This window comes from Sphaerotilus hippei (assembly GCF_003201595.1).
Classification (GTDB): Bacteria; Pseudomonadota; Gammaproteobacteria; order Burkholderiales; family Burkholderiaceae_C; genus Sphaerotilus; species Sphaerotilus hippei.
On the sequence record NZ_QJJS01000011.1, the window covers coordinates 114,443 to 169,268 of the forward strand.

44 protein-coding genes, 6 tRNA genes and 1 pseudogene (1 of these 51 only partly in view) are annotated in these 54,826 nt (G+C 70.0%); 21 read left to right on the plus strand and 30 right to left on the minus strand.

Annotation, left to right across the window (positions count from 1 at the left end; genetic code table 11):
• The 9 genes from C7444_RS12805 to C7444_RS12845 form a co-directional block, all read right to left on the minus strand.
• Nucleotides 1-1,378, minus strand: partial view of a sensor domain-containing protein gene (locus C7444_RS12805; RefSeq protein WP_110401242.1) — the beginning only. It extends 1,811 nt beyond the left edge of the window; only the first 1,378 of its 3,189 coding nucleotides appear in the window; it begins with the start codon at nucleotides 1,376-1,378; its stop codon lies off the left edge, out of view.
• A complete protein-coding gene (locus C7444_RS12810; RefSeq protein ID WP_110401243.1) occupies nucleotides 1,375-2,226 on the minus strand; it encodes a transporter substrate-binding domain-containing protein in 852 nt (283 codons plus the stop codon). Before C7444_RS12810 ends, C7444_RS12805 begins: the two co-directional genes overlap by 4 nt.
• A gap of 106 nt (nucleotides 2,227-2,332) precedes the next feature.
• Nucleotides 2,333-3,958 (minus strand): tetratricopeptide repeat protein, encoded by a 1,626-nt coding sequence (locus tag C7444_RS12815; RefSeq protein WP_110401244.1) that lies wholly within the window; start codon nucleotides 3,956-3,958, stop codon nucleotides 2,333-2,335.
• Nucleotides 3,959-4,108: 150 nt separating this feature from the next.
• Complete coding sequence (dnaJ, locus tag C7444_RS12820; RefSeq protein ID WP_110401245.1) at nucleotides 4,109-5,269, minus strand: molecular chaperone DnaJ; 1,161 nt, start codon at nucleotides 5,267-5,269, stop codon at nucleotides 4,109-4,111.
• Nucleotides 5,270-5,383: 114 nt separating this feature from the next.
• Entirely contained in the window at nucleotides 5,384-7,366 is a 1,983-nt protein-coding gene (gene dnaK, locus C7444_RS12825; protein WP_259372559.1) for a molecular chaperone DnaK, read from the minus strand.
• 81 nt (nucleotides 7,367-7,447) lie between these two features.
• Nucleotides 7,448-8,005 carry a nucleotide exchange factor GrpE gene (gene grpE / locus C7444_RS12830; protein ID WP_110401247.1) on the minus strand — a complete coding sequence of 186 codons (558 nt, stop codon included), beginning with the start codon at nucleotides 8,003-8,005 and terminating at the stop codon, nucleotides 7,448-7,450.
• A 183-nt stretch (nucleotides 8,006-8,188) separates the two neighbouring features.
• Nucleotides 8,189-8,734, minus strand: coding sequence for an RNA-binding S4 domain-containing protein (locus tag C7444_RS12835; protein ID WP_110401248.1), 546 nt, complete (start codon nucleotides 8,732-8,734; stop codon nucleotides 8,189-8,191).
• Between the two features lie 46 nt (nucleotides 8,735-8,780).
• Nucleotides 8,781-10,241, minus strand: coding sequence for a sensor histidine kinase (locus tag C7444_RS12840; protein ID WP_110401249.1), 1,461 nt, complete (start codon nucleotides 10,239-10,241; stop codon nucleotides 8,781-8,783).
• The gene (locus C7444_RS12845; RefSeq protein WP_110401250.1) at nucleotides 10,238-10,930 is read right to left on the minus strand and encodes a response regulator transcription factor; all 693 of its coding nucleotides are present in this window, start codon (nucleotides 10,928-10,930) and stop codon (nucleotides 10,238-10,240) included. Before C7444_RS12845 ends, C7444_RS12840 begins: the two co-directional genes overlap by 4 nt.
• 96 nt (nucleotides 10,931-11,026) lie before the next feature.
• Here C7444_RS12845 and C7444_RS12850 point away from each other — a divergent pair, with 96 nt between their 5' ends.
• From C7444_RS12850 to C7444_RS12865, 4 genes are all read left to right on the plus strand, one after another.
• Entirely contained in the window at nucleotides 11,027-11,989 is a 963-nt protein-coding gene (locus tag C7444_RS12850) for a Bug family tripartite tricarboxylate transporter substrate binding protein (protein WP_110401251.1), read from the plus strand.
• A 75-nt stretch (nucleotides 11,990-12,064) separates the two neighbouring features.
• Nucleotides 12,065-12,601 (plus strand): tripartite tricarboxylate transporter TctB family protein, encoded by a 537-nt coding sequence (locus C7444_RS12855; protein ID WP_110401252.1) that lies wholly within the window; start codon nucleotides 12,065-12,067, stop codon nucleotides 12,599-12,601.
• Nucleotides 12,601-14,082, plus strand: coding sequence for a tripartite tricarboxylate transporter permease (locus C7444_RS12860; protein WP_110401253.1), 1,482 nt, complete (start codon nucleotides 12,601-12,603; stop codon nucleotides 14,080-14,082). Before C7444_RS12855 ends, C7444_RS12860 begins: the two co-directional genes overlap by 1 nt.
• Nucleotides 14,083-14,270: 188 nt before the next feature.
• Nucleotides 14,271-15,527, plus strand: a complete 1,257-nt coding sequence (locus tag C7444_RS12865; RefSeq protein ID WP_245909545.1) for a porin — start codon at nucleotides 14,271-14,273, stop codon at nucleotides 15,525-15,527.
• A 21-nt stretch (nucleotides 15,528-15,548) separates the two neighbouring features.
• Here the strand turns inward: C7444_RS12865 and hemH are convergent, their stop codons facing one another.
• The gene (gene hemH, locus C7444_RS12870) at nucleotides 15,549-16,646 is read right to left on the minus strand and encodes a ferrochelatase (protein WP_110401254.1); all 1,098 of its coding nucleotides are present in this window, start codon (nucleotides 16,644-16,646) and stop codon (nucleotides 15,549-15,551) included.
• Nucleotides 16,647-16,777: 131 nt separating this feature from the next.
• On the opposite strand from hemH, the gene C7444_RS12875 reads away from it, so the two are divergent.
• Nucleotides 16,778-17,506 (plus strand): HAD family hydrolase, encoded by a 729-nt coding sequence (locus C7444_RS12875; protein ID WP_110401255.1) that lies wholly within the window; start codon nucleotides 16,778-16,780, stop codon nucleotides 17,504-17,506.
• A 22-nt stretch (nucleotides 17,507-17,528) separates the two neighbouring features.
• On the opposite strand, the gene C7444_RS12880 is transcribed toward C7444_RS12875, so the two are convergent.
• Nucleotides 17,529-17,933: a nuclear transport factor 2 family protein gene (locus tag C7444_RS12880; protein WP_110401256.1), complete on the minus strand. Its 405-nt coding sequence runs from the start codon at nucleotides 17,931-17,933 to the stop codon at nucleotides 17,529-17,531.
• A 103-nt stretch (nucleotides 17,934-18,036) separates the two neighbouring features.
• On the opposite strand from C7444_RS12880, the gene C7444_RS12885 reads away from it, so the two are divergent.
• Nucleotides 18,037-19,767 (plus strand): ABC transporter ATP-binding protein/permease, encoded by a 1,731-nt coding sequence (locus tag C7444_RS12885; RefSeq protein WP_110401257.1) that lies wholly within the window; start codon nucleotides 18,037-18,039, stop codon nucleotides 19,765-19,767.
• Nucleotides 19,768-19,790: 23 nt separating this feature from the next.
• On the opposite strand, the gene purT is transcribed toward C7444_RS12885, so the two are convergent.
• From purT to C7444_RS12940, 11 genes are all read right to left on the minus strand, one after another.
• Nucleotides 19,791-21,011 carry a formate-dependent phosphoribosylglycinamide formyltransferase gene (gene purT, locus C7444_RS12890; protein ID WP_110401258.1) on the minus strand — a complete coding sequence of 407 codons (1,221 nt, stop codon included), beginning with the start codon at nucleotides 21,009-21,011 and terminating at the stop codon, nucleotides 19,791-19,793.
• A gap of 55 nt (nucleotides 21,012-21,066) precedes the next feature.
• Nucleotides 21,067-21,999 (minus strand): adenylate/guanylate cyclase domain-containing protein, encoded by a 933-nt coding sequence (locus C7444_RS12895; RefSeq protein WP_110401297.1) that lies wholly within the window; start codon nucleotides 21,997-21,999, stop codon nucleotides 21,067-21,069.
• 132 nt (nucleotides 22,000-22,131) lie between these two features.
• Nucleotides 22,132-24,375 carry an RNA polymerase sigma factor RpoD gene (gene rpoD, locus C7444_RS12900; protein ID WP_110401259.1) on the minus strand — a complete coding sequence of 748 codons (2,244 nt, stop codon included), beginning with the start codon at nucleotides 24,373-24,375 and terminating at the stop codon, nucleotides 22,132-22,134.
• A 301-nt stretch (nucleotides 24,376-24,676) separates the two neighbouring features.
• Nucleotides 24,677-26,800, minus strand: a complete 2,124-nt coding sequence (gene dnaG, locus C7444_RS20650; protein WP_110401260.1) for a DNA primase — start codon at nucleotides 26,798-26,800, stop codon at nucleotides 24,677-24,679.
• A gap of 36 nt (nucleotides 26,801-26,836) precedes the next feature.
• Complete coding sequence (locus tag C7444_RS12910; RefSeq protein WP_110401261.1) at nucleotides 26,837-28,741, minus strand: gamma-glutamyltransferase family protein; 1,905 nt, start codon at nucleotides 28,739-28,741, stop codon at nucleotides 26,837-26,839.
• A gap of 82 nt (nucleotides 28,742-28,823) precedes the next feature.
• Nucleotides 28,824-29,477, minus strand: coding sequence for an adenylate kinase (gene adk / locus C7444_RS12915; RefSeq protein WP_110401262.1), 654 nt, complete (start codon nucleotides 29,475-29,477; stop codon nucleotides 28,824-28,826).
• A 178-nt stretch (nucleotides 29,478-29,655) separates the two neighbouring features.
• Nucleotides 29,656-30,456: a 3-deoxy-manno-octulosonate cytidylyltransferase gene (gene kdsB / locus C7444_RS12920; protein WP_110401263.1), complete on the minus strand. Its 801-nt coding sequence runs from the start codon at nucleotides 30,454-30,456 to the stop codon at nucleotides 29,656-29,658.
• Nucleotides 30,453-30,677: a Trm112 family protein gene (locus C7444_RS12925; RefSeq protein WP_110401264.1), complete on the minus strand. Its 225-nt coding sequence runs from the start codon at nucleotides 30,675-30,677 to the stop codon at nucleotides 30,453-30,455. The genes kdsB and C7444_RS12925 overlap by 4 nt, the downstream gene beginning before the upstream one ends.
• A gap of 9 nt (nucleotides 30,678-30,686) precedes the next feature.
• Complete coding sequence (lpxK, locus tag C7444_RS12930; protein ID WP_110401265.1) at nucleotides 30,687-31,787, minus strand: tetraacyldisaccharide 4'-kinase; 1,101 nt, start codon at nucleotides 31,785-31,787, stop codon at nucleotides 30,687-30,689.
• Nucleotides 31,784-32,212 (minus strand): ExbD/TolR family protein, encoded by a 429-nt coding sequence (locus C7444_RS12935; RefSeq protein ID WP_110401298.1) that lies wholly within the window; start codon nucleotides 32,210-32,212, stop codon nucleotides 31,784-31,786. The genes lpxK and C7444_RS12935 overlap by 4 nt, the downstream gene beginning before the upstream one ends.
• 19 nt (nucleotides 32,213-32,231) lie before the next feature.
• Entirely contained in the window at nucleotides 32,232-32,861 is a 630-nt protein-coding gene (locus C7444_RS12940; protein ID WP_110401266.1) for a MotA/TolQ/ExbB proton channel family protein, read from the minus strand.
• 387 nt (nucleotides 32,862-33,248) lie between these two features.
• Between C7444_RS12940 and xseA the strand changes: the two genes are divergently transcribed.
• A complete protein-coding gene (gene xseA / locus C7444_RS12945; protein ID WP_110401267.1) occupies nucleotides 33,249-34,547 on the plus strand; it encodes an exodeoxyribonuclease VII large subunit in 1,299 nt (432 codons plus the stop codon).
• A 133-nt stretch (nucleotides 34,548-34,680) separates the two neighbouring features.
• Nucleotides 34,681-35,262, plus strand: a complete 582-nt coding sequence (locus C7444_RS12950; protein WP_110401268.1) for a superoxide dismutase — start codon at nucleotides 34,681-34,683, stop codon at nucleotides 35,260-35,262.
• Nucleotides 35,263-35,344: 82 nt separating this feature from the next.
• Here C7444_RS12950 and hpnE read toward each other — a convergent pair whose 3' ends face one another.
• The 3 genes from hpnE to hpnC form a co-directional block, all read right to left on the minus strand.
• The gene (gene hpnE, locus C7444_RS12955) at nucleotides 35,345-36,670 is read right to left on the minus strand and encodes a hydroxysqualene dehydroxylase HpnE (protein ID WP_245909546.1); all 1,326 of its coding nucleotides are present in this window, start codon (nucleotides 36,668-36,670) and stop codon (nucleotides 35,345-35,347) included.
• Nucleotides 36,634-37,470: a presqualene diphosphate synthase HpnD gene (hpnD, locus tag C7444_RS12960; protein WP_110401270.1), complete on the minus strand. Its 837-nt coding sequence runs from the start codon at nucleotides 37,468-37,470 to the stop codon at nucleotides 36,634-36,636. Before hpnD ends, hpnE begins: the two co-directional genes overlap by 37 nt.
• Nucleotides 37,471-37,532: 62 nt before the next feature.
• Nucleotides 37,533-38,351 carry a squalene synthase HpnC gene (hpnC, locus tag C7444_RS12965; protein ID WP_110401271.1) on the minus strand — a complete coding sequence of 273 codons (819 nt, stop codon included), beginning with the start codon at nucleotides 38,349-38,351 and terminating at the stop codon, nucleotides 37,533-37,535.
• Nucleotides 38,352-38,452: 101 nt separating this feature from the next.
• Between hpnC and C7444_RS12970 the strand changes: the two genes are divergently transcribed.
• The 12 genes from C7444_RS12970 (at nucleotide 38,453) to C7444_RS13025 (ending at nucleotide 49,730) form a co-directional block, all read left to right on the plus strand.
• On the plus strand, nucleotides 38,453-39,574 hold the full coding sequence (locus tag C7444_RS12970; RefSeq protein ID WP_110401272.1) for an efflux RND transporter periplasmic adaptor subunit: 1,122 nt from the start codon (nucleotides 38,453-38,455) through the stop codon (nucleotides 39,572-39,574).
• Between the two features lie 18 nt (nucleotides 39,575-39,592).
• Nucleotides 39,593-42,730 carry an efflux RND transporter permease subunit gene (locus C7444_RS12975; protein ID WP_110401273.1) on the plus strand — a complete coding sequence of 1,046 codons (3,138 nt, stop codon included), beginning with the start codon at nucleotides 39,593-39,595 and terminating at the stop codon, nucleotides 42,728-42,730.
• A 135-nt stretch (nucleotides 42,731-42,865) separates the two neighbouring features.
• Nucleotides 42,866-42,952: transfer RNA gene (locus tag C7444_RS12980), tRNA-Leu, on the plus strand.
• 41 nt (nucleotides 42,953-42,993) lie between these two features.
• Nucleotides 42,994-44,301 (plus strand): trigger factor, encoded by a 1,308-nt coding sequence (gene tig / locus C7444_RS12985; protein WP_110401274.1) that lies wholly within the window; start codon nucleotides 42,994-42,996, stop codon nucleotides 44,299-44,301.
• A 158-nt stretch (nucleotides 44,302-44,459) separates the two neighbouring features.
• A complete protein-coding gene (gene clpP / locus C7444_RS12990; protein ID WP_110401275.1) occupies nucleotides 44,460-45,068 on the plus strand; it encodes an ATP-dependent Clp endopeptidase proteolytic subunit ClpP in 609 nt (202 codons plus the stop codon).
• A 133-nt stretch (nucleotides 45,069-45,201) separates the two neighbouring features.
• Entirely contained in the window at nucleotides 45,202-46,473 is a 1,272-nt protein-coding gene (clpX, locus tag C7444_RS12995) for an ATP-dependent Clp protease ATP-binding subunit ClpX (protein ID WP_110401276.1), read from the plus strand.
• Nucleotides 46,474-46,617: 144 nt separating this feature from the next.
• Nucleotides 46,618-49,032 (plus strand): endopeptidase La, encoded by a 2,415-nt coding sequence (lon, locus tag C7444_RS13000; protein WP_110401277.1) that lies wholly within the window; start codon nucleotides 46,618-46,620, stop codon nucleotides 49,030-49,032.
• A gap of 99 nt (nucleotides 49,033-49,131) precedes the next feature.
• Nucleotides 49,132-49,207 (plus strand) — tRNA-Gly (locus C7444_RS13005).
• A 47-nt stretch (nucleotides 49,208-49,254) separates the two neighbouring features.
• A tRNA-Cys gene (locus C7444_RS13010) sits at nucleotides 49,255-49,328 on the plus strand.
• Between the two features lie 43 nt (nucleotides 49,329-49,371).
• Nucleotides 49,372-49,447: transfer RNA gene (locus C7444_RS13015), tRNA-Gly, on the plus strand.
• A 65-nt stretch (nucleotides 49,448-49,512) separates the two neighbouring features.
• A tRNA-Leu gene (locus C7444_RS13020) sits at nucleotides 49,513-49,604 on the plus strand.
• Between the two features lie 50 nt (nucleotides 49,605-49,654).
• Nucleotides 49,655-49,730 (plus strand) — tRNA-Gly (locus C7444_RS13025).
• Nucleotides 49,731-49,780: 50 nt separating this feature from the next.
• Here the strand turns inward: C7444_RS13025 and C7444_RS13030 are convergent.
• From C7444_RS13030 to murI, 5 genes are all read right to left on the minus strand, one after another.
• Nucleotides 49,781-50,542 (minus strand): ABC transporter permease, encoded by a 762-nt coding sequence (locus C7444_RS13030; RefSeq protein WP_110401278.1) that lies wholly within the window; start codon nucleotides 50,540-50,542, stop codon nucleotides 49,781-49,783.
• Nucleotides 50,539-51,489 (minus strand): ABC transporter ATP-binding protein, encoded by a 951-nt coding sequence (locus tag C7444_RS13035; RefSeq protein ID WP_110401279.1) that lies wholly within the window; start codon nucleotides 51,487-51,489, stop codon nucleotides 50,539-50,541. The genes C7444_RS13030 and C7444_RS13035 overlap by 4 nt, the downstream gene beginning before the upstream one ends.
• On the minus strand, nucleotides 51,486-52,658 hold the full coding sequence (locus C7444_RS13040; RefSeq protein WP_245909547.1) for an ABC transporter permease: 1,173 nt from the start codon (nucleotides 52,656-52,658) through the stop codon (nucleotides 51,486-51,488). The genes C7444_RS13035 and C7444_RS13040 overlap by 4 nt, the downstream gene beginning before the upstream one ends.
• Nucleotides 52,659-52,661: 3 nt before the next feature.
• Nucleotides 52,662-53,537, minus strand: coding sequence for a glycine betaine ABC transporter substrate-binding protein OsmF (gene osmF / locus C7444_RS13045; protein WP_110401300.1), 876 nt, complete (start codon nucleotides 53,535-53,537; stop codon nucleotides 52,662-52,664).
• A 142-nt stretch (nucleotides 53,538-53,679) separates the two neighbouring features.
• On the minus strand, nucleotides 53,680-54,501 hold the full coding sequence (gene murI, locus C7444_RS13050; protein WP_110401280.1) for a glutamate racemase: 822 nt from the start codon (nucleotides 54,499-54,501) through the stop codon (nucleotides 53,680-53,682).
• Between the two features lie 231 nt (nucleotides 54,502-54,732).
• Between murI and C7444_RS13055 the strand changes: the two are divergent.
• Nucleotides 54,733-54,826, plus strand: a pseudogene (locus tag C7444_RS13055) (electron transfer flavoprotein subunit beta/FixA family protein); the annotation flags it as partial.

Genomic DNA, 54,826 nt, shown 5'->3' on the forward strand with positions numbered 1-54,826 from the left:
CCGCCCCGATGTCGGCGCCGTCCTCCACCGGCAGGGCCACGCGGTCGAGCGGCTGCAGGCCGTCGGCGCTGACGCCGCTGGCGAGCTCCCACTCCGGTTTCCAGGACGCCGCGCAGCGCCAGGCGATGGGCAGCGCATCGCGCAGGGTCCCGGGGTCGGGGCGGCTCGCCAGGTCACCGTTCACGTCCGCACCGGCCACGATCTCGAAGGGCCGGTCCGGGCCCGCACGGCGCAGCACCACGGCGCGGTGCAGCTGGCCGTGGCTGATCGCCACGTCGCAGACCCGCTGGAACAGCGTGGTCTCGTCCTTGCACCAGACGATGGACTGGTTGACCTGGCTCAGGAAGCTGTAGAGCCGGGTCAGCGCCAGCACCCGCTGCTCGGCCTGCTTGCGCTCGCTGATGTCCCAGCTGATCCAGACCACGGCATCCATCTCGTGCACGGCGCTGATGCGGCCCTCGAACCAGCGCAGGCCCATGGGCAGCAGCAGCTCGTAGTCGCAGGTCTGGGTGTCCCGGCGGGCCAGCGCCTGCCGGATGGCCGCCAGGAACTGGTGCGCCAGATCCGGGGGAAAGACCTCGTCCAGGCGCCGCCCGATCAGCTGTTCCCGGGGCTGGGCGAGCTTGCTCTCGTCACCGAAGACGTCGAGGTAGGTGCCTTGCCGGTCCAGCACGAAGGACAGGTCGGGGATGCTGGCGGCAAACGCGCGCAGGCGGGCCTCGCTCTCGATCAGCCGTGCCAGCGAGGCCTGCCGCAGGCGGCCCTGGTGGTGCATCAGCGCGATCAGGCACAGGCCCAGCACGGCCAGCATCGTCAGCATGGCCGAGGTCAGCAGCAGCTGCTGCAGCCGCTCGGTCTGCAGCCGCTGCTGCAGGGCCAGCTCGAGCTGGCGCGCCGCGGTGTCGACCTGGTTCTGCGCCTGCTGCATGTCGATCGCCGCCGCCCCTTCGTGGGCCCGGATGCGGTCCTGGGCCGCCTGGCGCAGCTGCTGCATCGCCTCGTTGAAGGCCCGGGCCGATGCGAGGGTCTGCGCGTTCACCCGCGAGTCCCACCACAGGGTGTGTTCGCCGAGCATGCGCTGCAGGTCCTGGCCGGTCAGCCGGGCGCTGTCGAGCTGGGCCATCATCAGCGGCAGGCTGGCGCTGGCGTCGTTCATGTGCAGGCGCTCGGCCGTCAGGGCGGCCTGCATCAGCACGATGCGGGCCCGCTGCAGCGCGCTGGCCGGCGCCGTGTGCTGCTCCAGGGTCGTGTTCCAGCGCAGGTGCGACCAGGCCATCAGCACGACGCAGGCGACCAGCAGCACGCTCAGCAGCGCACGCGCCTGCTGCCGGCCCCCCGGGCGAGCGGGGATGGCGGTGGGCTGCGGTGGCGGGCTCATGGGGTGAATCGGCGGGCGGCGTCGACTTCGGCGGCCGTGAAGCCGTGGCGAGCGATCAGCGCGAGGTGTTCGGGGCTGCCCTGGAAACGGGCCAGCGCCTCGTCGAGCGTCGCCCGCATCGCATCCCCGCGGCGCAGCGCGAACGCCGGGTAGCCGATGTTCGACAGGCCCGGCGGGGTGGTGTCGCGGAAAGGTTCGGCCATCGCCAGGCCCGGCTGCCCGGCCATGAGGCGCAGCGACGGGGCCGACAGCGCCAGTCCGGCGGCCTGGCCGTCACGCACGGCGGCCACCGCGGTCAGGGCGTCCGGGGTCGACAGCAGCTGCGGTCCCGACAGGCCCAGTGCCCGGGCCACGGTCTCCTCGACCGAGCCGGCCAGCACGGCCAGACGGGCCTGCGGATGCCGGCGCACGTCCTCGAGGGCGTGCAGGTCCAGCGGATTGCCATGGCGCACCAGCAGCCCCATGCGGGCCGACACGGTCGGGCGGGTGAAATCGACCCGCCGGGCGCGCTCGGGCGTGATGAACAGGCCTGCGGCGGCGATGTCGATGTGCCCCATCTCGAGTTCGTGGATCAGGTCGCCGAAGGGCACGTGCACCCACTGCGGTTCACCCCGCCCGGCCAGGCGCAGCAGCGCCCGCAGCGTCTCGGGGGACTCTCCCGTGACCCGGCCACCGTCGTCGAGCTCCGCGTAGGGCGCCTCGATCGCGTAGCCCACCCGCAGCACCGGTCCGTGCGAGGTTTCGCCGACGCGCGCATGGCGGCTGGCCTCGTCGTGCCACAGCAGGACCACCGCCAGCAGCGTCGTGCCGATGATGAGCAGCGCCCAGTGGGTCGTCTTGAACTGCATGGCCTTCCCCTGATCTCTTTTGTGGCGCATTGTCCGGCCCGCGCCAGCAGGGTAGGGTGTCAGTACGAGAAAGTACCGCTCCGAGGCCTCGGAACCCGGTCTGTCGTCACGCTCGCAGGGCCATGCCACCGGCGCTGCGGCCCCCCTCGTTCAGGTTCAGGCGGGTGCCCTGGGCGCAGTAGCGGTCACGCAGGGCGCTGGCCCCGGCCTGCATCGGCTCGAACAGGTCGATGCGATCCCGGTGGCGGTTGAGCACCATCAGCGACAGCTCGATCAGCTTGGCGTTGAGGGTCTTCTCGCCCTGCTTGATCAGCGTGGCGACCGCGACGCTGGGCGAGCCCTTGACGCTGTGGGTCAGCGCCTGCTCGGCCATGCCCAGGACCTTGGTGTGGGTCTCGCGGATGATGCGATCGGATCCCGCGGAACCGTGGGCGGCCGCGGCCAGCAGGTCGGTGGAGGCCTTGGAGATGCAGAAGCGCAGCGCCAGCTGCTCGACCCAGATCTCGGCGTCGGGCAGCTGGATCTCGGTGCGGGCGATGCGCGTCAGCAGCGCCATCAGGTTGCTGGCGGCCTCGAAGTCGAAGGAGGGCTCGACGTGTTCGGCCACCGCATCCTTGATCATCTGCACGACCTTGGCGACCTGGCGCTCCTGCATCGTGCGCAGGATGGTGACGATGCGCAGGAAACGCTGCAGCCGCTGGTTGTCGGGCTGCTTCTCGACGAAGTGCCCCAGGTTCTCGTGGCAGCGCACGACGCCGCGGCTGTCACCGCGGTCGAACTTCACCATCGACAGCAGCACCAGGGTCTGCGGGTCGAACATCTTGCTGCTGATGCCGATCGAGGTGGCGCGGTCGAAGCAGCGTTCGGCCTCCTCGAAGTTGCCGCCGTAGAACGCCAGCATGCCCTGCTTCTGCAGGCGCGAGACGCTGGAGGGCGTGATCTCGCAGGCGCGGCGGTAGGTTTCCAGCGCGCCGGTGATGTCGCCGTTCTCGACCTGGACCCGGCCCATCACGTCGTAGGCATCGGCGTAGGCCGGATTGTCGGCGATCAGTGACTCCAGCGTGCGGCGCGCCTGCAGCAGGGCGCCGGACTCGACCTCCGCGCGGGCGATGCCCAGCTTGGCCCAGGGCAGCGCGCGGGTGGCCCGCACGGCCTCGTAGAGCTGGCGGGCGGCATCGTGCTTGCCGATGCGCAGCATCAGCTCGGCGCCCATGCGGGCAGCGTAGAGCCAGTATTCACCCCGCCGGGCGAACCGCTCCAGGCACAGGCTGGCGGCGTCCTCGAAGCGGTTTTCCTCGATGGCGGTGAAGATGTCGCCCAGCACGACCTTGCGGTGCCGGGCCTGAACCAGGCGGGTCCCGAGCATCTGGGCGTTGTGCGGCTTGAGCAGGTAGCTGTCGAGGGCCGACTCGGCCGCCTCGGCCACCTTGGCATACGACGCCTCGCCGGTGACCATCACGAACACGGTGGCGAACGGCAGCAGCTGGGCGCGACGCAGATCGTCGAGCAGCTCCTGGCCCCCCTGCGCCTCGCCCTCGAAATGCTGCTCGCACAGCACGATGTCGAAGGTCCGGTTCTCGAGGATGCGCCGGGCATCGACCGGGCGGGAGGTCTGCACCACGGTGCCCACGCCGAAGTCGCGCACCATGCCGATCAGCGTGCTGCGGGAGGTGGCGTTGCCGTCGACGATCAGGGCTCGGCATTCATGGATCATCGGGTCGAGCGGCTGCATGGTGTCCTGTTCGTTGCGGGTCGGTCGGAAGGCTCTTTCCGTCTATCGGCAGTCACCACGCTCGACTTGAGCATTTCGGGGTCGACGCCCTGACGGTGCGTGCGCCCAAGAAAAAACCGCCTGCAGGGCAGGCGGTTTCGGGTGGGTCGCTTACTTGAACAGGTCCTTGACCCGGTCGGTCCAGCTCTTCGCGTTGGGCGAATGCTTGTCACCGCTCTTGCGGAACGAGTCGTCGAGCTCCTTGAGCAGCTTGCGCTGGTGCTCGGTGAGCTTGACCGGCGTCTCCACCGCGATGTGGCAGTACAGGTCGCCCGGGTAGGTCGAACGGATGCCCTTGATGCCCTTGCCGCGCAGCCGGAAGGTCTTGCCGTGCTGCGTGCCCTCGGGCAGTTCGATCTCGGCCTGGCCGCTCAGCGTGGGCACCTCGATCGCGCCGCCCAGGGCCACCGTGGTCAGCGGGACCGGCACGGTGCAGTGCAGGTCGTCGCCGTCACGCTCGAAGATCTCGTGCTGCTTGATGCGGATCTCGACATACAGGTCACCCGCCGGCCCGCCATGCGTGCCGGGCTCGCCGTGGCCGCGCAGGGCGATGCGCTGGCCCTCGTTGATGCCCGCGGGGATCTTGACCTCCAGCGTCTTCTGCTTCTTGATCTTGCCCGCGCCGCTGCAGGTGGTGCAGGGCTCGGGAATGATCTTGCCGGTGCCGTGGCAGTGCGGGCAGGTCTGCTGGATGCTGAAGAAGCCCTGGCGCAGATGCACCGTGCCCGACCCGTGGCAGGTGCTGCAGGTCTTGGGCGAGGTGCCCGGCTTGGCGCCGGTGCCGTGGCAGGTGTCGCATTCCTCCCAGGTCGGGATGCGGATCTGCGTCTCCTTGCCGTGCGCGGCCTCCTCGAGGGTGATCTCCATCGCGTACGACAGGTCGGCGCCGCGGTAGACCTGCTGGCCGCCGCCGCCCCGACGCTGACCGCCGGCCTGGCCGCCGAAGATGTCGCCGAAGATGTCGCCGAAGGCCTCGGCGAAGCCGCCGTAGCCTTCGGGGCCGCCACCACCCGGGCGGAAGCCCGCGCCGGCGCCGTTCGGATCCACGCCGGCATGACCGTACTGGTCATAGGCGGCCCGTTTCTGGGCGTCGGAGAGCATCTCGTAGGCCTCCTTGGCCTCCTTGAACTTTTCCTCCGCTTCCTTGCCTTTGTCCCCCTGATTGCGGTCAGGGTGGAACTTCATCGCAGCCTTGCGATAGGCCTTCTTGATCTCGTCCTCGTTGGCCGTCTTGGCGACGCCCAGGACTTCGTAGTAGTCACGCTTGGCCATGAATGGTGTCCGCGATGCAGGAACAGGAACGCCGCGCCGGCCTGGAGGCTTGCGGCCTCCGGACTCGAATCGCGGCGCATGCCGAAGGCTGGCCCCTCAGGGCCGGCCCGTCGATCACTTCTTGACTTCCTTGAACTCGGCGTCGACGACGTCGTCGTCCGCTGCGTTCTTCGGTTCGGCCTTGGTGGCCTCGGTCGCGTCAGCAGCGCCCGGTGCCCCCGCAGCCTGCTGGGCCTGCATGTCGGCGTACATCTTCTCGCCCAGCTTCTGGCTGGCCGTCATCAGCTCGTTGGTGCGGGCTTCGATGGCTTCCTTGTCGTCGCCCTTGAGCGCGTCCTCGACGGCCTTGATCGCGACCTCGATCTTCTCCTTCTCGCCCGCCTCGAGCTTGTCGCCGTAGTCGGTCAGCGACTTGCGCACCGAGTGCACCATCGCGTCGCCCTGGTTCTTGGCCTGGACGGTCTCGACCTTCTTCTTGTCCTCGGCGGCGTTGAGCTCGGCGTCCTTCACCATCTTCTGGATCTCGTCCTCGGACAGGCCCGAGCTCGCCTTGATGGTGATCTTGTTTTCCTTGCCCGTGCCCTTGTCCTTGGCGCCCACGTGCAGGATGCCGTTGGCGTCGATGTCGAAGCTCACCTCGATCTGCGGCGTGCCACGCTGGGCCGGCGGGATGCCCTCGAGGTTGAACTCGCCCAGCAGCTTGTTGCCGCTGGCCAGCTCACGCTCGCCCTGGAACACCTTGATCGTCACCGCCGGCTGGTTGTCGTCGGCCGTCGAGAAGGTCTGCGCGAACTTGGTCGGGATGGTCGTGTTCTTGGTGATCATCTTCGTCATCACGCCGCCCAGGGTCTCGATGCCCAGGCTCAGCGGGGTGACGTCGAGCAGCAGCACGTCGGTGCGCTCGCCGCCCAGCACCTGACCCTGGATGGCCGCGCCCACGGCGACGGCTTCATCCGGGTTCACGTCCTTGCGCGGCTCCTTGCCGAAGAACTCCTTGACCTTGTCCTGCACCTTGGGCATGCGGCTCATGCCGCCGACCAGGATGACGTCGTCGATCGAGCCGACGGACACGCCCGCGTCCTTCATCGCCGTGCGGCAGGGCGCGATCGTGCGCTCGATCAGCTCCTCGACCAGGCTTTCCAGCTTGGCGCGGGTCAGCTTGATGTTCAGGTGCTTCGGGCCCGAGGCGTCGGCCGTGATGTAGGGCAGGTTGACGTCGGTCTGCGACGAGTTCGACAGCTCGATCTTGGCCTTCTCGGCGGCTTCCTTCAGGCGCTGCAGGGCCAGCACGTCGCGGGTCAGGTCGACGCCCTGTTCCTTCTTGAACTCGGTGACGATGAAGTCGATGATGCGCTGGTCGAAGTCCTCGCCGCCCAGGAAGGTGTCGCCGTTGGTCGACAGCACCTCGAACTGCATCTCGCCGTCGACGTCCGCGATCTCGATGATCGAGATGTCGAAGGTGCCACCGCCCAGGTCATAGACGGCGATCTTGCGGTCGCCCTTGCCGTGCTTGTCCAGGCCGAAGGCCAGGGCCGCGGCGGTGGGCTCGTTGATGATGCGCTTGACGTCCAGGCCGGCGATGCGACCGGCGTCCTTGGTGGCCTGGCGCTGGGCATCGTTGAAGTAGGCCGGCACCGTGATGACGGCCTCGGTCACTTCTTCACCGAGGTAGTCCTCGGCGGTCTTCTTCATCTTGCGCAGCACTTCGGCCGAGACCTGCGGGGGCGCCATCTTCTTGCCACGCACTTCCACCCAGGCGTCGCCGTTGTCGGCCGCGGCGATGGAGTAGGGCATCAGGTCGATGTCCTTCTGCACTTCCTTCTCGGTGAACTTGCGGCCGATCAGGCGCTTGACGGCGTAGAGCGTGTTGCGCGGGTTCGTGACCGCCTGGCGCTTGGCCGAGGCACCGACGAGGATCTCGCCGTCTTCCTGGTAGGCGATGATGGACGGCGTCGTGCGCGCGCCTTCCGAGTTCTCGATCACCTTCGTCGTGTTGCCTTCCATGATGGCAACGCACGAGTTGGTGGTTCCGAGGTCAATGCCGATGATCTTGCCCATAGTGTGTGCTCCGCGGGAATTTGCTTGGTTGTCTTCGATGTGTGGTGAACCCGCGTGGTTTCAAGGGGTGTTCACCCAGAAATCGCGGGGAGGCGGCAGCCTGGGGCGCCGCCGTGGGGCTCACTTCGGGCCGGTCACGGTCACCAGGGCCGGGCGCAGCACACGCTCGGCGATCAGGTAACCCTTCTGCAGCACCGACACCACGGTGTTGGCTTCCTGGTCGGCCGGCACGACGCTGATGGCCTGGTGCTGGTGCGGGTCGAAGCGCGTGCCGGCGGGCGGGCTGATCTCCAGGACCTTGTTGCGCTCGAGCGCCTGGCCCAGCTGGCGCAGCGTGGCGTGCACGCCCTCGAGCATCTGCTCGACCGAGCCCTGGCCGGCCGCGTGCGTGGCGATCGCGGCCTCGAGGCTGTCCTTGACCGGCAGCAGGCTGTCGGCAAAACCCTCGATCGCGAAGCGGCGCGACTTGGCGATCTCCTCGTCGGCGCGGCGGCGGGTGTTGTCCGCATCGGCCTTGGCGCGCAGGAAGGCGTCGGCCAGCTCGGTCTGCTTGGCTTCCAGCTCGGCCACGCGGGCCAGCGCTTCGCTCAGTGCGTCCACCGGAGCGGCCTGGCCGTGGTCACTGGCGGTGTGTTGATCTTGGCTATCGATATTCGTCGATTGATTTGCGTCTGACATGGCGATGGGAAGCAAGACTGAAAGCGACGTCCGGGAGGCCGGACGGGGCGGAATGCGGTGCACCTCGTCGGATGCGCTGAGGCCGCGCCTGCAGGGCAGGGCGGCGCAAAAGCCGCAAGGTTGCGCGACAACTGGGGCCATGCCAACCGGTTTCAAGAGGCCGGCGCGGAACTTTTCGAGAAATCAGCGCTCGTCGTCGATCTGCGCGCTCCAGCGCTGCCATTCGACCAGTTGCCGGCGGTCGGACTTGGTCGGCCGGCCGTGCTCGATGGTCAGCGCCGGGTCGGCCTGGTAGGGCCGCTGGGCGCGCCAGGCGGCCTGGGCGGCCAGGCTGGCTTCGGTCTCCGCATACAGCAGCCGCGCGGCCGGGGCGGGCCCGCGCACGGTGCTGACCGCCAGCACCTTCAGCTCTCGGGGCTGCGGGCAGCCCCCGCCGCGCACCGCCAGCAGGTCGCCGGCCCGGACCTCGCGGGCCGGCTTGGCCACCGCCTGGCCGTTGATCGTGAGGCGCCCGCGGCTGACCTCCTCGGCGGCCAGGGCGCGGGTCTTGAAGAGCCGGGCCGCCCACAGCCACTTGTCCAGGCGCAGGCTGCCGGCCGGGTCGACCTTGTACTGCTGCCTCAGCGCGGCCGCCTCGGCCGCGCCGGGGGGCGGGGTGGTGTCCGGTCCGTCGTCCAGCGGGCTGTCGCCGTCGTCGTCGGGGGTGGGCAGTGGCGGGTGTGGTGGCATCGGCGGATGGGGAAAAAAGGGGTGGAACAGCCGGGGCCGGCGCCGGTCAGGGCGCCGCGCCGCTGGCCAGCGGCAGGCGCACCGTGGCGTCCAGCCCGGTGATGCGGCTGTGCTCGATGCGGTTGTCGAGCGTCAGCTCGCCGCCGAGGTTGTGCACGATCTCGCGGCAGATCGCCAGGCCCAGGCCCGAGCCGCTGCGCAGGTCGCCGTGCGGCCCGCCGGTGGCGAACGGGCGGAACAGATTGTCGCGCAGCGCGTCGGCGATGCCGGGGCCGCCGTCGGCGATGGTCAGCGCGGCATGCCGGCCGTCGTGCACCAGGCGCACCGCCAGCGCCGAGCCGGCCGGGCTGCACTTGATCGCGTTGTGCAGCAGGTTGCGCACCAGTTCGCGCAGGGCCCACTCGTGGGCCCGCACCGGCGCCTCGACGGTCTCGATCAGGAATTCCAGCTCGCGTCCGGCGATCAGCGCCGACAGGTCGAGCGCGATCTCGCGGGTCACGCCGGCCCAGTCCAGCCGCGGCTCGTTGCCCTGGTGGCGCAGCTGCTCGACCTTGGCCAGCGCCAGCATCTGGTTGGCCAGGTCGGTGGCGCGGTCGACGGTGTGCTCGATCTCGCGCAGCGCCTGGGCGGGCTCGACATCACCGCGCCGGGCCGACTGCACCTGGGTCTTGAGCACCGCCATCGGCGTGCGCAGCTGGTGCGAGGCGTCACGCACGAAGCGTTTCTGGTGCTCCAGCAGCTGGGCCAGCCGCGCCATCATCTCGTTGGTGGCATCCACCAGCGGCAGCAGCTCGGCCGGCGTGCCGGCGGCCTGCAGCGGGGTCAGGTCGCCTTCCGGGCGCTGCTCGATCTGCCGGCTCAGCCGCAGCACCGGCCGGGTGGCGCGCTGCACCACCCAGACCACCACGGCGGCGATCACCAGCACCAGCACGATCTGGTGCCACAGCGTCTCCAGCAGGATCTGGCGGGCCAGCGTGTGGCGCAGCTCCAGCGTCTCGGCGACCTGGATGGTGGCCATGCCCTGTCCGGTCGCGCTGGCCACCGGCTGCAGCAGCACGGCCATGCGCACCGGCTGGCCGCGGTAGACGTCGTCGTAGAAGTCGACCAGCGCGGCGTAGACGGTGCGCCCGGACAGCCGGCCGCGCCAGCGGGGCAGGTCCTGGAAGCCCGATACCGGCTCGCCCTGGAAGCCGGTCACCCGGTAGTAGAGCCGGCTGCGGTTGTCGGCCTCGAAGGCCTCGAGGGCCGAATACAGCACGGTCGCCTTGACGGCGGCCTGCTCGCCGCTGCCGGTGACCTCCAGCAGCTCGCCGATCGACTTGGCCGAGGCCAGCAGCGTGCGGTCGTAGGCGGTGTCGGCCGACTCCAGCGCCTCGCGGTAGAGGCTGACGGTGTTGAGCGCGACCAGCACGATCACCGGCAGCAGGATGCCCAGCAGCAGGCGGCTGCGCAGCGAGGCGCCGTCGCCCAGCAGCGGCCAGCGGGAGCGCAGGCGGGACGGCTTCATGCAGCCTTCAGCAGATAGCCCAGCCCGCGCAGCGTCACCAGCTGCGCGTCGGTCGACGCCAGCTTCTTGCGCAGCCGGTAGACGACCACCTCGATGGCCTCCTGGGCGACCTCCTTCTGGCCCGGGAAGACCAGCTCGGACAGGCGCTCCTTGGCCACGGCGTGTCCCGGCCGCGCCAGCAGCGCGCGCAGCAGCGCGCCCTCGCGGGCGGTCAGGTCCATCACCTCGCCGTTCAGGTGCACCGCGCCGCTGTCGGCGTCGACGTGCAGGCCGCAGTAGGCCTCGGCCGCCGGGCCGGCGCCGCTCGCGCCCTGGCCCGCGCCCGGCCCGCCGGCCCGGCGCACCAGCGCGCGCAGCCGGGCCTCCAGCTCGTCGAGGTCGAAGGGCTTGGCCAGGTAGTCGTCGGCCCCGGTGTTCAGGCCCAGGATGCGGTCACCCACGGTGCCGCGTGCCGTCAGGATCAGCACCGGCGTGCGCAGCCCGCCGGCGCGCGCCCGGGCCAGCACCTGCAGCCCGTCCAGGCCCGGCAGGCTCAGGTCGAGCACCACCACGTCGGGCTGGCTGGCCTCCCAGCGCGACAGCGCCCGGCTGCCGTCCTCGCAGCCGATGACGTGCATGCCCTGGCGCTCGAACGTGCGCCTCAGTGTGGCCTGCATGGCCGCGTTGTCCTCGATGATCAGCAGTTTCATGTCGCGGCATCCGCATTTGCCCTAGGCCGACCGACAGCCGAATGACAGCCCCGGTCCCGAACATCAGCCTGTCCGCCAACATTATCAGGAGACGACATGCGCCGTGACACCTTCCTCAAGTCCATGCTGGCCATGGCCGCTGCCGGCACGCTGCCGCTGTCCGCGCGTGCGGCTGCCGCCAACATCAAGCTGATGATCCCGGCCAACCCGGGCGGTGGCTGGGACACGACCGGGCGCGCTCTGGGCAAGGCGCTGCAGGATGCCGCTGCCGCCGCCACGGTGCAATACGAGAACAAGGGCGGCGCCGCCGGTGCGATCGGCCTGGCGCAGTTCGTCAACGCCGGCAAGGGCGATCCGAACACGCTGATGGTGATGGGTGCGGTGATGCTGGGCGGCATCATCACCGGCAAGCCGCCGGTCAGCCTGACGCAGGCCACGCCGATCGCGCGCCTGACCAGCGAGTACAACGTCTTCGTCGTGCCCGCCGACTCGCCCTTCAAGACGATGAAGGACGTGATCGACCAGATGAAGAAGGACACCGGCAGCGTCAAGTGGGGTGGCGGCTCGCGCGGCTCGACCGAGCACATCGCCGCGGCGATGATCGCGCGTGCGGTGGGTGCCGATCCGTCGCGCATCAACTACGTGCCCTTCCGTGGCGGCGGCGAGGCGATCGCGGCCATCCTGGGCGGCAACGTCTCGGTCGGCGGCAGCGGCTACAGCGAGTTCGCGCAGTACATCGAGAGCGGCAAGATGCGCCCGATCGGCGTGACCTCCGCGACCCGCCTGAAGGGCGTCAACGTGCCCACGCTGAAGGAGCAGGGCATCGACGTCGAGATCGGCAACTGGCGCGGCGTGTACGCCGCCCCGGGCATCACGCCCGAGCAGCGCAAGGCGCTGACCGACATGGTCCTGAAGGCCACCAAGAGCAAGGCTTGGCTGGAGTCGATGGAGAAGAACGGCTGGACCGACGCCTGGCTGGCCGGCCCGGCGTTCGACGCCTTCGTCGAGCGCGAGTTCGCCAGCCTGCGCGCCACGATGGTCAAGGCCGGGATGATCTGAGCGCGGGCCAGCGCTGCGACAGGGCGCGGAACGTTCGTTCCCGCGCCCTGCGTCTTTTGAAACGGAGAAGTTCTCATGTCCCAGACCTTGCCTGTCGCCGGATCCGGCGAGTCCAGGCTCAATCAGACCCAGGCCCTGCTCGGCCTGGGCGTGCTGGCGGTCGCCGGCGTGCTGGCGTGGGGGGCCACGTCGATCCCCTCGAACGCCGGTTACGCCGGCGTCGGCCCCAATTTCCTGCCCTGGGTGGTGTCGGGCCTGCTGGCGCTGTGCGGCGGCTTCCTGGTCTGGGAGGCAGCCAGCGGCGGTTTCCGCGCGATGGGTGAGCCCGATGGTGCCGAACGGGGCGACTGGAAGGCCTTCGGCTGGGTGTCGGCGGCCATCCTGCTCAACGCGGGGCTGATCACCTCGATCGGCTTCATCCTCAGCTGTGCCCTGTGCTTCGTGCTGGCCGTGCGGGGTTTCAAGCTGGCGGAAGGCCGCTTCGACCTGAGCCTGCGGGCCTGGGTCCAGGATGCGCTGATCGGCATGGCCATCAGCGCGCCGGTCTACTGGATGTTCACCAAGGCGCTGGCCATCAGCCTGCCGGGCCTGACGCAGACGGGGTGGTTGTGATGGACATCTGGAATCAGCTTCTTCAAGGCTTCATGACCGCCGGCACGCCGGTGAACCTGCTGTGGGCGCTGTTCGGCTGCACGCTGGGCACGGCCGTGGGCGTGCTGCCGGGCATCGGGCCGGCCACCGCGGTGGCCATGCTGCTGCCCATCACGCTGCAGGTCGAGCCGACCGCCTCGATGATCTTCTTCGCCGGCATCTACTACGGCGCGATGTATGGCGGCTCGACCACCTCCATCCTGCTGAACACGCCCGGCGAGGCCGGCTCGATGGTGACCGCGCTCGAGGGCAACAGGATGGCCAAGAGCGGGCGCGCCGGCGCGGCGCTGGCCACGGCGGCCATCGGCTCCTTCGTCGCGGGCACCATCGCCACCGTGCTGGTGACGCTGTTCGCCCCGGTGGTGGCGGTCTACGCCATCAAGCTCGGTCCGCCCGAGTACTTCATGCTGATGCTGCTGGCCTTCTGCACCGTCAGCTCGGTGCTGGGCCAGAGCACGGTGCGTGGCCTGACCTCGCTGGGCATCGGCCTGGCGGTCGGCCTGGTGGGCATCGACCAGATCTCCGGCCAGGCCCGCTACACCGGCGGGGTGCCCGAGTTCATGGACGGCCTCGAGGTGGTGCTGCTGGCCGTGGGCCTGTTCGCGGTGGCCGAGGTGCTGTATGCGGTGCTGTTCCAGGGCCGCGAGGTCGAGACGCAGAACAAGCTGTCGCGGGTGCACATGACCCGCCAGGAATGGCGCCGTTCGTGGCCGGCCTGGCTGCGCGCCACCTTCATCGGCTTTCCGTTCGGCACCATCCCGGCCGGCGGCAGCGAGATCCCGACCTTCCTGAGCTACGCGACCGAGAAGAAGCTCTCCAGGCACAAGGAGGAGTTCGGCACCTCCGGCGCCATCGAGGGCGTGGCCGGCCCGGAGGCGGCCAACAACGCGGCCATCACCGCCACGCTGATCCCGCTGCTGACGCTGGGCATCCCGACCAGCAACACCACGGCCATCCTGCTGGGCGCGTTCCAGAACTACGGCATCCAGCCCGGCCCGCAGCTGTTCGACACCAACGCCTCGCTGGTGTGGGCGCTGATCGCCTCGCTCTACATCGGCAACGTCATGCTGCTGGTGCTGAACCTGCCGCTGGTGGGCCTGTGGGTGAAGCTGCTGAAGATCCCGAAGGCGCCGCTCTATGCGGGCATCCTGATCTTCGCGACCGTGGGCGTGTACGGCATGCGCCAGAGCGCCTTCGACCTGTTCGTCATGTACGCGATCGGCGTGGTGGGTGTGCTGATGCGCCGCTTCAACTTCCCGACCGCACCGGTCATCGTCGGCATGATCCTGGGCCCGCTGGCCGAGGCGCAGATGCGCAACGCGCTGTCCATCGGCGAAGGCCGCTGGAGCGTGCTGATCGAGCGGCCGATGTCGGCCGCCCTGCTGGCCCTCGTGGTGGCGGTGCTGGTGCTGCCGCGACTGATGAAGCTGCGCCGCGGCTGATCCGCGGGCCGCGCCGCACGACCCGACGCCGCACTTGTGCGGCGTTTTTGCATCAGGTGCCGGTTTTTTGTCGTTCGGATCGCACGAAGCCGGGAAAACGCTGGGGCAAGTCGCCATGCACGGGCCTGCCGCATGTGCGTCAATTTCATCTGTCCACTTGGTATCAACTCAATACGGATGGAGACAAGATGATGAAGGCATGTTTCGCCTTGACCCTGATGGCTGCGGCCTGCGGCTCGGCGTGGGCCCAGGTCCCCGCGGAAGGGGTGCAGATGTACGGGGTGGTGGACGTGGGTGTGCACCGCATCACCGGCCTGAAGAACGGCACCAGCACCCAGCTGGCCAGCGGCATCATGGATGGCTCCCGGCTGGGCTTCCGCGGCGCCGAGGACCTGGGGGGACGCTACAAGGCCTTCTTCGTGCTGGAAAGCCGCCTCGAGGCCGACAACGGCACGCTGAGCAACCGGCCCGCCTCGGGCACGCAGCTGCCCGACCGCCTGAACACCGCCACGCTGATGGGCCTGCCCTCGGCCCTGCAGCCGGCGGTCACGGCCATCGCGACGCAGCTGGGCGGCACCGTCGGCGTCAACCTGAACTCGGGCTTCTTCGACCGCCAGGCCTTCGTCGGCCTGATCACGCCGGTCGGTGCGGTGCTGGCCGGGCGCCAGTACACGCCGGCCTACGAGATGGCGGCCACGCTCGACACCACCAACACCCAGTCCAGCCTGGCCGCCGGCCAGCTGGCCAGCCTGCCGGCGGGCTTCGACATCCGCGTCAGCAACGCGCTGGCCTACCGGATGGAGCTGGGCGGGCTGACGGCCTCGGCGATGTATGCCTTCGGCGAGACCGCCGGGGACAGCTCGGCCAACCGCCTGCTGGGTGCCAACGTGATGTACCGCACGCCGGACTACTCGGTCGGCGCGGCCTACAACACCCGCAACAACGAGAAGGGCGAGAAGTCGCTGACCTCGGCGGTGTTCGGCGGCACGCTGGCGCTCGGACCGGGCAAGGCCAGCCTGCTGCTGGCCTCGTTCAAGGACGATCACCCGACCGGCACCTCGACCATCGCCACGGCGCTGACCACGGTCAATCCGGCGCTCGCGGGTGTCGCCCCGCTGGTGCAGAACGCGTTCAACGAAGGCCTGAAGCAGGACTCCCGCCTGTACCACGTCGGCTATCGTTTCCTGTCGGGCGCCAGCACGATCTACGTGTCCTACAGCAAGGTCGATGACCGTCGCCCGGCCGATGCCGACGTCGCGTCCTACGGCGTGGCCTACACCTACGCGTTCTCCAAGCGCACGGACGTGAACTTCGTCGTCTCCCGCTACGACAACAGCAAGCTGTCGCAGGCGGCGCCGGGCGGGGCGGGTTACCTGGGCGGGGTCACCGCCTCGGCCGGCACCGACTCCAACAGCCTCGCGCTGGGCGTGCGCCACCGCTTCTGAGCGGCGGCGCGGGCCGGCGCCTCAGGCCTTGGCGCCGAGTTCGGCCGCACGCTGCCGCTGGGCTTCCAGCTCGGCGGCGCGTGGCTGGTCGTGGTGGTGCACCGGCCAGCCGGCGGTGTGCTGCTCGACCAGCGCCACCAGCGCCCGGATCCATGCCGGATGGTCGTTCAGGCACGGGATGTGGTCGTAGCGCTGGCCGCCGGCGGTCAGGAAGACCTGCCGGCCCTCGATCGCGATCTCCTCGAGCGTCTCCAGACAGTCCGACGAGAAGCCCGGGCAGAACACCTGCAGGTGCTTCACGCCCTTCTTCGCCAGCGCATGCAGCGTCGGCTCGGTGTAGGGCTCCAGCCACTTGGCCTTGCCGAAGCGGCTCTGGAAGCTCAGCGACAGCTGGTCCTTGCCCATGCCCAGGCGCTCGCCCAGCAGGCGGGCGGTCTTGTGGCACTGGCAGTGGTAGGGGTCGCCCAGCTGCAGCGTGCGCTCGGGCACGCCGTGGAAGCTCAGCAGCAGGTGCTCGCCGCGGCCCTCGCGGGACCAGTATTCCAGCACCCGCTGCGCCAGCGCCTCGATGTAGGCGGGCTCGTCATGGTGCTGCCGGACCCAGCGGATCTCCGGCAGGTGGCGCTGCACCAGCTGCCAGCGGTGCACGTCGTCCATCACGCTGGCGGTGGTCGTGCCCGAGTACTGCGGGTACATCGGCAGCACCAGGATGCGGTCGCAGCCGGCCTTCTTCAGCTCGTCGAGCTCGCTGGCGATCGACGGGCTGCCGTAGCGCATCGCATGGCGCACGGTCAGCACCAGGCCGCGCTCGCCCGCGTAGCCCTGCAGCAGGCTCGCCTGGCGGCGTGTCCAGACCGCCAGCGGCGAGCCTTCGGGCGTCCAGACGCTGGCGTACTTGGCGGCCGACTTGGCCGGCCGGGTGCGCAGGATGATGCCGTGCAGGATCGGCTTCCACACTGCCGGCGGGATCTCCACCACCCGCGGATCGGACAGGAACTGCGCCAGGTAGCGGCGCACCGCCGGGGCGGTGGGCGCGTCCGGCGTGCCCAGGTTGACGAGCAGCACGCCGACGCGGGTCGGGACGCCGTGGCGATGGGGAGGTTCGGTCTGGAAGCGCATGGGGTCTTTCTCGGCGGTCCTCATTCTCGCCGATGCGCCGGGCCCTGGTCGCACCAGACGGTTTTGTCCTGGACAGAACGAGTCCGGCCCGAGGTGCCGTGGGGCTGATGCGGGTCTGCGACACTTTGAGCATGCATGCGCCCCCGTCCCTCCACGCCCTCAGCTTCGACCTCGACGACACCCTCTGGCCGGTGGCTCCGGCCATCCTCCAGGCCGAACGGGTGCTGCAGCAGTGGCTCGAGCAGCATGCGCCCGTGACGGTGCAGCGCTTCCCGGTCGAGCGCATGCGGGCCCTGCGCGAGCAGGTGTCGCGCGACTGCCCCGACCTGGCCCACGATCTGACCGCGCTGCGCCTGGAGGCCAATCGCCGGGCGCTGCGGGCCAGCGGCGAGGACCCGGCACTCGCCGGTCCGGCCTTCGAGGTCTTCTTCGCCGAGCGCCAGCGGGTCACGTTCTACCCCGACGTCGAGCGGTCGCTCGACCGCCTGGCCGCCCGCTGGCCGCTGCTGGCGCTGAGCAACGGCAACGCCGAACTCGAGGCGACCGGGCTGTCGCGCTGGTTCGTCGGCTCCGTCAATGCCCGCAGCGTCGGCGTGCTCAAGCCCGACGCGCGCATCTTCGCGGCGGCCTGTGCCCACCTGCGGCTGTCTCCAGGGCAGGTGCTGCACGCGGGCGACGATCACCGCTGCGACGTGCGGGGCGCGCAGGCGGCGGGTCTGCACAGCGCCTGGATCGTGCGGCCCGACCAGGCGGCCCATGCCGCTGCCGCGCCGGACCCCGATCCGGTCGCCCCGCCGGTGACGGGCTGGCACGTGACCGTCGGCCACCTCGCCGAGCTCGCCGACCGGCTGGGCGCCTGAAGCCTGAAGCCGCCCGGCGGTCTCAGGCCGGTGTCGCCACCGGCAGCACCACGGTGCCCTGGTGGTAGACGGTCTGCCAGCCCGCCGTGCCCCGTCGCCACAGCGAGGCCCGGTGGCTCAGCCGCGTGCCCTGCCACAGCGAGTAGCTCAGCAGGAAGGTGTCCGTGGCGATCTGCTGGCAGCACACGTCGATGGGGACCCAGCGCTCGTCGTGCGGCCGCGACGCGCATTCCAGCAGGATCTCGACAAAACGCTCGCGCCCGTAGCGCAGGCCGGAGGCGGCCACCTCCCAGAACGCCGGGGCGATCAGCCCCTCCAGCGTCTGCCGCGGCGTGCCGTGTGCCGGCCGGTGCGCGGTCGGCTCCAGGGCGAGCAGTTCGTCCTCTATGGCCTGCAGGGCGGGATCGGTGCGGCGGGAGGCGGGCATGGTGGTGGTGTCGTGGCGTGGGAATCGCGCCGGATGTTGACACAAGGCGACCGGTTGCCGGCGCCGGCACGTTAAGGTCGGCCCGGTGCGCCCCGGAGACCCGATGCAACCAGACGAGACCCCCGGCTTCAACCTGCGGCTGTGGCAGCGTTTTGCCGTGACCGCGCTGCCGTACTGGCAGTCCGACGAGCGCTGGCGAGCGATGGGCCTGCTGGGACTGCTGGTCGTGCTGCTGCTGGGCCAGACCGCCTTCAACGTGCTGTTCAACCAGGAGACGGGCGAGTTCACCTCGGCCCTGGCGGCTCGGGATGCGCCCCGCTTCTGGGCCTCGATCTGGCGCTACACGGCCATCCTGGGCGCGGCCGTGCCGATCTACGCGCTCTACTACTACGTGCGCGACACGCTGGGCCTGCGCTGGCGGCGCTGGCTGACGACCCGGTTCCTGGCGCGCTACTTCAGCCAGCGGGCCTACTACCGGCTCAACACGCTGGCCGGCCTGGACAATCCGGACCAGCGCATCGCCGAGGACATCAACGCGTTCACCCAGCAGTCGCTGTACTTCTCGATGATCGTGCTGGGCTCGCTGATCGAGCTGATCGCGTTCTCCAGCGTGCTCTGGTCGATCTCGCAGGGGCTGGTCCACTTCCTGATCGCCTACGCGATCTTCAGCACCGTGGTGACCGCCGCGGCGTTCGGCCAGCGCCTGATCGGGCTGAACTTCTTCCAGCTGCAGCGGGAGGCGGATTTCCGCTTCGGTCTGGTGCGGGTGCGCGAGCATGCCGAGCCGATCGCCTTCCACAACGGCGAGGCGCGCGAGCTGTCGGCGCTGCAGCGCATCTTCGACGCGCTGTACGGCAACTACCGGCAGGTGCTGCGCTGGCAGTTCAGGCTCAACCTGTTCCAGTACGCCCACAGCTTCCTGACCATCGTGCTGCCCAGCGTGATCATCGCCAACGACGTGCTGTCGGGCGAGCTGGAGGTCGGCCGCTCGATCCAGGCCGCCGGCGCGTTTGCGGCGATCCTGCGCGCGCTGACGGTGATCGTCGACCACTTCGAGTCGCTGAGCCGTTTTGCCGCGGGGGTCGATCGCCTGCGGGCGTTCTCGCATGCGCTCGACGGCCCGGCGGCTCCACCGGTGGAGCCGGGGGACGCCAGCACGCAGCAGATCCGCACCGTGCCCGGCTTCGAGCTGGCGCTGGCGCAGCTGACGGTGTTCACGCCCGACCGGGAGCACCTGCTGGTGCGGGGGCTCTCGGTGGCGGTCCGCCCCGGCCGGGGCCTGGTGATCGTCGGTGCGAGCGGGGCGGGCAAGAGCTCGCTGCTGCGGGTCATGGCCGGGCTGTGGAACACCGGCTCGGGCGAGGTCACGCGGCCGGCCGGCCCGGAGATGCGTTTCCTGCCCCAGCATCCCTACCTGCCGCTGGGCGACCTGCGCTCGCTGCTGCTCTATCCGCAGGCGTCACGCGACATCGCCGACGAAGAAGTGCTGCAGTGGCTGGAGCGGGTCAACCTGGGCACGCTGGCCGAGCGTTTCGGCGGGCTGGGGGCGGTGCTGGACTGGGCCAAGGTGCTGTCGGTGGGCGAGCAGCAGCGGCTGGCGTTCGCCAGCGCGCTGCTGGCCCGCCCGCGCTACCTGCTGCTCGACGAGGCCACCAGCGCGCTGGACGCGGCCAACGAGGAGCGGCTCTACGGCCAGCTGGCCGGGCTGTCGATCACCCCGGTCAGCGTCAGCCACCATCCGGCCATCGTCAGGCACCACCACGAGGTGCTGGAGCTGTGCGGGGAAGGGCGCTGGGCGCTGCACCCGGCCAGCGGCTACGAGTGGAAGCACTGAAGGTCGGGGTGCGGGCGAGCGGGTCAGTCGGCGCTGCGGGGCCGCACCAGCGCGGCCGCCTGCCTGGCGTGGGCGCGGGCGGTCTCGAGCTCGGCATGGCGGGCCAGCGCCACGCCCATGCGGCGCTTGACGAAGCTCTCGGGCTTGCCGAACAGGCGCAGCTCGGTGCCCGGCACCTGCAGGGCCTGCTCGACGCCGTCGAAGACGACGCCCAGGGCCTCGACCCCGCCGTAGATCACCGCGCTGGCGCCGGGGGTGCGCAGGCTGGTGTCGACCGGCAGGCCGAGGATGGCCCGGGCGTGCAGCTCGAACTCGCTCTGCCACTGCGTGGTCATCGTCACCATGCCGGTGTCGTGCGGGCGCGGGCTGACCTCGCTGAACCAGACGTCCTCGCCCTTGACGAAGAGCTCGACGCCGAACAGCCCCAGACCCTCGAGGTCGTCGGTGATGGTGCGGGCGATCTGCTGGGCCAGCAGCAGGCCCTGCGGATGCATCGGGTGGGGCTGCCAGCTCTCGACGTAGTCGCCGTTGACCTGGATGTGGCCGATGGGTTCGCAGAAACGGGTCTCGACCTGGCCGTCGGCGCCGCGGGCCCGCACGGTCAGCAGCGTGATCTCGTAGTCGAAGTCGATGAAGCCTTCGACGATGACCCGGTTCTTGCTGACGCGGCTGCCTTCCATCGCGTATTCCCAGGCCGAGCCGATGTCGTCGGGACCGTCGATCCGGCTCTGGCCCTTGCCGGAGCTGCTCATCACCGGCTTGACGATGCAGGGGTAGCCGATGCCGGCGTTCGTGCCGTCGCCGGCAATGGCGGCGCGCAGCTCGGCCAGCGTGTCGCAGAAGCGGTAGGGGCTGGTCGGCAGGCCCAGCGTCTCGGCGGCCAGGCGGCGGATGCCTTCGCGGTCCATCGTCAGGCGCGCGGCCCGTGCGGTCGGGATGACCTGCACGACCCCTTCGGCCTCGAGCGCCTGCAGCACCGGGGTGGCGATGGCCTCGATCTCGGGCACGACCAGGTGCGGCTGCTCGGCGCGGATCAGCGCCTCGAGCGCGGCCGGGTCGGTCATCGCGATGGTGTGGGCGTGGTGGGCCACCTGCTGGCCGGGAGCGCCGTCGTAGCGGTCGACCGCGATGGTCTCGACGCCCAGGCGCTGCAGCGCGATCAGGACTTCCTTGCCCAGTTCACCGCTGCCCAGCAGCATGACCCGGGTGGCGTGGGGAGACAGGGGCGTGCCGATGGTCGTCATGAAGGGAAACGAAGGAGGAGGAGGAGAGGTCCGTGCCGCCGGTGGGGCGGCCGGTTCAGAAGGCCGGCTGAGGATCGGTGTCCTCGAACCGCATGATGTCGAAATGCACCGTGGGCGCGTTCTGCACGTTGGGATTGACCCCCAGGCAGATCACGCCCCGGCCGTGCAGCGTGCAGGCGCCGCGGCGCAGCGTCACCACCTCCGACTGGCGCGCGAAGCGCACGAAGGTGCCGTTGGAGCTCATGTCGACGAGCTGGAAGTTGCCGCTGTGCCACTCGACCCGGGCGTGCTGGCGCGACACCCGGCTGTCGTCGATGCAGTAGGTCGCCTCGTTGCTGCGGCCGAAGATCACCGGCAGGTTGCGGTGCGAGTGGATCTTCGTGCCCACCGAACACGACAGGCGGATGCCTTCGGGCACCAGGGCCGGCGCGGTCTCGCCGAACATCGTCGACATCGCGTCGGTGCGGCGTGGCTCGAAGCGCCACACCTCGACCGGCTCGACCCGCCCGCGCAGGTGCAGCCGCTCCAGGCGGCGGAAGCGGTCGTGGTGTTCGACGGGCAGGGCGGCCCGGGTCTGCGAAGTCACCAGCGTCTCGTTGTCGCCGGCATGGTCGAGCAGGCGGGCCGAGACGTTGACCGCATCGCCGAAGCAGTCGCCGGCCACCTCGATCATCTCGCCATGGGCCATCGCGATCTGCACCCGCAGCACCGGCTGGGGCGTGATGCCGCCCGCGTTGAGCACCCGCTCGAGCGATTCGTGGACTTCCTCGGCGGCGATCAGGGCCCCCATGGGCAGGTCGAACACCGCCATCAGGCCGTCGCCCAGCGTCTTGACGATGCGTCCGCCCTGGCTCTCGAAGATGCGCCCGACCACCGCGACGCTGTGGGTCACGACCGAAGCTGCCTCGGCGTTGCCGAGACTTTCATAAAGGGAAGTGCTGCCGCGCAGATCTGCAAAAACGACGGTTCTGGTGACGGCCTGAGACATCTTCACAGTTTAACTTGCGACAGCGTGAAGCAGTGCGCACGGACGGGGCCTCGCCAAACAAAAGGGCCCTGCATGCAGGGCCCTCGTTCGTGGGGTGGGCGGCGTGGCCGCCAGCGCGCGGGCGTGCCGCGCTCAGAGGTTGTCGAGGTAGGTGCGCAGCTTGTCCGAGCGGCTCGGGTGCTTGAGCTTGCGGATGGCCTTGGCCTCGATCTGGCGGATGCGCTCGCGCGTCACGTCGAACTGCTTGCCCACTTCTTCCAGCGTGTGGTCGGTGGACATCTCGATGCCGAAGCGCATGCGCAGCACCTTGGCCTCGCGCGGCGTCAGGCTGTCGAGGATGTCGCGCACCACGTCGCGCAGACCCGACTGCATCGCGGCCTCGATCGGCGCGGTGTTGTTGGTGTCCTCGATGAAGTCGCCCAGATGCGAGTCGTCGTCGTCCCCGATCGGCGTTTCCATGGAGATCGGCTCTTTCGCGATCTTCATGATCTTGCGGATCTTGTCCTCGGGCATCTCCATCTTCTCGGCCAGCGAAGGCGCGTCCGGCTCGAAGCCGAATTCCTGCAGGTGCTGGCGCGAGATGCGGTTCATCTTGTTGATCGTCTCGATCATGTGAACCGGGATGCGGATGGTGCGGGCCTGGTCGGCGATCGAGCGCGTGATCGCCTGACGGATCCACCACGTGGCGTAGGTCGAGAACTTGTAGCCGCGACGGTATTCGAACTTGTCGACCGCCTTCATCAGGCCGATGTTGCCTTCCTGGATCAGGTCGAGGAACTGCAGGCCACGGTTGGTGTACTTCTTGGCGATGGAGATCACGAGGCGCAGGTTGGCCTCGATCATCTCGCGCTTGGCTTCGCGCGAGCTGGCCTCGCCCTCGTTCATGCGCTTGTTGATGAGCTTGAGGTCCTCGATCGGCACGACCGCGCGGGTCTGCAGGTCGGTCAGCTTCTGCTGCAGTTCCTGGATGGCCGGCAGGTTGCGGCTCATCACGGCGCTGTAGTTCTTGCCCGCGGCGATCTCGGTCTCCGCCCAGGCCTGGTTGAGCATGTTGGGCGGGAAGGACTTGATGAAGTACTCCTGCGACATGCCGCAGCGGTCCACCACGATCTTGCGCAGTTCACGCTCGTAGCGGCGCACGTCGTCGACCTGCGAGCGCAGCATGTCGCACAGCTTCTCGATGGTCTTGACGGTGAAGCGGATGGTCATCAGCTGCGAGCTGATCGAGGCCTGCGCGGTCGCGTAACCCGCCGACTTGTAGCCGTCCTTCTCGTAGGCGGCCTTCATCTTCTCGAAGCTCTGGCGCAGCGTGTCGAACTTGCCCAGCGCGACGTTCTTGAGCTCCTCGAGCTTCTTGGTCAGTGCGCGCGAGCCGCCGCTGTCGTCTTCCTCGTCGTCGAATTCGTCGAAGTCTTCCTCGGCGACGTAGTCGTCGGCCTCGTTGTCGGAGACAAAACCGTCGACGATGGCGGAGATCTGGTCCTCGCCCGAGCGGATGCGCTCGGCCATCGTCAGGATCTCGGCGATGGTGGCGGGGGAGGCGGAGATCGCCAGCATCATGGCCTGCAGGCCACCTTCGATGCGCTTGGCGATCTCGATCTCGCCTTCACGCGTGAGCAGCTCGACCGTGCCCATCTCGCGCATGTACATGCGCACCGGGTCGGTCGTGCGGCCGAATTCGGAGTCCACCGTCGACAGCGCGGCTTCGGCGGCTTCTTCGGCTTCCTCTTCGGTCGAGGTGGTCGTGCCACCGCCGGCGATCAGCAGCGTGGCCGCGTCGGGCGCCTGCTCGTAGACCGCGATGCCCATGTCGTTGAGCATCGAGATGATGGCTTCCAGGATCTCGTTCTCGACCAGCTTCTCGGGCAGGTGGTCGTTGATCTCCTGGTGCGTGAGGAAGCCGCGCGTCTTGCCCATCTTGATGAGGGTCTTCAGCTCCGAGCGGCGCTTGTTGACTTCCTCTTCGGTCAGGGTGGTCTCGTCCAGGCCGAACTCGCGCATCAGCGCGCGCTCCTTGGCGCGGCTGACCTTCATGCGCAGCGGCTTGGCCTTGGGCTTGTCCTCGCCCACTTCCTCGACGGTGGTCTCGACTTCGGCCTCGACCTCGACTTCCAGCTCGGCCTCGATGTCCGAGAAGTCTTCATCGCCTTCCAGCGACGGCTTGCTGTCGGCCTTCTTCGTCTCGACCGCGGCAGCGGCGACCTTGGGCTTGCGACCCCGCTTGGCGCCACCTTCCTCGGTGGATTTGGCAGCAGTGGTCTTGCCGGCGGCACGGGTGCTCCTGACAACACGCACGGTCTTGGCCGGTGCAGCGTCGCTGGAGGCGACTTCGGGGGCGTCGCTGTCGTGCTCGGGGGCGGTCTTCTTCGCGGTCATGCGCTTCCTCGGCTGGATGCTCGTATACGGTGGGGCTCGGGACCAGAATCGCAAGAGTCGATGGACCAGTGCGTCCGCCTCCGGGGCGCTGCCCGGGTGATCGGGTCGGTGCCGCGGAGGTCTCTCGTCGTCTGGCGGGCAAGCTGCGTGAACGTCTGCTTGGACAGTGCTGGCGGGGAAGTTGGCCTGATTTTTGACCCGTGTCGCGGGTGGCCGGGGCCGGCATGCACTGCTGTCACTCTTGCCGTCGTCGAAAACGCAAGATTATCGCCTACTTTTTACACGCTGTACCGAACGGGGCTCAGGCGTCGGCATTCTCCGGGTCCTTCTTCAGCCGGGCACGCAGCTGCATCAGGTGGTTGCGCCGCTCCACCGCCTCGTCGGAGAGGTCGCCCGACTCCAGCAGCAGGCCGATCTCGTCTTCCACCGATTGCAGCCGCAGCCGGTGCAGCACCGCCTGCAGCTCGCCGCTGGCCAGCGTCGTGTCGATCAGCTCGTGCAGGCCCTGCAGGCGGCGCAGCAGCAGGCTCAGGCCCGAGGCCTCGTCGGCCTCGGCCAGCTGCTGCAGGTCGCGCGTCACGGTGTCGGCCGGCAGCGGGCCCTGGTCGTTGACCAGTCGGTCCAGCGCGGCGAAGAACGGCCCGTACGGCGCGGGCTGCTCGACCAGCAGGTCGTGCAGCGCGGCCGACAGCTGCAGCCACAGCCCGATGTCGTGCACCAGCAGCCAGGCCGCACGGTCGAGCAGCGTGGTGGTGCGCGGTGGTGGCAGGCGGGGCTCGAACGGGGCGTTGCGGTCCTTCCAGGGGCGCTTGCCCCCGTCGGGGCCGCCCTTGCGGTTCCAGGGGCGATCGCCGGAGCGGCCACCACCTCCCTGGTAGGGCTCGCGGTTCGGGCGTGAAGGGGCCGCCGCGGCGCCGGACGACCAGCCGCCGTGCCCGCCTTCGGCCTCGAGCGGGGGCAGGACATGGTCGGGGGGCGGACCGGAGGACAGGCCGTCGGGCTGGTCCCAGTCGGCCCAGGGCGCGTCGGGTCCGGCCGGACCGGTGGCTGCGGGGGCGGGGGCCGTGCGCCGTGGTGACGGCTCCGCACCGCGCGGGCCGGCCCGCGCGGCCTGGCGGGAGGCGCTCTCCTGCCAGTGGTGGGCCAGCACCTCGGGCGACAGGCCGCCGTCCCGGGCCAGCTCGACCAGCAGCTGTTCACGCAGCAGGCCCGACGGCAGCTGCTCGAGCAGCGGACGGGCCTGGGCCAGCATGCGCGCGCGACCTTCGGGGGTCGCCAGGTCGCAGCCTTCCCGCGCCGCGTGGATCAGCTGGGTCGACAGCGGCACCGCCTCGGCGATGCAGCGCTCGAAGGCCTCGGTGCCGTGCGCCCGGATGAAGGAGTCGGGGTCGTGCTCGGCGGGCAGGAACAGGAAGCGGAAGCTGCGCGTGTCGCTGGCATGGGGCAGCACCGCCTCCATCGCCCGCCCGGCCGCCCGCCGGCCGGCGGCGTCGCCGTCGAAGCTGAAGACGATGTGCTCGCTGAAGCGCAGCAGCTTGGCCACATGCTCGCCGCTGCAGGCCGTGCCCAGCGTGGCCACGGCGTTGGGCACGCCCAGCTGGGCCAGCGCGACCACGTCCATGTAGCCTTCGGTGACCAGCACATGGCCGCGTTCCCGGATCGAGGTGCGGGCCTCGAACAGGCCGTAGAGCTCGCGGCCCTTGACGAACAGCGGCGTCTCCGGCGAGTTCAGGTACTTGGGCTCGCCCGCGTCGATGATGCGTCCGCCGAAGCCGATCACCTCGCCCTTGGGGTTGCGGATCGGGAACATGATGCGGTCACGGAAGCGGTCGTAGCGCCGCTCCTCCTCGCCCGGCTCGTGCCTGTGGATCACCAGCCCGGCCTCGACCAGCTGCGGATCGTCGTATTTCGGGTAGCAGCTCGCCAGCGTGTGCCGGCCGGCCGGGGCGTAACCCAGGCCGAAGCGGGCGGCGATGTCGCCGGTCAGCCCGCGTGCCTTCAGGTAGTCGACGGCCCGCGGGCTGGCCTTGAGCTGGCCGCGGTAGTGGGCCGCGGCGCGCGCCATCACCTCGGTCAGGCTGACCTGGCGCTCGCGGGCCTGGGCGGCCCGGGCCCGCTCCTCGGGGCTGACGTCGTCCTCCGGGACCGTCACGCCCATCTCCTGGGCGAGCTCGCGCACGGCCTCGACGAAACCCAGGCCGGTGTGCTCCATCAGGAAACCCACGGCATTGCCGTGGGCGCCGCAGCCGAAGCAGTGGTAGGTCTGCCGCGACGGGCTGACCACGAAGCTCGGGCTCTTCTCGCCGTGGAAGGGGCACAGGCCCTTGTAGTTGATGCCCGCCTTCTTCAGCGGTACGGCGCGGCCCACCACGTCGACGATGTCGGCGCGGGCGAGCAGGTCCTGGATAAAGCCTTGAGGGATCACCGCCCGAGTCTAACGAAGCGGCCGGCCGCCGCGCCCTCAGTCGCCGACGACGACCCCTTCGCGGCGTGCGTCGGCCCCGCCGATCCAGCCGCCGTCGTGGTGGCGCGTCAGGCTGTGCAGGCCGCTGGGCAGGTCGACCTCACGCACCTCGTGGCCCCGCTCGCGCAGCGCCTGCACCGTGGCACGCGGCCACTGGCCCCGTTCGAGCAGCGTCGGGCCGTTGAGCGAGCCCGCGTGCGGCAGCTCGATGGCCTGCTGCGGCGACAGGCCCCAGGCGAGCTGGCCCAGCAGCGTGCGGGCGACGTAGTGGATGATCACCGCCCCGCCGGGTGAGCCGAGGCTGGCGACCAGCGGGCCGCGGCGGCCGTCGGGCCGGCGCTCGTAGACCAGCGTCGGGGCCATGCTCGAGCGGGGCCGCTTGCCGGGCTCGATCCGGTTGGCGACCGGGCGGCCGTCGACCTCGGGCACGAAGCTGAAGTCGGTCAGCTCGTTGTTGAGCAGGAAGCCGCCGGCCAGGCCCTGGCCCGAGTTCACCAGCCGGCGCGAGCCGAACTGGGCCTCGATGGTGGTGGTCATGGCCACGGCCATGCCGTGCCGGTCGACCACCGAGAGGTGCGAGGTGGCCGGCACCTCCGGGCTGCGGTCGTCGGCCAGCGCCAGGGGCGCCGGCGCGGGCTGGCCCGGCAGCGCCCGGCCCATGCTGCGCGGGCCGATCAGGCGGGCGCGCTGGCGCAGGTAGTCGGGGCGCCAGAGGGTGGTCCAGTCGCCGCCGGGCGCGCGGGCAAAGGCGGGGTCGGCGATGTAGCGGTCGCGGTCGGCGAACGCCAGGCGCGCGGCTTCGCCATAGGCGTGCAGCGACTCGACCCCGGGCAGGCCGTCCTCGAGGTCGGCCGGCGACGGGGGCCGGACCTGTTCCAGCAGCCCGAGGATCTGTCCGATGGTCAGCATGCCCGACGACGGCGGGGGCATGCCGCACAGGCGCCAGCGGCGCCAGTCCAGGCACAGCGCCTCGCGCCGGACGGGCCGGTAGCCGAGCAGGTCGGCGGCCTCGAGCCGCCCGGCCCGGTCCGCCGGCTGCTGCACCGCCGCGACGATGGCCCGGCCGATCCGGCCCTGGTGCAGGGCCTGCGCGCCGTCCCGGGCCACGGCTTCCAGCACGGCCGCGTAGTCGGGGTTGTGCAGCGGCTCACCGGCCTGCAGCGGCCGGCCGTCGGGGTGGAAGAACAGCGCGCGGGCCCCGGCATCGGCCCGCAGCCGGGCATCACCGGCGATCTGCGCGGCCAGCCGGGCACCGACCGGGAAACCGGCCCGGGCCTGCCGGATCGCCGGCTCGAACAGCCGTGCCCACGGCAGGCGACCGTGCTCGCGGTGGGCCGCCTCCAGCATGGCCAGCACCCCCGGCGTGCCGACGGCCCGGCCGCTGGCCACGGCCTGGTCGAAGCCGATCGGCTCGCCCTCCGGGCCGAGGAACTGGCGCGCATCGGCCGCGGCGGGGGCGGTTTCCCGTCCGTCCCAGGCGACCGGAGGGGCGTGCGGGTCACGGGGGTCGTGCACCAGCAGGAAGCCGCCGCCGCCGATGCCGCTGGACTGCGGCTCGACCAGCCCGAGCATCGCCTGCACCGCCACGGCGGCATCGACCGCCGAGCCGCCGTCCCGCAGCATCCGCAGGCCGGCCTCGGCCGCCAGCGGATGGGCGGCGGCCACCGCCTGGTTCCGGAAGCGCCGTTCGGCCGCCGGCTGCCGGCCGCTGCCCAGGCGCTGGTCCGTGGCAATCTCGGGCTGGCGCGGGTCGCTGCCCGGTGGGTCGGCTGACGTTGGTGCTGGTGCGTGCGTCCGTGCGGGCGTGGCGACCGGAGGGGATGCCGTGCAGGCCGCCAGGCCCAGCAGCAGGGCCAGCGCGAGCGGTCGGTACCGACCCGGGAACGGCGTGTCGTGGGGCATGGCGCAGGGGGGATCGGGCCGCGACGGCCACAAAAAAGCCGCCCGGATGGGGCGGCTGGTCACCTCGGCTGGGGTGGCGGGCTCAGGCCAGCGCGGTCAGGGCGCGGCCCGTGATCTCGTCGACCGTGCCCAGGCCCAGGATCTTGCGGTAGGCCGGTGCGCCGGCGTCGCCGGTGGCGGCCCACGACGAGTAGTAGTCGACCAGCGGCCGGGTCTGGCTCTGGTAGACCTCCAGGCGCTTGCGCACGGTCTCTTCCTTGTCGTCGTCGCGCTGGATCAGGTCCTCGCCCGTCAGGTCGTCCTTGCCGGCCACCTTGGGCGGGTTGAAGACGACGTGGTAGGTGCGGCCCGAGGCCACGTGCACGCGGCGCCCGCTCATGCGCTCGATGATCGAGCTGTCGGGCACGTCGATCTCCAGCACGTAGTCCAGCTTGACACCGGCGGCCTTCATCGCATCGGCCTGCGGGATGGTGCGCGGGAAACCGTCGAACAGGAAACCGTCGGCGCAGTCGGGCTGGGCGATGCGTTCCTTGACCAAGCCGATGATGATGTCGTCACCGACCAGACCGCCGGCGTCCATCACCTTCTTGGCCTCGATGCCCAGCGGCGTGCCTGCCTTGACCGCCGCACGCAGCATGTCGCCGGTCGAAATCTGCGGGATGCCGAACTTCTGGCAGATGAAGGCAGCCTGCGTGCCTTTCCCGGCGCCCGGGGCGCCCAACAGGATCAGTCTCATGGATCTCCTCGGTCTTAAAAAATGGTTCGCTGACAAGCGTGGGGCAGGCTGCGATTTCTCGGACGAGAATACCATGCGCCTCCTGTGCCGAAACTGACGTCCGGCCGAGGGACTCGTCACTGGAACGCAGCTTGCCAGTCCGGTGCCGTGCCCCCCAGCTGGGGTAGGCACGGGCTTGTCAGGTGGGGGTCCGGTAGTGCAGGCGCACGCGCTCGAGGTCCTCGGGCGTGTCCACGCCCGGGCCCGGCCGGCTGGCTGAGACGTGCACGGCGATGCGCTCGCCATGCCACAGCACCCGCAGCTGCTCGAGCGATTCGGTGCGCTCGAGCGCGCAGGCCTCGAGTGTCGGGAAGCGGCGCAGGAAACCGGCCGTGTAGCCGTAGATGCCGATGTGGCGCAGCGGCGCCGGCTCGGGCAGCGCGCCGGCCGCACCGGCGGGCGTGCCGAGGGCGGCCATGCCGTCGCGCCACCAGGCGATCGGCGCCCGCGAGAAGTACAGCGCCCGCCCGGCCGCATCGGTGACGACCTTGACCACGTTCGGATTCAGGAACTCGTCGAGCGTGTCGATCGCATGGGCGGCGGTGCTCATCACGCAGTCCGGGCGCTGGCCCAGCAGCCGCGCGCAGGCGTCGATCAGGCCCGGATCGATCAGCGGCTCGTCGCCCTGCACGTTGACCACCCGGTCCCGGCCGTCCAGGCCGAGCTGCAGGCAGGCCTCGGCGAGCCGGTCGCTGCCGGTGGGGTGGTCGCCGCGCGTGAGCACGCAGTCCACGCCGTGCGTGCCGCAGGCCTGCGCGATCTCGGTGCTGTCGGTGGCCACGACGATGCGCGCGGCCTCGCTGAGGCGGCAGCGCTCGGCCACCCGCACGACCATCGGCTTGCCCGCCAGGTCGGCCAGCGGCTTGCGCGGCAGGCGGGTGGACGCCAGCCGGGCCGGGATCAGCACGGTGTAGCGGTCGGGGTGGCCGGAAGTGCTCATGGCCGGGACCGGTCGCCGTCGTCCGACAGCAGGGCCGGCAGCGTCGGTTCGGGGTTCGGGTCGAAGGTGCGCGCCTCGTGCTCCAGCATGATGGGGATGCCGTCGCGGATCGGGAAGGCGAGGTGGTCGGCCGCGCAGCACAGTTCGTCGCGCAGCGTGTCGCGGGTCAGCGGGCCCTTGCAGACCGGGCAGACCAGGAGTTGCATCAATCGTGTGTCCATGGCGGAATCCTACCTCGCCCGCGAGCGTGCGCCGTCCTTGGACCCGAGGGCGTGCGCGACCTCGTCGAGCAGGGCCTCGGGCAGCTCGAAGCCCAGCGGCGCGACCCACACCCGCATCGCCGGGCGTTCGTGGGCGAGGCGCTGCGGGTCGAGCTTGATCGCGTCCTTCTCGGTCAGCACCAGGTCGGCGGTGTCGGCCGGCCAGGGCAGGGTGGCGAGGTCCTGGTGGTCGGCCAGCGGCCACTCGGTCAGGCGCTCCAGGCCCAGCGTGCGCAGCGCGTCGAAGAACCGGGCCGGCTGGCCGATGCCGGCGCTGGCCAGCATCGGCCGCGGCCGCAGGTCGGGCAGGGTGGCCGGGTCGGGCGGGCGGCCGTGCCACCAGTCGGCCAGCGCGACCAGGCCCGTCAGCCGGCGTCGGGCGAGGTGGCCGGGCAGCGCCAGGCTGGCCTGCGGCGCGTTGTAGACCTGCCACTGCCGGCGGGCGGTCGAGGGGGTGTGCACGGCCTCGCGCAGCGGGCCGGCCGGCAGCAGGTGGCCGTTGCCCGCACCACGCTCGTCGAACACGACGACCTCGAGGTCACGCCGCAGCCTCAGGTGCTGCAGGCCGTCGTCGCAGAGCAGCACGTCGACCTCCGGGTGGCGCGCCAGCAGCGCATGGCCCGCGGCGACCCGGTCACGACCGACCCACACCGGCACGCCGGTGCGGCGCTGCATCAGCAGCGGCTCGTCGCCGACGTCGGTGGCGCTGCTGACCGCGGTGACCTCGGTCGGCACCGCATGCCGGCCGCCGAAGCCGCGCGAGAGGATGCCGGGGCTGCGGCCGCGCTGCTGCAGGCCCTGGACCAGCGCGATCGTCGTGGGGGTCTTGCCGGCGCCGCCGGCGACCCGGTTGCCCACCACCAGCACCGGCACCGGCAGGGCGTGCGCCTTCAGCAGGCCGCGCCGGTAGAGCTGCCGGCGCAGGGCGGATGCGCCCCGGTACAGCAGCGACAGCGGCCACAGCAGCGTCCACCACAGCAGGCCGGGCTGTCGCCAGTGCGCCTCGATGCGCAGCGCCCAGGGCAGGCGCGCCGGTGTCGCCGGGCCGCCTCGAGGCGGGGTCGGGCTCAATGCCGGTTGCCGCCGCGCCCCTGCTGCGTGGCGAAGGTCAGCTGGTGCAGGCCGACGCGGCGTGCGGCGTCCATCGCGTTGATCACGCTCTGGTGCGCGGCCATCGCGTCGGCGGAGATGATCAGCGGGAGGGCGGTGTCGCCACCGGTCGCCTCGCGCAGCACGGTCACCAGCGGGTCGATGCCGCTGCCCTGGACCAGCGTGCCGTTGACGCTGTAGCGCCCGTCGGCGGCCACGGCCAGCACGATCTCCCGGGTCTGCGTCTTCGCGACCTCGGCATCGGCCACCGGCAGGTTCACCTTCAGCTCGGTGTAGCGTGAGTAGGTGGTCGACAGCATCAGGAAGATCAGCACCACCAGCAGCACGTCGATGAAGGGGATCAGGTTGATCTCCGGCTCGTCGACCGGGGCACGACGGAATTTCATGGCCATGGCCGTGCCTTCCTCAGCCGCGCCGCCCGCCGCTCAGCTGGGGCAGCAGCTGGTCGGTGGCCTGTTCGAGCGTCAGCACCAGCTCGTTGACCCGGCTCTTGAAGTGGCGATGGAACATCAGCGCCGGGATGGCGATGATCAGGCCGAAGGCGGTGTTGTAGAGCGCGATGGAGATGCCGTGCGCGAGCAGTTCGGGGTTGGAGCCGCCGCCGCCGGTCGGGGCCTGGGCGCCGAAGATCTCGATCATGCCGATCACCGTGCCCAGCAGGCCCAGCAGCGGCGCGGCGGTGGCGATGCTGCCCAGCGTGCTCAGGTAGCGCTCGAGCTGGTGCACGACGACACGGCCCGAGGCCTCGAAGGCGGTGCGCACCTGCGCCTCGGGCACCGCCTTGCCGGCGCTGGCCGCACGGATGCCCGCCGACAGCACCGCGCCCAGCGGTGAGCTGGCTTCGAGCTTCTGCACCACGTCGGCGCTGGGCAGGCCGCTGCGGGTCAGGGTCAGGACCTCGTCGAGCAGCTGCGGGGGTGCGACCCGGGACGCGCGCAGGCTCGTCAGGCGTTCGATGATGATGGCCAGTGCCACCACGGAGCACAGGATCAACGGGTAAATGGGCCAACCTGCCGCTTGTATGATCGAAAACAACGTGATTCCCCAGGAATTTGCCGATTGCCTGATGCCGCGGGGCAGCCCGTGCCCCGCCCGTCAGGCCGCCGGATTATGACGGCTGGCGGAGGCCCCGGAGGCGCCGGGGTCGACGGTCGGTATCCCTTTGTAAGGGGGGCGGACGGGGTGGCGAGGGCCGGCGTCGATGCACCGAATCTGTGGACAACTTTGTTGACAAGCGGTGGTCAGCGCTCCGAAATCCGCGCCAGTGCTGGATGTTTGTTGGATTGATGCTTTTTTGTGCAATGGAATTCTTTTGAAAATCAATGACTTGCACGGAGCTGCGTGCGGCGGCGGCGCGTGGTGCCCACCGGGTCCGGCCCGGTCCGCCTTGTGGATGACTGGTGCCGCCCCGGGAGCGTCGCGATGACGGCGACCGGTGCCGGACCGATGGTCTGGGGGGTGGCTGCGCTGGTGCAGGCCATCGGCGACACCCTGCAGAGCCGGTTTGCCGCCGTGGCCGTGCGCGGCGAGCTCAGCGGGGTCACCCGGGCGGCCAGCGGCCACCTCTACTTCACGCTCAAGGCGCCCGACGGCAGCGCGAGCATGCGCTGCGCGATGTTCCGCCGCGCGGCCGGCCTGCTCGACTTCCGCCCGCAGGACGGCCAGGAGGTCGAGCTGCGCGCGCGGGTGGCGCTCTACGAGCCCCGCGGCGAGCTGCAGCTGGTGGTCGAGGGCATGCGTCGCGCCGGGGCGGGCGCGCTGATGGAGCAGTTCCTGCGGCTGAAGGCGCAGCTGGAGGCCGAGGGCCTGTTCGAGGCGGCCCGCAAGCGGGCGCTGCCGGCGCACGCCCGGCGCATCGGCGTGATCACCTCGCTGGCCGCGGCGGCGCTGCGCGATGTCGCCAGCACGCTGGCCCGGCGTTCGCCCCAGGTGGAGGTGATCGTGCTGCCCTCGCCGGTGCAGGGCGCCGAGGCCCCGGCCGCGCTGGTGCGGGCGCTGGCGCAGGCCGCCCGGGCCGACCTCGACGTGCTGATCGTCTGCCGGGGCGGTGGCTCGCTGGAGGACCTCTGGGCCTTCAACGACGAGCGGGTGGTGCGCGCGATCGCCGCCTGCCCGGTGCCGGTGGTCTGCGGGGTGGGCCACGAGACCGACTTCACGCTGGCCGACTTCGCCGCCGACCTGCGGGCGCCCACGCCCACCGCCGCGGCCGAGCTGGCCGCCCCCGAGCGGCGGGCCTGCCTGCTGCGGCTGCAGCAGCTCGCCCAGGGCCTGCAGCGGGCGGTGCAGCGCCGCCAGGACCGCGAGGACCAGCGCCTCGACCAGCTCGCGCTGCGGCTGGCCCGCCCGGGCCAGGTGCTGCGTGGCCACGGCCAGCGGCTGGCGCTGCTCGAGCAGCGGCTGCAGGCGGCGCTGCCCCGGCGCCTGCAGCACGAGGCCGGGACGCTCGAGCGCCTGCAGCAGCGCCTGCAGGCCGGCGTGGCCGGGCAGCGGCGCCAGCAGGCCCAGGCGCTGGCGCTGCTGGGCCTGCGCCTGGCCGCCCTCGACCCGGCCCGGGTCCTGCAGCGCGGTTATGCCCACCTGACCGACGAGCAGGGCCGCAGCCTCGTCTCGGTCGGGCAGGCGCGGGTGCGCCAGACGCTGACGGTGGGCCTGGCCGACGGCACGCTCCAGGTCAAGGTGAGCGCGCGCCAGCCGCTGGCGCCGCCGCCCGCCGAGGCTTGACCCTGCGTCGCGCTGCGTGACGAGGGCGCTCACTGCACCGTCGTGCAGTCGTCTCTACAATCCGCTGCAGCTGAAATGGCTACTTCAACCGCTGCTCCGGCAGCTCTCCAGTCACACCGAAGGGACACCGACCATGGCATTTGAACTGCCCGCTCTGCCTTACGCCCAGGACGCCCTGGCTCCGCACATCTCCAAGGAGACGTTCGAGTACCACTACGGCAAGCACCACCAGGCCTACGTGACCAACCTGAACAACCTGGTCGGCGGCACCGAGTTCGACGGCGCCCCGCTGGAAGAAGTCGTCAAGAAGTCGTCGGGCCCGGTGTTCAACAACGCCGCCCAGGTGTGGAACCACACCTTCTTCTGGAACAGCATGAAGCCCGCGGGCGGCGGCGAGCCCACCGGCGCGCTGGCCGAGGCCATCACCGCCAAGTTCGGCAGCTTCGCCGCGTTCAAGGAAGCGTTCACCAAGAGCGCCGTCGGCAACTTCGGTTCCGGCTGGACCTGGCTGGTGAAGAAGGCCGACGGTTCGGTCGACATCGTCAACACCAGCAACGCCGCCACGCCGCTGACCGGCGCCGACAAGCCGCTGCTGACCATCGACGTGTGGGAACACGCCTACTACGTCGACTACCGCAACGCCCGCCCCAAGTTCGTCGAGACCTTCCTGGGCTCGCTGGCGAACTGGGACTTCGCGGCCGCGAACTACGCCTGAGTCCGCCCCGGGCCGGCCGTGACCGGCCCGGGGACACGATGAAGAGGGGCCGACGCCTGTGGTGTCGGCCCCTTTTTTTCGTTCATGGCGGCGCCAGCAGATCGGCGGCGGCCCGGCCCGAGCGCACCGCCCCCTCCAGCGTGGCGGGGTAGGGCCCGTCGATGCCGTCGCCTGCGGCCAGCAGGCCGGCCGCGATCCGGGCCGGCGGACGCGACAGGCCGGGGGTGCACAGGAAGGTGGCGCGCTTCTCGGCGATCACCTGCAGCAGCGTGGCCGCCGGCGAGCGGCCGCCGGCGTGCAGCGGCCGCAGCACCTCGCCGGCCTGGCGCAGCAGCGCCGCGGCGCTGTCGGCCGGGCCGCGCTGCACCCACGGGGTCGCGCCGCTGACGACCAGGGCGAACAGCCCCGGGGTCGCCCCGAGCGCGCCGTGGTCGAAAGCGAACTGGGCCGGTGCGTCCGGCCCTTCCCGCAGCGCGACCATCGGTGCGGCCAGCCGCGCGCCGGGCGCCTGCACATAGGCGGTCAGGATCGGCTCGTGGCGCAGGCCGGCGGCCCGGGCCGACCAGTCGGGCGCGATCCCGCGGGTCAGCCGGGCCGCCTCGGTGCTGCTGCAGGCCAGGATGACCTGATCGAAGGGCTCGTCGTCGAGCCGCCAGCCGGCAGCGGCCGGTCCGGGCTGCAGCGACTGCACCCGCTGGCCGGCGCGCAGGTCGGCGCCGTGGCGGGCCAGCCAGGCCAGGGCCGGCTCGGGCAGCAGCTCGGCGAGCGGGCGGCGCGGGATCAGCAGGTCGCTCGAGCCCGGCCCGGCGAACAGCGCGTCCTGCAGCACCCGCAGGAAGACGGCCGCGCTGGCCGTGGTGGCGGGCGTGTTCAGCGCGGCCACGCACAGCGGATCGATGATCTCGGCCCGCACCCGCGAGGGCAGCCGGGCGCTCAGCTGCGCGACGGTCAGGCTGGCTTCGCAGCGGAAGCGCGCCCGCATCCAGCCCAGCGCGGCGCGGCTCAGCGCCAGGCGCTCGCCGAGCGACCAGTGCGACATCGCCCACACGGCCCGGCTGAAGGCGAGCACGGGATGGCCGGCGGGCAGGCGCAGGCCGCGGCCATCCTGGTCGAGCAGCGCGAGCGGCTGGCGGCGCAGCACGGCCTCGGGGTCGACGCCGACCTGGCGCATCAGCGCGAGCGTGGCGGCGTAGGCGCCGATCAGCAGGTGCTGGCCGTTGTCCAGCCGAGGCTCGCCGGTGGCCAGGCTGCGGGCCCGGCCACCGGCCTGCGCCGCCATCTCGAACAGCGTGACCGCATGGCCCCGCGTGGTGGCGGCCACCGCGGCCGCGAGCCCGGCCCAGCCGGCGCCCACGACCGCCACGCGTGGCGTCACCGCCCGCGCCAGTTGGTCTGCATCGCGATCCACAGCTTGCGGATCGGCGTCAGCGAGATGCGCTGGTGCAGCACCTGGAAGCCGCCGGCCTCGATCTCGCGCAGCAGCGTGCGGTAGATGTTGGCCATCATCAGGCCCGGCTTCTGCGCCCGGCGGTCGGCCTCGGGCAGCAGGGCCAGCGCCTCGTCGTAGGTGCGGTGGGCCCGCTCGGCCTGGAAGCGCATCAGCGCGGTGAAACGTTCGCTGTAGACGCGGTTGAGGATCTCGTGGGCCTTGACGTCGAACTGCTGCAGCTCGCTGACCGGCAGGTAGATGCGGCCCCGCCGGGCGTCGTCACCGACGTCGCGGATGATGTTGGTCAGCTGGAAGGCCTGGCCCATCCGGTGGGCGTAGGCGATGGTCTGTTCCTGCGTGCGCCCGAAGATCGAGGCGGCCACCTCGCCCACCACGCCGGCCACCAGGTGGCAATAACGCGCCAGCCCGGGGTGGTCGAGGTAACGGGTCTGCGTCAGGTCCATCTCGCAGCCGTCGATGACCGCCTGCAGGTGGGCCTCGGCGATGCCGTAGTCGGCGACATGCGGCATCAGCGCCTGCATCGCCGGATGCTGGGGCCGGCCGGCGAAGGCGTTGTGCACCTCGGTGCGCCACCAGCCCAGCTTGGCGCCGGCCACCGACGGGTCCTGCACCTCGTCGACCACGTCGTCGACCTCGCGGCAGAAGGCGTAGAACGCCGTGATCGCCGCCCGCCGCGGCGGCGGCAGGAAGAGGAAGGCGTAGTAGAAGCTGGAGCCGCTCTTGGCGGCCTTGTCCTGAACGTATTGCTGGGGCGTCATGGTGCGGCGAGGTGAGGCGCGATTGTGGCAGTGCTTCGTGAGGCGGCGGTGTCGTCTTCGCCTCACATGCGCAGGGCGCGCCAGACCAGGCGCGGCAGGTCGGCCCGGCCGATCCGGGGGCGCTGGCGCAGCGTGGCCCCGTCGAGCGCGTCGATGCGGTCGAGGATGCGCAGCCCGCCCTGCACCACCAGCCGCAGCTCCCAGCCGGCCCGCCCGGGCAGGCGGCGGGGCAGGGCGGCGCCCTCGTTCATCTTCTGGCGCGCGTGGGCCGACAGCTCGCGCACCAGCGCCCGCGCGGCCGCGCCGTCGGCCTGCGTGAACAGGGCCGAGGCGTCCAGCCCGTGGCGGGCGGCGTGGTCCAGCGGCACGTAGAGGCGCCGTCGGGGCAGGTCCACGCTCAGGTCCTGCCAGAAGTTGATCAGCTGCAGCGCGGTGCAGATGGCGTCCGACTGGCGCAGCGACAGCGGGTCGTCGACGCCGTAGAGGTGCAGCAGCAGCCGCCCGACCGGATCGGCCGAGCGGCGGCAGTAGTCGAGCAGCGTGGCCATGTCCGGGTAGTGCGGCTCGCCCACGTCCTGCTCGAAGGCGCTGAGCAGGTCCTCCAGCGGCTGGCGGGGCAGGTGGTGGCGATCGATCGCCCGGGCCAGTGCCTCGAACACCCCGGCCCAGCGGGTGGTCGGGGCCTGTCCGGCGTAGAGCCGGTCGAGGTCGGCGCGGAAGGCCTGCAGGTCGGCCCGGCGCTGCGCCGCGGGGGCCTCGCCCTCGTCGGCGAGGTCGTCGGCGGTGCGGGCGTACCAGTAGATGGCCTGGATCGTCGGGCGCCAGGCGGGTGGGCAGAGGATCGAGGCGACCGGGAAGTTCTCGTAGTGTTCGACGCTCATGATGGCGGCGCATTATCCGGACTTGCCGGGTTTGACATGGATCCGGAGGCGCACGTATATTACTGACCAGTCAGTCAGTTGCTCTTTCCCCGAGAGGTCGCATGCACGTCCCCCTTCGCCTGGTTCCCGGTGTCCTGGTCCTGTCCCTGCTGGCCGCCTGTTCCGGGCGCGCCCCGGAGGTGGAGCCGATCCGCGCGGTGCGCACCGTCAAGGTGGGCGAGCAGGAGGTGCGCGCGGTGCGCGAGTACGGTGCGGAGGTGCGGGCGCGCACCGAATCCCGCCTGGGTTTCCGGGTCGGGGGCAAGCTGCTGCGCCGCTCGGTGGACCTGGGGGACAGCGTCCGGGCCGGCCAGACGCTGGCGCAGCTCGACGCCTCGGACCTGCGGCTGGGCGCGGACGCCGCGCAGGCGGCGGTGCGGGCCGCGCAGGCCGCCCACGCCCAGGCTGCAGCCGATTTCAGACGTTACCAGGAGTTGCGGGTCCAGGGCTTCATCGGCGAGGCCGAGCTCGAGCGCCGCGAGACCGCGCTGAAGGCCGCGCAGTCCGACCTGGAGCAGGCGAAGGCGCAGGCCGGCGTGCAGGGCAACCAGGCGGCCTATGCCAGCCTGGTGGCCGACGCGGCCGGGGTCATCACCGCGGTGGAGGTCGAGCCGGGGGCGGTGGTGGCGGCGGGCACCCCCATCGTGCGGCTGGCCCACGACGGGCCGCGGGACGTCGTGTTCTCGGTGCCCGAGGACCGCCAGGCGGCGATGCGTCGCCTGCTGGGTCGTGCCGGTGCGCTGGAGGTGGTGCCGTGGGGCGCCGACCAGGCGCCGATGGCCGCGACGGTGCGTGAGGTGGCCGGCGCGGCCGACGCGGCGACCCGCACCTTCCTGGTCAAGGCCGACATCGGCCGAGCCGACGTGCGCCTGGGCCAGACCGCGACGGTGCGGGTGCCTGGCGAGAGCCGTGCGGGCTCGATGCGCCTGCCGCTGACCGCGCTGTTCGAGGCCCGGGGCGGCAGCGCCGTGTGGGTGCTCGATGCCGCGGCCATGGTGGTGCGCCAGCAGCCGGTGCAGATCGCCGGGGCCGATGGCAACGAGGTGCTGATCGCCAGCGGCCTGTCCGCCGGCCAGGAGGTGGTGACCGCCGGCGTGCACGTGCTGACCGCCGGCCAGAAAGTGCTGCGCCACGTCGACCGCGGCGCCGCCGCGGCCGCCCCCGCGACACCGGCCTCGCGCTGAGCCCCGGGAGCCGACCGCATGAAGATCCACACCCACGACCGCGCGCACCGCAGCGGCTTCAACCTCTCGCGCTGGGCGCTGGAGCATCCGGCGCTGACCCGCTACCTGCTGGTGGTGATGCTGCTGCTGGGCTCGGTGGCCTATTTCCAGCTCGGCCAGGACGAGGACCCGCCGTTCACCTTCCGCGCCATGGTGGTGCAGGCTGCCTGGCCGGGGGCGACCGCGCAGCAGATGGCCGACCAGGTCACCGACCGGATCGAGCGCACGCTGCAGGAGGTGCCCTACGCCGACATCATCCGCAGCTACACCAAGCCGGGCGAGTCGGTCACCATCTTCCAGATCAAGGACAGCTCGCCGCCCAAGGAGGTGAGCAATGTCTGGTACCAGGTCCGCAAGAAGATCGGCGACCTGCGCGCCACGCTGCCGGCCGGGGTCGCCGGGCCTTATTTCAACGACGAGTTCGGCGACGTCTACGGCAGCATCTTCGCGCTGTCGGCCGACGGCTTCTCCCGCGAGGAGCTGCGGGTCGCTGCCGAGGACGTGCGCTCGCGCCTGCTGCGGGTGCCCGACGTGGCCAAGGTCGAGCTGTTCGGCGTGCAGGCCGAGAAGCTCTACATCGAGCTGTCCGGGCGCCGGCTGGCCCAGCTCGGGCTGGACCTGAACCAGCTGATCGCCCAGCTCGGCGCGCAGAACGCGGTCGAGAGCGCCGGCGTGCTCGACGCGGGCAGCGACCACCTGCAGCTGCGCGTGGGCGGCCAGTTCAGCCGCATCGACGAGCTGGCGCAGCTGCGCATCCGCGTGGTCAATCCGGCCACCGGGGTGGCCAGCTCGGTGCGGCTGGCCGACATCGCGACCATCCGCCGCGCCTACGCCGATCCGCAGACCGTCACCGTGCGCCACCAGGGCCGGCAGGTGATCGCCGTCGGCGTCTCGATGAGCAAGGGCGGCGACATCGTCGCGCTGGGCCAGGCGCTGCAGGCGCAGGTCGCCGCGCTGCGGGCGGAGCTGCCCGTCGGGCTGGAGCTGGCGCAGATCCAGGACCAGCCGCAGGCCGTGACCCGCTCGGTGGGCGAGTTCGTGCAGGTGCTGCTCGAGGCGATCGCCGTGGTGCTGGCCGTCAGCTTCGTCAGCCTGGGACTGCGGCGCACGACCGGGCGCCTGGGCTGGGGCATCGACATCTGGCCGGGGCTGGTGGTGGCCATCACCATCCCGCTGGTGCTGGCGATCACCTTCGTGACGATGTTCTACTGGGGCGTGGGCCTGCACAAGATCTCGCTGGGCTCGCTGATCATCGCGCTGGGCCTGATGGTCGACGACGCGATCATCGCCGTCGAGATGATGGTGCGCAAGCTGGAGGAGGGCCACGACAAGCTCTACGCCGCCACCTACGCCTACGACGCGACGGCCATGCCGATGCTCACCGGCACGCTGATCACCGCGGCCGGTTTCCTGCCCATCGGGCTGGCGAAGTCGACCGTGGGGGAATACACCTTCGCGATCTTCGCGGTCACCTCGGCGGCCCTGCTGATCTCGTGGGTGGTGTCGGTGTACTTCGTGCCGGCGCTGGGCGCGCGCCTGCTGCGCGCCCGTCCCCACGACGGCGAGGCCCACGAGCTGTTCGACAGCCCGTTCTACGTCCGCTTCCGCGCGCTGGTCGACTGGTGCGTGCTGCACCGCTGGATCACGATCGGGCTGACCGTCGGCGTGTTCGTGCTGGGCCTCGTCGGCATGGGCAAGGTGCAGCAGCAGTTCTTCCCCGATTCCAGCCGGCCGGAGATCCTGGTCGACCTCTGGCTGCCCGAAGGCTCGACCCTGAAGCAGAGCGAGCAGGTCGTCGAGCGCTTCGAGGCGCTGATGCGCCAGGAGCCGGGGCTGGAGTCGGTCACCAGCTGGGTGGGCAGCGGCGTGCCCCGTTTCTACCTGCCGCTCGACCAGGTCTTCCCGCAGAGCAACGTGAGCCAGATCATCCTGCTGCCCCGCTCGCTGAAGGAGCGCGAGGCGCTGCGGGTGCGGCTGCCCCGGCTGCTGGCCGAGCAGTTCCCCGAGGTGCGTGGCCGCGTCAAGCTGCTGCCCAGCGGCCCGCCGGTGCCGTACCCGGTGCAGTTCCGCATCGTCGGGCCGGACCCGGCGGTGCTGCGCACCTGGGCCGACCAGGGCAAGGCCCTGCTGGCCGCCCACCGGGACCTGATCGGCGTCAACGACAACTGGAACGAGTCGGTCAAGGCCCTGAAGCTCGAGGTCGACCAGGACAAGGCCCGCGCGCTCGGCGTGACCAGCCAGGGCATCGCCCAGGCCACCCGCATGCTGCTGACCGGCCTGACCGTGGGCCAGTACCGCGAGGGCGACAAGCTGGTCGACATCGTGATGCGCCAGCCCCGCAGCGAGCGCGACACCATCACCGACCTGGCATCGGCCTACGTGCCCACCAGCGGCGGCAAGCCGGTGCCGCTGACCCAGGTGGTGCGCATCAGCCATGGCTGGGAGCCGGGCGTGATGTGGCGCGAGGGCCGCAAGTACGCGATCACCGTGCAGGCGGACGTGGTCGACGGTGTCCAGGGCGCGACGGTGACGGCCCAGCTGTGGCCGGCGATGCAGAAGCTGCAGGCGGGGATGCCGGTGGGCTACACCATCGAGATCGCCGGCGCCGTGGCCGAGAGCAGCAAGGGCCAGGGCTCGATCGCCGCCGGCGCGCCGGTGATGCTGTTCCTGATCTTCACGCTGCTGATGCTGCAGCTGCAGAGCTTCTCGCGTGCGGTGCTGGTGTTCCTGACCGGGCCGCTGGGCATCGCCGGCGCGGCCGCGGCGCTGCTGCTGCTCGACCGCCCGTTCGGCTTCGTGGCCCTGCTCGGCGTGATCTCGCTGATGGGCATGATCATGCGCAACTCGGTCATCCTGATCGACCAGATCGAGCAGGACCGGGCCCGCGGGGTGCCGGCCTGGGAGGCGGTGGTCGAGTCGGCGGTGCGGCGTTTCCGCCCGATCGTGCTGACCGCCGCGGCCGCGGTGCTGGCGATGATTCCGCTGTCGCGCAGCGTCTTCTGGGGCCCGATGGCCGTGGCCATCATGGGCGGCCTGATCGTGGCCACCGCCCTGACGCTGCTGGCGCTGCCGGCCATGTATGCGGCGTGGTTCCGGGTCCGGCGCGAAACCGCCTGACGGGCGCAGTAGAATAGAAGGTTCCAGGATAGACGGTAGTCCCCTCTGCGGGGGGCTTCGCTGCCTCGGGAGCGCGCGGCATCCGGCCGGGGCCTCAGGGCCCGGGTCGGATCCGGACAGCACCCGGGGCGCGCTGCGCGGGTGGCGAAATTGGTAGACGCACCAGGTTTAGGTCCTGACGCCTTCACGGGCGTGCCGGTTCGAGTCCGGCCCCGCGCACCAGGCCATTCCAATAGATCAAGCAACTGAAAGAGCTTCAGAACATGGCTGTTACTGTGGAGACCCTCGACAAGCTCGAGCGCCGCATCACCCTCGCGCTGTCGGCCGACGAGATCAAGAAAGAGGTCGAGTCCCGCCTCAAGGACATGGCCCGCAAGGTCAAGATCGACGGCTTCCGTCCCGGCAAGGTGCCGATGAACGTCGTGGCCCAGCGTTACGGCTATTCGGTGCAGTACGAAGTCATGAACGACAAGGTCGGTCAGGCTTTTGCACAGGCCGCCGGCGAGGCCCGGGTGCGCGTGGCGGGCACGCCCAGCATCACCGAGAAGGAAGGCGCTCCCGAAGGCCAGGTCTTCTTCGACGCGACGTTCGAGGTCTATCCCGAAGTGACGCTGGGTGAGCTGTCGGCCCTGGAGGTCGAGCGCGTGACCTCCGAGGTCACCGAGGCCGCCATCGACCGCACGGTCGACATCCTGCGCAAGCAGCGCCGCACCTTCGTCGAGCGTGCCCAGGACGACGCCGCCGTCGATACCGATCGGGTCACGATCGACTTCGAAGGCAAGATCGACGGCGAGCCGTTCGAGGGCGGCAAGGCCACCGGCTTCCAGTTCATCCTGGGTGAAGGCCGCATGCTCGAAGCCTTCGAGAAGGCCGTGCGCGACATGAAGACGGGCGAGTCCAAGACCTTCCCGCTGAAGTTCCCCGACGACTACCACGGTGCCGACGTGGCGGGCAAGGAAGCCGACTTCCTCGTCACGCTGACCAAGACCGAGGCGCAGCAGCTGCCCGAGGTCGACGTCGCCTTCGCCGAATCGCTGGGCATCCCCGACGCGACGGTCGAAGGCCTGCGCGCGGACATCAAGAAGAACCTCGAGCGTGAGGTCAAGTTCCGCATCGCCGCGCGCAACAAGCAGTCGGTGATGGCCGCGATCGAGAAGGCCGCGTCCTTCGACCTGCCCAAGGCCCTGGTCTCCAACGAGATGGACCGCCTGGTCGAGAACGCCCGTGCCGACCTGAAGCAGCGTGGCATCAAGGACGCCGACAAGGCTCCGATCCCCACCGAGATGTTCCTGCCGCAGGCCGAGCGCCGCGTGCGCCTGGGTCTGGCGGTCGCCGAGCTGGTGCGTGCCAACAACCTGGCGGCCACCGCCGACCAGGTCAAGGCCCACATCGACGAGATGGCCCAGAGCTACGAGCGTCCCCAGGACGTGATGCAGTGGTACATGGGTGACCAGCAGCGTCTGGCCGAAGTCGAGGCGGTCGTCATCGAGGCCAACGTGACCGAGTTCGTGCTCGGCCAGGCCCAGGTGAGCGACAAGTCGCTGGCCTTCGACGAGCTGATGGGCGCCTGATTCCCGTCGGGCAATGCACGGAAGGGGCGCCTCGGGCGCCCCTTGTCACATCCGGACGTGACCCAGCACCGTGCTGGGGCTCTCCGAGCCCGCATAATCAGAGCCATTCTTCGACCATTTGTTCATCAGGACGACATACCGTCGCCACAAGGGACTTCATGAGCGCACTTGATCTGCACAACCTGGGCATGGTGCCCATGGTCATCGAACAATCCGGCCGCGGTGAACGGGCCTACGACATCTATTCGCGCTTGCTGCGCGAACGGGTGATCTTCCTGGTCGGCCCGGTCAACGACCAGACGGCCAACGTGGTCGTGGCCCAACTGCTGTTCCTCGAGAGCGAGAATCCGGACAAGGACATCTCCCTCTACATCAACTCGCCCGGAGGCAGCGTGAGCGCAGGCATGTCGATCTTCGACACCATGCAGTTCATCAAGCCGCAGGTCTCGACCCTGTGTTTGGGACTGGCCGCCAGCATGGGCGCCTTCCTGCTGACCGCGGGCGAGAAGGGCAAGCGTTTTTCGCTGCCCAACTCCAAGATCATGATCCACCAGCCGCTCGGCGGCGCGCAGGGCCAGGCCACCGACATCGAGATCCATGCCCGCGAGATCCTCAAGACTCGCGAGCAGCTCAACCGGATCCTGGCCGACCGCAGTGGTCAGTCGCTCGAAAAGATCCAGAACGACACCGAACGCGATTACTTCATGTCGGCCGATGAGGCGCAGACTTATGGTCTGATCGATCAGGTGCTGACCAAGCGTCCCTGATACCGGGACTCCGAGGCGGGCCGCCGGTCGGGCGCCGGCGGTCCGTGCCATGACCGGGGGGCTTTCGCCCGTGCAGCACTTCGGGGCTGCATTTGACTTATCATCGTTTTCGATTCGACAAGGCCGCATTCCCATGCCAGAAAAAAAAGGCTCCACCGGCGACAAGATCCTTTACTGCTCGTTCTGCGGCAAGAGCCAGCACGAGGTGAAGAAGCTGATCGCCGGCCCGTCGGTTTTCATCTGTGATGAATGCATAGACCTGTGCAACGACATCATCCGCGATGAAGTTCCGGCTGCAGATCCTGCCAAGTCCGGCAAGAGCGACCTGCCGGTGCCTGGCGAGATCAAGTCCATCCTGGATCAGTACGTCATCGGCCAGGACCCCGCCAAGCGCACGCTGGCCGTCGCGGTCTACAACCACTACAAGCGACTCAAGCACATGGGCGACAAGCCCAAGGGTGACGAGGTCGAGCTGTCCAAGAGCAACATCCTGCTGATCGGGCCGACCGGCTCGGGCAAGACGCTGCTGGCCCAGACGCTGGCCCGCCTGCTCAACGTGCCGTTCGTGATCGCCGACGCGACCACGCTGACCGAAGCCGGCTACGTGGGCGAGGATGTCGAGAACATCATCCAAAAGCTGCTGCAGAACTGCAATTACGAGGTCGACCGCGCCCAGCGTGGCATCGTCTACATCGACGAGATCGACAAGATCTCGCGCAAGGCCGATAACCCCTCGATCACCCGCGACGTGTCCGGGGAGGGCGTGCAGCAGGCCCTGCTGAAGCTGGTCGAAGGCACGATGGCCAGCGTGCCGCCCCAGGGTGGCCGCAAGCATCCGAACCAGGATTTCCTGCAGATCGACACGACCAACATCCTGTTCATCTGCGGCGGTGCCTTCGACGGCCTGGAAAAAGTGATCCAGAACCGGTCGGAGAAGTCCGGCATCGGCTTCGGCGCCAGCGTCAAGAGCAAGCAGGAGCGCAGCGTCGGTGAGGTGTTCCGCCAGATCGAGCCTGAGGACCTGATCAAGTTCGGCATCATCCCCGAGCTGGTCGGCCGCCTGCCCGTCATCGCGACGCTGGGCGAGCTGACCGAGGATGCCCTGGTGCAGATCCTGACCGAGCCGAAGAACGCGCTGGTCAAGCAGTACCAGCGCCTGTTCGGCATGGATGGTGTCGAGCTCGAGATCCGGCCTTCGGCACTGACGGCGATCGCCCGCAAGGCCCTGCGTCGCAAGACCGGCGCCCGCGGACTGCGCTCGATCGTCGAGCAGTCGCTGATGGACACGATGTTCGATCTGCCCACGATGGACGGTGTCGCGAAGGTCGTCATCGACGAACACACGATCGACGAGAACACCAAGCCTCTGCTCGTGTACCGCGAGCAGGCCAAGGCCAGCGCCTGATCAACAAGGCGAACGGATGTCCGGCGCCGGTGGCTGGTGGGTGTTCCCTGCGGGACACCCGTGATCCATTGGCGCACGGATCCGATTCATACTCTTGCAATCCGGCCCTGTGCTCCCAGCTAGAGCGCAGAAAGTGAGGTTTTGATGTCCGGTCACCCCATACTCCCCCCCGAGCCGATCACGCTGCCGCTGCTTCCGCTGCGCGACGTCGTCGTGTTCCCTCACATGGTGATCCCCTTGTTCGTCGGGCGCCCCAAGTCCATCAAGGCCCTCGAGGTCGCGATGGAAGCGGGCCGGCAGATCATGCTGGTCGCGCAGAAGGCGGCAGGCAAGGACGATCCGAAACCCGAGGACATGTTCGAGGTCGGCTGCGTGTCGAGCATCCTGCAGATGCTCAAGCTGCCCGACGGCACCGTGAAGGTGCTGGTCGAAGGCCTGCAGCGTGCCAACACCCAGAAGATCGATGACCTCGGCGAGCATTTCACCGCCGAAGTCGTGCCCGTGCCGCCGCCGGATCAGGGCTCTCCCGAGATCGAGGCGCTGCGCCGCGCGGTCACCCAGCAGTTCGACCAGTACGTCAAGCTCAACAAGAAGATCCCGCCCGAGATCCTCACGTCGATCTCCGGCATCGACGATGCCGGCCGCCTGTCGGACACCATCGCGGCCCACCTGCCGCTGAAGCTCGAGAACAAGCAGACCATCCTGGACATCTTCCCGGTGGCCGGTCGGCTCGAGAAGCTGCTCGAGCTGCTCGAGCACGAGGTCGACATCCTGCAGGTGGAGAAGCGCATCCGTGGTCGCGTCAAGCGCCAGATGGAGAAGAGCCAGCGCGAGTACTACCTCAACGAGCAGGTCAAGGCCATCCAGAAGGAACTCGGCGAAGGTGAGGAAGGCGCTGATCTCGACGAGCTCGAGAAGAAGATCGCCACCTCGAAGATGTCGAAGGAGGCCCGCAAGAAGGCCGACAACGAGCTTCGCAAGCTGAAGATGATGTCGCCGATGTCGGCCGAAGCCACGGTCGTGCGCAACTACATCGACACGCTGGTCAACCTGCCCTGGGCCAGGAAGAGCAAGGTCAAGCACGACCTGCCGCTGGCCGAGGAGGTGCTCAACCAGGACCACTTCGGGCTCGACAAGGTCAAGGAACGCATCCTCGAGTATCTTGCGGTGCAGCAGCGCGTCGACAAGGTCAAGGCGCCCATCCTGTGCCTGGTGGGACCTCCGGGCGTGGGCAAGACCTCGCTGGGCCAGTCGGTCGCCCGTGCCACCGGACGCAAGTTCGTGCGCATGGCGCTCGGCGGCGTGCGCGACGAGGCCGAGATCCGGGGTCACCGCCGCACCTACATCGGCTCCATGCCGGGCAAGGTGCTGCAGAGCCTGACCAAGATCGGCGTGCGCAATCCGCTGTTCCTGCTCGACGAGATCGACAAGCTGGGCATGGATTTCCGCGGCGATCCGTCGTCGGCCCTGCTGGAGGTGCTCGACCCCGAGCAGAACCACACCTTCGGTGACCACTACGTCGAGGTCGACTTCGACCTGTCGGACGTGATGTTCATCGCCACCTCGAACTCGCTCAACATCCCGCCGGCGCTGCTGGACCGGATGGAGGTGATCCGCCTGTCGGGCTACACCGAGGACGAGAAGGTGTCGATCGCCCAGACCTACCTGCTGCCCAAGCAGCGTGGCAACAACGGCGTGAAGGACGAGGAGATGGAGGTTGCCGAGGACGCGATCCGCGCCATCATCCGTTACTACACCCGCGAGGCCGGCGTGCGTTCGCTCGAGCGCGAGATCTCCAAGATCTGCCGCAAGGTGGTCAAGGGGCTGTCGCTGAAGAAGTACAGCGGCAAGGTGGTCATCGACGGCGGCAACATCAACGAGTTCCTGGGCGTGCGCAAGTACAGCTTCGGCGAGGCCGAGAAGCAGGACCAGGTCGGCCAGGTCAACGGGCTGGCATGGACCGAGGTGGGTGGCGATCTGCTGACCATCGAGGCCGCCGTGATGCCGGGCAAGGGCAACATCATCCGCACCGGATCGCTGGGCGACGTGATGAAGGAGTCGGTCGAGGCGGCTCGCACGGTGGTTCGCAGCCGGGCGGCGATGCTGGGCATCACCGCTGAACTGTTCGAGAAGCGTGACATCCACATCCACGTGCCCGACGGTGCGACGCCCAAGGACGGACCGAGTGCCGGTGCGGCCATGACCACCGCCCTGGTGTCGGCGCTGACGGGCATTCCGGTGCGTGCCGACGTGGCCATGACCGGCGAGATCACCCTGCGGGGTGAGGTCACCGAGATCGGCGGGCTCAAGGAGAAGCTGCTGGCGGCTCACCGGGGGGGCATCCGCACGGTGCTGATCCCCGAGGAGAATGCCAAGGATCTGCAGGACATCCCCGAGAACGTGAAGAGCCAGCTCGAGATCGTGCCGGTCAAGTGGATCGACAAGGTGCTGGAAATCGCCCTGGCCCGCCCGCCTCAGCCTCTGCCCGAGGAAGAGGTCAAGGCCGAGGCGCCCAAGGCTGCCGAGCCGGTTGCACCGGTCGAAGCGATCAAGCATTGATTTTTTCGAGAAAGGGCTTGCGCCCTTTCCGAAAAGCAGCATAGAATCACGTTCTCGACGCGTTACGGACTAAACGGTACGAAACGCAGAGAGATCCAAGCGGGAATAGCTCAGTTGGTAGAGCGCAACCTTGCCAAGGTTGAGGTCGCGAGTTCGAGTCTCGTTTCCCGCTCCAGAATTTCCGGAGCCCGGTCTGATGAATTTCAGGTCGTGGATTTCCATGGCGCGGTAGCAAAGCGGTTATGCAGCGGATTGCAAATCCGTCCAGGGCGGTTCGACTCCGCCCCGCGCCTCCAGCCGCTGCGCTTCGGTGTGGCAGCAGGCATTTTCAGTTTCCAAGCGGGAATAGCTCAGTTGGTAGAGCGCAACCTTGCCAAGGTTGAGGTCGCGAGTTCGAGTCTCGTTTCCCGCTCCATGAAAGACAATCTGGAACAGCAGACCAAATCGTCTGGCCCGCACGCCGTGCAGGCCACGAGGCTGGCCCGGATGGTGAAACTGGTAGACACAGCGGACTTAAAATCCGCCGCTTCTCGAGAGAGAGCGTACGGGTTCGATTCCCGTTCCGGGCACCAGGCAGTGCTGCAGTGAACGTTGCTGTGTCGACGCAAGTCATGAATCCCAAGCGGGAATAGCTCAGTTGGTAGAGCGCAACCTTGCCAAGGTTGAGGTCGCGAGTTCGAGTCTCGTTTCCCGCTCCAATCTGAAGGCCAGTCATCCTCCCGATGACTGGCCTTTCTGTCTTGTGGCGTCACCGTGGAGCCTGATGGCTGGCCGGCCTGGGCATCAGCTTCTCGAACAGCAGGTCCCCGACCACCGCCAGCAACCCCACCAGCAGTGCGCCCTGCAGCACGTAGGCCGTGTTGAAGCCGCTCAGGCCGATGATGATCGGCGAGCCCAGCGTGCGGGCTCCGACGGTGGAGGCGATGGTGGCCGTGCCGATGTTGATGATCACCGAGGTGCGGATGCCGGCGAGCACGACCGGCCATGCCAGCGGCCATTCCACCTGCCGGAACCGCTGCCAGCGGCTCATGCCCAGGCCGGTGGCCGCCTCGAGCGAGGCGGCCGGCACCGACTGCAGCCCGGCGATCGTCTGCTCGACCACGGGCAGCAGGCCGTAGAGTGCCAGCGCGATCAGGGCCGGAGCTTCGCCGAAGCCCACCAGTGGCGCGGCAATCGCCAGCACCGCCACGGGCGGCACCGTCTGTCCCATCGCCACCAGGGTCTCGATCATCGGCCGGTAGGCCCTGCCCGAGGCCCGGGTGGCGTACACGCCGGCGAGCACGCCGAGCGAGACCGACACCAGGCTCGAGGCCACGACGAGGAGCACATGGGCACCGAGCAGCGCGATGAAGCTGTCCTGCTCGTACATCGGCCGATCGAGTGCCGGATACAGGGTGGCGAACAGCGGCTTCAGCCCCGGCATGCCCCAGCTCAGCCCCAGCAGCATCAGGATCGCCCAGGTCAGCGGGTCGCTCAGCACCCGGCCGGCTCCGCGGCGGCTGGCCGTCATTTCAGCCACGCGCCTGCCCGCACCAGATCGGTCAGCCGGATGTGGCCCCGCACCGGTCCGGCCGCCTCGCCCACGGCCATCTCGTCGACGCCGTGCAGCACCATCGTCGACAGCGCCTCACGCAGCGTGCAGTCCGCTGGCAGCGCTTCGAGCGTGCGGTCGCCCGCCGGTGCGCCGGGGCGGACGTGATCGGCCAGCGTCTGCCGCTCCAGCAGGCGCAGGCCGAGATCGCTGCGGCCGATGAAGTTCCTCACCCGCTCGCTGGCCGGCCGCGTCAGCAGTTCCAGCGGTGTGCCGGCCTGGGCGATGCGACCGCCGTCCAGCAGCACGAGGCGACTGGCGAGTCTCATGGCCTCGTCGATGTCGTGCGTCACCAGCACGATGGTCTTGCCCGACATCCGGTGGATGCGCAGCAGTTCGTCCTGCAGCGCCAGCCGGGTGACCGGATCGAGCGCGCCGAAGGGCTCATCCATCAGCAGCACCTCCGGATCGGCGGCCAGCGCCCGGGCCACGCCGACCCGTTGCTGCTGTCCGCCCGACAGCTCGTGAGGGTAGCGGTCCCGGTACTCGGCCGGTTCAAGCTGCAGCAGCGTCAGCAACTCGTCGACCCGGTCCCGGATGCGTGCGGCCGGCCACGCCAGCAGCCGTGGCACGCAGGCGATGTTGCGCTCCACCGTCCAGTGCGGAAACAGCCCGATCGACTGGATCGCATAACCCATGCGGCGGCGCAGGTCCTCGGGCCTCAGGCGCCGGATCGGCTCGCCGGCGAAGAGGATCTTCCCGCTGTCGTGCTCGACCAGCCGGTTGATCATCTTCAGCGTCGTCGACTTGCCCGAGCCCGAGGGGCCGATCAGCACGAGCAGCTCGCCCGCGCGGATGTGCAGCGACAGCCGATCCACGGCCACCTGACCGTGGTGGTGCTTGCTGACCTGCTGGAATTCGATCATGGCGTCCTGTGCGCCGACAGCAGGCCGGCGATGAGCTTGAACAGGCTGTCGGCGAGCACGGACAGTCCCACCACCGGCAGGACCCCCAGCAGCACGAGGTCGAGGGCGCTGCTGAGCAGGCCCTGGAACATCACCGCCCCGAAGCCCCCGGCCCCGATCAGGGCCGCGACCACCGCCAGACCGATCGCCTGCACCGTGGTCACGCGCAGTCCGGCGAGCCACACTGGCAGCGCCAGCGGCAGCTCCACCTGCCGGAAGATCTGCAACTCGCTCATGCCCATGCCCCGGGCCGATTCGATCACCGTCGGCGCCACCTGGCCCAGGCCGGCGCTGATGCTGCGCACCATCGGCAGCAGCGAGTACAGCGTCAGCGCGATGATCGCCGGTGCCGGGCCGATGCCGCTGATGCCCCACTGCGCCAGCAGCGGCCAGCGGGCCGACAGCGCAGCGAGCGGGCCCATCAGCAGGGCGAAGAGCGCGATCGACGGCACGGTCTGCACGAGGTTGAGCAGCGCCAGCAGCGGTGCGGCCAGCGTGGCGCGGCGCGAGATCAGCACCCCGGTCGGCACGGCGATCAGCAGGGTGGCGAGCAGGGTGGCGGCCACCAGCAGCAGGTGCCGCTGCAGGGCGGCATCGAACACGTCCTGGCGGTTGTCGTACTCCTTCATCAGCGACAGCTGATCGAGTCCGCCCTGCAGCAGCAGCGTGGCGAGCGGCCCCAGCAGCAGCAGGCCGACGGCCGGTGGCCACAGGCGCGGCACGTCCGGCCCGCGTGCGGCCTCGCTGGCGGCCAGGCCGCACAGCACGATCAGCACCCAGTAGCCCCCGCCCAGCGAGGTGCGGCCCAGCGGCAGGTCGTCCGACACCAGCGCGGCGGCATGGCTGCCCGCCAGCCAGGTGAGGCCGGCGATGGTGCCGGCGGCCCCCAGCGCGATCAGCAGGCGGGTCGACCGTGCGCTCGCGGGCCGCGCCAGGGCGAGCAGCCACAGCAGCAGCGGGGCCAGCACCAGAGCGCGCCGGCCCTGTGCGACCTCGGCCAGCAACAGCCCGGTGCCGGTCACCAGCCGGTTCGGTGCCTGGGTCAGGAATGGCAGGCCGAGGGCGGCCAGCAGCAAGCCGCCCAGCAGCAACGGCAGCACCCGCTGGTGGGCCTGCGTCGACACCGGCACGGCCTACTTCACCAGGCCCCTGGCCTTCAGGTGGGCGGCGGCGACCTTGCGGGCGTCTTCCCCGCCCAGCGCGATGCGGGCGTTCAGTGCCTGCAGCGTCGGGCCGTCCAGCGACCTGAAGACCGGGGCGAGCAGTTCGGCGATCTTCGGATGGCGCGCCAGCACCTCGGCCCGCACGATGGGCGCGGGCGCGTAGATCGGCTGCACCCCCTTGGGATCGTCCAGCACCACCAGGCCCAGCGCGGCCACCGGCCCGTCGGTGCCGTAGGCCATCGCGGCATTGACGCCGGAGGTCTTTTCGCTGGCGGCCTTGATCGTCACGGTCGTGTCGCCACCGGCCAGCGTCAGCAGCTGGTCCTGGCGCAGCTTGAAGCCGTAGGCGGCCTGGAAGGCGGGCAGGGCGTCGGGGCGTTCGACGAACTCGGCCGAAGCCGCGAGCTTGAAGCTGCCGCCACCACCGATCCAGCGGCCCAGGTCGGCCAGCGTGCGCAGCTGGTGGGCCTGGGCGACGTCCTTGCGGATCGCGATGGCCCAGGTGTTGTTGGCCGGGGCGGGGGGCAGCCAGACGATCCGGTGGGCCTTGAAATCGAGCGCCTTGACCTTCTGGTAGCCCGCCTCGGCCTCCTTCCAGGCCGGATCCTTGTCGAGCGAGAAGAAGAAGGCGCCGTTGCCGGTGTATTCGGGGTAGAGGTCGATCTCGCCGGCGGTGATCGCCCCGCGCACGATCTTGGTGTTGCCCAGCTGCAGCCGGTTCTCGGTGCGGATGCCACCGGCCTCGAGCGTCTGCAGGATCAGCTGGCCCAGCAGCGAGCCTTCGGTGTCGATCTTGGAGCCGACCCTCACGGCCTGGGCTTGCGCCTGCACGGCCGTGCCGGACATCAACAGCCCCAGCAGGGTGCCGTTGAACACCCGCCGGGTGACGCCGGGCCGCAGCAATCGTCGCATCATGGTGCCGGGCATCGTGGGGTCCTTGCGTGAAATGGGTGTTCTTTCACTATAGACGACCGGTGCCTGCCGGCGCTCAGGTGTCCAGCGTCTCGATCAGGCAATCGAAATCGAGCCAGCGCTCGACGAAGTCGTGCAGCGTGCGGGCGTCTCCGGTGGTCCACAACCGGGCGGGTGCTGCCGCGGCGGGTGACCGGTCGACCGGTGCAGGGGGCAGCGCGGCGCAGAGGGACTCGGTGCGCCGTGCGACGGCCTCCGAGGTGTCGACCAGCTGCACGTTCGGTCCCATCTCGGCCTGGATGTGATGGGCCACGAACGGGTAGTGGGTGCAGCCCAGCACCACCGTGTCGACGTCCTGCTCCCGCAGCGGCGCGCAGCTGGCGGCCACCCGCTCCCGGACGGGGCCGGCATCGACCTGGCCCGATTCGATCGCGGCGGCCAGTCCGGGACAGGGCTGCAGCCGCAGGTCGATGTGGGCGGCGTGGGCCAGCGCGAGCAGGCGGAAGCGCTCGCTGCGCAGCGTGCCGGTGGTGGCCATCACGCCCACGCGACCGTTGCGTGTCAGCGACGCCGCGGGCTTCACGCCGGGCTCGACGCCGACGATCAGGCCGTCGGGATAACGTGTCCGCACGCTGGAGGCCGCCGCCGCGGTGGCCGTGTTGCAGGCGATCACCAGGATCTGCGCACCCTGCGACTTGAGGAAGGCCGCGATGGCCAGGGAGCGCTCGCAGACGTAGTCGTCCCCCCGCTCTCCATAGGGCGCATGACCCGAGTCGGCCACGTACAGCAGCCGGGCCCGGGGCAACCGCTGCCGGATCGCCCGCAGCACCGACAGGCCACCCAGTCCGGAGTCGAAGACGCCGATGCGTGGCGCGCTGTAGGGGTCGGCCGGTGTCATGCAGGAAGCGGGGTCGAGGTGGATCGGTCGGGGGCGCCAGTCTAGCGCCGGGCCCGATCGACGGCGTCGTGCGGCAAAAAGATGGAGTGCCGGAAAAAAGTTGCCCTAAAATAGAACGGTCGTGCTTTTTTGGTCTGCGTCACCTGCCGTGCCATCGCACCGTCGACGCGACACCGCTGCGGTGCCTCGCTCCCCATTCCGATTCCTTGCATAGCCTCTGGAGAAATTCGCATGAAAGCACTGGTCCCCGTGAAGAGGGTGGTCGACTACAACGTCAAGGTTCGGGTGAAGACGGACGGGACGGGGGTGGAGACGGCCAACGTGA

Excerpts from the sequence above, each read along its gene's own strand:
- purT (WP_110401258.1), bottom strand. The coding sequence starts at position 21,011 with ATGACGACCATCGGCACGCCCCTGTCTCCCCACGCCACCCGGGTCATG.
- C7444_RS12835 (WP_110401248.1), bottom strand. The coding sequence starts at position 8,734 with ATGCCACCACACCCGCCACTGCCCACCCCCGACGACGACGGCGACAGC.
- clpX (WP_110401276.1), top strand. The coding sequence starts at position 45,202 with ATGCCAGAAAAAAAAGGCTCCACCGGCGACAAGATCCTTTACTGCTCG.
- hpnD (WP_110401270.1), bottom strand. The coding sequence starts at position 37,470 with ATGACGCCCCAGCAATACGTTCAGGACAAGGCCGCCAAGAGCGGCTCC.
- C7444_RS12885 (WP_110401257.1), top strand. The coding sequence starts at position 18,037 with ATGCAACCAGACGAGACCCCCGGCTTCAACCTGCGGCTGTGGCAGCGT.
- tig (WP_110401274.1), top strand. The coding sequence starts at position 42,994 with ATGGCTGTTACTGTGGAGACCCTCGACAAGCTCGAGCGCCGCATCACC.
- xseA (WP_110401267.1), top strand. The coding sequence starts at position 33,249 with ATGACGGCGACCGGTGCCGGACCGATGGTCTGGGGGGTGGCTGCGCTG.
- C7444_RS12935 (WP_110401298.1), bottom strand. The coding sequence starts at position 32,212 with ATGAAATTCCGTCGTGCCCCGGTCGACGAGCCGGAGATCAACCTGATC.
- C7444_RS12895 (WP_110401297.1), bottom strand. The coding sequence starts at position 21,999 with ATGTCTCAGGCCGTCACCAGAACCGTCGTTTTTGCAGATCTGCGCGGC.
- C7444_RS12910 (WP_110401261.1), bottom strand. The coding sequence starts at position 28,741 with ATGCCCCACGACACGCCGTTCCCGGGTCGGTACCGACCGCTCGCGCTG.
- C7444_RS12865 (WP_245909545.1), top strand. The coding sequence starts at position 14,271 with ATGATGAAGGCATGTTTCGCCTTGACCCTGATGGCTGCGGCCTGCGGC.
- C7444_RS12950 (WP_110401268.1), top strand. The coding sequence starts at position 34,681 with ATGGCATTTGAACTGCCCGCTCTGCCTTACGCCCAGGACGCCCTGGCT.
- C7444_RS12975 (WP_110401273.1), top strand. The coding sequence starts at position 39,593 with ATGAAGATCCACACCCACGACCGCGCGCACCGCAGCGGCTTCAACCTC.
- hemH (WP_110401254.1), bottom strand. The coding sequence starts at position 16,646 with ATGCGCTTCCAGACCGAACCTCCCCATCGCCACGGCGTCCCGACCCGC.
- C7444_RS12850 (WP_110401251.1), top strand. The coding sequence starts at position 11,027 with ATGCGCCGTGACACCTTCCTCAAGTCCATGCTGGCCATGGCCGCTGCC.
- osmF (WP_110401300.1), bottom strand. The coding sequence starts at position 53,537 with ATGTCCGGCACGGCCGTGCAGGCGCAAGCCCAGGCCGTGAGGGTCGGC.
- rpoD (WP_110401259.1), bottom strand. The coding sequence starts at position 24,375 with ATGACCGCGAAGAAGACCGCCCCCGAGCACGACAGCGACGCCCCCGAA.
- C7444_RS13035 (WP_110401279.1), bottom strand. The coding sequence starts at position 51,489 with ATGATCGAATTCCAGCAGGTCAGCAAGCACCACCACGGTCAGGTGGCC.
- C7444_RS12855 (WP_110401252.1), top strand. The coding sequence starts at position 12,065 with ATGTCCCAGACCTTGCCTGTCGCCGGATCCGGCGAGTCCAGGCTCAAT.
- hpnC (WP_110401271.1), bottom strand. The coding sequence starts at position 38,351 with ATGAGCGTCGAACACTACGAGAACTTCCCGGTCGCCTCGATCCTCTGC.
- C7444_RS13030 (WP_110401278.1), bottom strand. The coding sequence starts at position 50,542 with ATGACGGCCAGCCGCCGCGGAGCCGGCCGGGTGCTGAGCGACCCGCTG.
- C7444_RS12840 (WP_110401249.1), bottom strand. The coding sequence starts at position 10,241 with ATGAAGCCGTCCCGCCTGCGCTCCCGCTGGCCGCTGCTGGGCGACGGC.
- clpP (WP_110401275.1), top strand. The coding sequence starts at position 44,460 with ATGAGCGCACTTGATCTGCACAACCTGGGCATGGTGCCCATGGTCATC.
- C7444_RS12925 (WP_110401264.1), bottom strand. The coding sequence starts at position 30,677 with ATGGACACACGATTGATGCAACTCCTGGTCTGCCCGGTCTGCAAGGGC.
- C7444_RS12815 (WP_110401244.1), bottom strand. The coding sequence starts at position 3,958 with ATGCAGCCGCTCGACCCGATGATCCATGAATGCCGAGCCCTGATCGTC.
- adk (WP_110401262.1), bottom strand. The coding sequence starts at position 29,477 with ATGAGACTGATCCTGTTGGGCGCCCCGGGCGCCGGGAAAGGCACGCAG.
- C7444_RS12810 (WP_110401243.1), bottom strand. The coding sequence starts at position 2,226 with ATGCAGTTCAAGACGACCCACTGGGCGCTGCTCATCATCGGCACGACG.
- C7444_RS12860 (WP_110401253.1), top strand. The coding sequence starts at position 12,601 with ATGGACATCTGGAATCAGCTTCTTCAAGGCTTCATGACCGCCGGCACG.
- C7444_RS12880 (WP_110401256.1), bottom strand. The coding sequence starts at position 17,933 with ATGCCCGCCTCCCGCCGCACCGATCCCGCCCTGCAGGCCATAGAGGAC.
- dnaJ (WP_110401245.1), bottom strand. The coding sequence starts at position 5,269 with ATGGCCAAGCGTGACTACTACGAAGTCCTGGGCGTCGCCAAGACGGCC.
- grpE (WP_110401247.1), bottom strand. The coding sequence starts at position 8,005 with ATGTCAGACGCAAATCAATCGACGAATATCGATAGCCAAGATCAACAC.
- kdsB (WP_110401263.1), bottom strand. The coding sequence starts at position 30,456 with ATGAGCACTTCCGGCCACCCCGACCGCTACACCGTGCTGATCCCGGCC.
- murI (WP_110401280.1), bottom strand. The coding sequence starts at position 54,501 with ATGACACCGGCCGACCCCTACAGCGCGCCACGCATCGGCGTCTTCGAC.
- C7444_RS12970 (WP_110401272.1), top strand. The coding sequence starts at position 38,453 with ATGCACGTCCCCCTTCGCCTGGTTCCCGGTGTCCTGGTCCTGTCCCTG.
- lon (WP_110401277.1), top strand. The coding sequence starts at position 46,618 with ATGTCCGGTCACCCCATACTCCCCCCCGAGCCGATCACGCTGCCGCTG.
- C7444_RS12875 (WP_110401255.1), top strand. The coding sequence starts at position 16,778 with ATGCATGCGCCCCCGTCCCTCCACGCCCTCAGCTTCGACCTCGACGAC.
- C7444_RS12845 (WP_110401250.1), bottom strand. The coding sequence starts at position 10,930 with ATGAAACTGCTGATCATCGAGGACAACGCGGCCATGCAGGCCACACTG.